The 57,671-nt window shown below is 61.1% G+C and carries 53 protein-coding genes and 1 pseudogene (2 of these 54 cut by a window edge); 19 read left to right on the top strand and 35 right to left on the bottom strand.

Going from position 1 to position 57,671, the window contains the following annotated elements; genetic code table 11:
* The 3 genes from DK366_RS13480 to DK366_RS13470 all read right to left on the bottom strand — a co-directional run.
* On the bottom strand, positions 1-62 hold the 5' portion of the coding sequence (locus tag DK366_RS13480; protein WP_109126074.1) for an FUSC family protein. 1,018 nt of this gene lie to the left of the window's left edge; only the first 62 of its 1,080 coding nucleotides appear in the window; its start codon is at positions 60-62; its stop codon lies beyond the left edge, outside the window.
* A gap of 6 nt (positions 63-68) precedes the next feature.
* Positions 69-926, bottom strand: coding sequence for a helix-turn-helix transcriptional regulator (locus tag DK366_RS13475; RefSeq protein ID WP_109126073.1), 858 nt, complete (start codon positions 924-926; stop codon positions 69-71).
* A gap of 364 nt (positions 927-1,290) precedes the next feature.
* Positions 1,291-2,352: an NAD(P)-dependent alcohol dehydrogenase gene (locus DK366_RS13470; protein ID WP_109126072.1), complete on the bottom strand. Its 1,062-nt coding sequence runs from the start codon at positions 2,350-2,352 to the stop codon at positions 1,291-1,293.
* Between the two features lie 238 nt (positions 2,353-2,590).
* Here DK366_RS13470 and DK366_RS13465 point away from each other — a divergent pair, with 238 nt between their 5' ends.
* Positions 2,591-3,490 carry a LysR family transcriptional regulator gene (locus DK366_RS13465; protein ID WP_232821040.1) on the top strand — a complete coding sequence of 300 codons (900 nt, stop codon included), beginning with the start codon at positions 2,591-2,593 and terminating at the stop codon, positions 3,488-3,490.
* Positions 3,491-3,559: 69 nt separating this feature from the next.
* Here DK366_RS13465 and DK366_RS13460 read toward each other — a convergent pair whose 3' ends face one another.
* Positions 3,560-4,402, bottom strand: a complete 843-nt coding sequence (locus DK366_RS13460) for an oxidoreductase (RefSeq protein ID WP_109126070.1) — start codon at positions 4,400-4,402, stop codon at positions 3,560-3,562.
* A 482-nt stretch (positions 4,403-4,884) separates the two neighbouring features.
* On the opposite strand from DK366_RS13460, the gene DK366_RS13455 reads away from it, so the two are divergent.
* On the top strand, positions 4,885-5,298 hold the full coding sequence (locus DK366_RS13455) for a 4-oxalocrotonate tautomerase (RefSeq protein ID WP_157956530.1): 414 nt from the start codon (positions 4,885-4,887) through the stop codon (positions 5,296-5,298).
* Between the two features lie 313 nt (positions 5,299-5,611).
* Positions 5,612-6,580, top strand: coding sequence for a cation diffusion facilitator family transporter (locus DK366_RS13450; protein ID WP_109126068.1), 969 nt, complete (start codon positions 5,612-5,614; stop codon positions 6,578-6,580).
* 72 nt (positions 6,581-6,652) lie between these two features.
* Here the strand turns inward: DK366_RS13450 and mqo are convergent, their stop codons facing one another.
* From mqo to DK366_RS13430, 5 genes are read right to left on the bottom strand one after another with little or no spacing between them, the layout of a single operon-like run.
* The gene (gene mqo, locus DK366_RS13445) at positions 6,653-8,152 is read right to left on the bottom strand and encodes a malate dehydrogenase (quinone) (protein WP_109126067.1); all 1,500 of its coding nucleotides are present in this window, start codon (positions 8,150-8,152) and stop codon (positions 6,653-6,655) included.
* The gene (locus tag DK366_RS13440; RefSeq protein ID WP_109126066.1) at positions 8,149-8,550 is read right to left on the bottom strand and encodes a hypothetical protein; all 402 of its coding nucleotides are present in this window, start codon (positions 8,548-8,550) and stop codon (positions 8,149-8,151) included. The genes mqo and DK366_RS13440 overlap by 4 nt, the downstream gene beginning before the upstream one ends.
* Before the next feature lie 12 nt (positions 8,551-8,562).
* The gene (locus tag DK366_RS21555) at positions 8,563-8,748 is read right to left on the bottom strand and encodes a hypothetical protein (protein ID WP_232821039.1); all 186 of its coding nucleotides are present in this window, start codon (positions 8,746-8,748) and stop codon (positions 8,563-8,565) included.
* The gene (locus DK366_RS13435; protein WP_232821038.1) at positions 8,675-10,024 is read right to left on the bottom strand and encodes a class II fumarate hydratase; all 1,350 of its coding nucleotides are present in this window, start codon (positions 10,022-10,024) and stop codon (positions 8,675-8,677) included. Before DK366_RS13435 ends, DK366_RS21555 begins: the two co-directional genes overlap by 74 nt.
* Before the next feature lie 50 nt (positions 10,025-10,074).
* Positions 10,075-11,478: an NAD-dependent succinate-semialdehyde dehydrogenase gene (locus tag DK366_RS13430; protein ID WP_109126065.1), complete on the bottom strand. Its 1,404-nt coding sequence runs from the start codon at positions 11,476-11,478 to the stop codon at positions 10,075-10,077.
* Positions 11,479-11,997: 519 nt separating this feature from the next.
* Between DK366_RS13430 and DK366_RS13425 the strand changes: the two genes are divergently transcribed.
* From DK366_RS13425 to DK366_RS13405, 5 genes are all read left to right on the top strand, one after another.
* The gene (locus DK366_RS13425; protein ID WP_109126064.1) at positions 11,998-14,151 is read left to right on the top strand and encodes an FUSC family protein; all 2,154 of its coding nucleotides are present in this window, start codon (positions 11,998-12,000) and stop codon (positions 14,149-14,151) included.
* A gap of 1 nt (position 14,152) precedes the next feature.
* Entirely contained in the window at positions 14,153-15,607 is a 1,455-nt protein-coding gene (locus DK366_RS13420; protein ID WP_109126063.1) for an efflux transporter outer membrane subunit, read from the top strand.
* A 9-nt stretch (positions 15,608-15,616) separates the two neighbouring features.
* On the top strand, positions 15,617-15,820 hold the full coding sequence (locus tag DK366_RS13415) for a DUF1656 domain-containing protein (RefSeq protein WP_109126062.1): 204 nt from the start codon (positions 15,617-15,619) through the stop codon (positions 15,818-15,820).
* Positions 15,821-15,833: 13 nt separating this feature from the next.
* A complete protein-coding gene (locus DK366_RS13410; protein ID WP_109126061.1) occupies positions 15,834-16,799 on the top strand; it encodes an HlyD family secretion protein in 966 nt (321 codons plus the stop codon).
* Positions 16,800-16,911: 112 nt separating this feature from the next.
* Positions 16,912-18,063, top strand: a complete 1,152-nt coding sequence (locus tag DK366_RS13405; protein ID WP_109126095.1) for an FUSC family protein — start codon at positions 16,912-16,914, stop codon at positions 18,061-18,063.
* A gap of 42 nt (positions 18,064-18,105) precedes the next feature.
* Here the strand turns inward: DK366_RS13405 and DK366_RS13400 are convergent, their stop codons facing one another.
* The 3 genes from DK366_RS13400 to DK366_RS13390 all read right to left on the bottom strand — a co-directional run bounded on the left by DK366_RS13400 (position 18,106) and on the right by DK366_RS13390 (position 20,981).
* Entirely contained in the window at positions 18,106-19,221 is a 1,116-nt protein-coding gene (locus DK366_RS13400; protein WP_109126060.1) for an NADH:flavin oxidoreductase/NADH oxidase, read from the bottom strand.
* 131 nt (positions 19,222-19,352) lie between these two features.
* The gene (locus tag DK366_RS13395; protein ID WP_109126059.1) at positions 19,353-20,582 is read right to left on the bottom strand and encodes an MFS transporter; all 1,230 of its coding nucleotides are present in this window, start codon (positions 20,580-20,582) and stop codon (positions 19,353-19,355) included.
* A 102-nt stretch (positions 20,583-20,684) separates the two neighbouring features.
* Positions 20,685-20,981 (bottom strand): putative quinol monooxygenase, encoded by a 297-nt coding sequence (locus DK366_RS13390; RefSeq protein WP_232821041.1) that lies wholly within the window; start codon positions 20,979-20,981, stop codon positions 20,685-20,687.
* A gap of 349 nt (positions 20,982-21,330) precedes the next feature.
* Here DK366_RS13390 and DK366_RS13385 point away from each other — a divergent pair.
* Together DK366_RS13385 and DK366_RS13380 are read left to right on the top strand one after the other, a co-directional pair.
* Positions 21,331-22,776, top strand: a pseudogene (locus DK366_RS13385) (aldehyde dehydrogenase family protein).
* Between the two features lie 57 nt (positions 22,777-22,833).
* Positions 22,834-23,367 (top strand): DNA starvation/stationary phase protection protein, encoded by a 534-nt coding sequence (locus DK366_RS13380; protein ID WP_109126057.1) that lies wholly within the window; start codon positions 22,834-22,836, stop codon positions 23,365-23,367.
* A 57-nt stretch (positions 23,368-23,424) separates the two neighbouring features.
* On the opposite strand, the gene DK366_RS13375 is transcribed toward DK366_RS13380, so the two are convergent.
* The 10 genes from DK366_RS13375 to DK366_RS13335 all read right to left on the bottom strand — a co-directional run bounded on the left by DK366_RS13375 (position 23,425) and on the right by DK366_RS13335 (position 33,481).
* Positions 23,425-24,528, bottom strand: a complete 1,104-nt coding sequence (locus tag DK366_RS13375) for an alkene reductase (RefSeq protein WP_109126056.1) — start codon at positions 24,526-24,528, stop codon at positions 23,425-23,427.
* A 141-nt stretch (positions 24,529-24,669) separates the two neighbouring features.
* Positions 24,670-26,478: a winged helix-turn-helix domain-containing protein gene (locus DK366_RS13370; RefSeq protein ID WP_109126055.1), complete on the bottom strand. Its 1,809-nt coding sequence runs from the start codon at positions 26,476-26,478 to the stop codon at positions 24,670-24,672.
* A 20-nt stretch (positions 26,479-26,498) separates the two neighbouring features.
* On the bottom strand, positions 26,499-27,116 hold the full coding sequence (locus DK366_RS13365) for a flavin reductase family protein (protein WP_109126054.1): 618 nt from the start codon (positions 27,114-27,116) through the stop codon (positions 26,499-26,501).
* Positions 27,117-27,181: 65 nt separating this feature from the next.
* Positions 27,182-27,598, bottom strand: a complete 417-nt coding sequence (locus tag DK366_RS13360) for an SRPBCC family protein (protein ID WP_109126053.1) — start codon at positions 27,596-27,598, stop codon at positions 27,182-27,184.
* Position 27,599: 1 nt separating this feature from the next.
* The gene (locus tag DK366_RS13355; protein ID WP_109126052.1) at positions 27,600-28,625 is read right to left on the bottom strand and encodes an aldo/keto reductase; all 1,026 of its coding nucleotides are present in this window, start codon (positions 28,623-28,625) and stop codon (positions 27,600-27,602) included.
* 91 nt (positions 28,626-28,716) lie between these two features.
* Positions 28,717-30,402 carry an FAD-dependent oxidoreductase gene (locus tag DK366_RS13350; RefSeq protein ID WP_198651550.1) on the bottom strand — a complete coding sequence of 562 codons (1,686 nt, stop codon included), beginning with the start codon at positions 30,400-30,402 and terminating at the stop codon, positions 28,717-28,719.
* A 31-nt stretch (positions 30,403-30,433) separates the two neighbouring features.
* Entirely contained in the window at positions 30,434-30,676 is a 243-nt protein-coding gene (locus DK366_RS13345; protein ID WP_109126051.1) for a hypothetical protein, read from the bottom strand.
* Between the two features lie 242 nt (positions 30,677-30,918).
* Positions 30,919-31,065, bottom strand: a complete 147-nt coding sequence (locus tag DK366_RS21235; RefSeq protein WP_157956529.1) for a hypothetical protein — start codon at positions 31,063-31,065, stop codon at positions 30,919-30,921.
* Entirely contained in the window at positions 31,055-32,071 is a 1,017-nt protein-coding gene (gene cydB, locus DK366_RS13340) for a cytochrome d ubiquinol oxidase subunit II (RefSeq protein WP_109126050.1), read from the bottom strand. Before cydB ends, DK366_RS21235 begins: the two co-directional genes overlap by 11 nt.
* Positions 32,072-32,077: 6 nt before the next feature.
* Positions 32,078-33,481, bottom strand: a complete 1,404-nt coding sequence (locus tag DK366_RS13335) for a cytochrome ubiquinol oxidase subunit I (protein ID WP_343125626.1) — start codon at positions 33,479-33,481, stop codon at positions 32,078-32,080.
* A gap of 427 nt (positions 33,482-33,908) precedes the next feature.
* On the opposite strand from DK366_RS13335, the gene DK366_RS13330 reads away from it, so the two are divergent.
* Positions 33,909-34,265, top strand: coding sequence for a hypothetical protein (locus DK366_RS13330; protein WP_157956528.1), 357 nt, complete (start codon positions 33,909-33,911; stop codon positions 34,263-34,265).
* A gap of 91 nt (positions 34,266-34,356) precedes the next feature.
* Here DK366_RS13330 and DK366_RS13325 read toward each other — a convergent pair whose 3' ends face one another.
* Both DK366_RS13325 and DK366_RS13320 read right to left on the bottom strand, forming a co-directional pair.
* On the bottom strand, positions 34,357-35,238 hold the full coding sequence (locus DK366_RS13325) for an AraC family transcriptional regulator (protein ID WP_157956527.1): 882 nt from the start codon (positions 35,236-35,238) through the stop codon (positions 34,357-34,359).
* Positions 35,239-35,319: 81 nt separating this feature from the next.
* Positions 35,320-36,252 carry an AraC family transcriptional regulator gene (locus tag DK366_RS13320; RefSeq protein ID WP_109126047.1) on the bottom strand — a complete coding sequence of 311 codons (933 nt, stop codon included), beginning with the start codon at positions 36,250-36,252 and terminating at the stop codon, positions 35,320-35,322.
* Between the two features lie 379 nt (positions 36,253-36,631).
* On the opposite strand from DK366_RS13320, the gene DK366_RS13315 reads away from it, so the two are divergent.
* Entirely contained in the window at positions 36,632-37,084 is a 453-nt protein-coding gene (locus DK366_RS13315; RefSeq protein WP_232821036.1) for a heme-binding protein, read from the top strand.
* 354 nt (positions 37,085-37,438) lie between these two features.
* The gene (locus DK366_RS13310; protein WP_109126045.1) at positions 37,439-38,197 is read left to right on the top strand and encodes an alpha/beta hydrolase; all 759 of its coding nucleotides are present in this window, start codon (positions 37,439-37,441) and stop codon (positions 38,195-38,197) included.
* A gap of 99 nt (positions 38,198-38,296) precedes the next feature.
* Here DK366_RS13310 and DK366_RS13305 read toward each other — a convergent pair whose 3' ends face one another.
* Positions 38,297-38,593 carry a putative quinol monooxygenase gene (locus DK366_RS13305; RefSeq protein WP_109126044.1) on the bottom strand — a complete coding sequence of 99 codons (297 nt, stop codon included), beginning with the start codon at positions 38,591-38,593 and terminating at the stop codon, positions 38,297-38,299.
* Between the two features lie 163 nt (positions 38,594-38,756).
* Positions 38,757-39,557 (bottom strand): type 1 glutamine amidotransferase domain-containing protein, encoded by an 801-nt coding sequence (locus DK366_RS13300; protein ID WP_109126043.1) that lies wholly within the window; start codon positions 39,555-39,557, stop codon positions 38,757-38,759.
* Positions 39,558-39,889: 332 nt separating this feature from the next.
* Between DK366_RS13300 and DK366_RS13295 the strand changes: the two genes are divergently transcribed.
* Complete coding sequence (locus DK366_RS13295; protein WP_109126042.1) at positions 39,890-41,575, top strand: Na+/H+ antiporter; 1,686 nt, start codon at positions 39,890-39,892, stop codon at positions 41,573-41,575.
* 52 nt (positions 41,576-41,627) lie between these two features.
* Here DK366_RS13295 and DK366_RS13290 read toward each other — a convergent pair whose 3' ends face one another.
* Positions 41,628-42,257, bottom strand: a complete 630-nt coding sequence (locus tag DK366_RS13290; RefSeq protein ID WP_109126041.1) for a response regulator transcription factor — start codon at positions 42,255-42,257, stop codon at positions 41,628-41,630.
* Positions 42,258-42,638: 381 nt separating this feature from the next.
* Here DK366_RS13290 and DK366_RS13285 point away from each other — a divergent pair, with 381 nt between their 5' ends.
* Positions 42,639-43,493 carry an AraC family transcriptional regulator gene (locus DK366_RS13285; RefSeq protein WP_198651549.1) on the top strand — a complete coding sequence of 285 codons (855 nt, stop codon included), beginning with the start codon at positions 42,639-42,641 and terminating at the stop codon, positions 43,491-43,493.
* Between the two features lie 247 nt (positions 43,494-43,740).
* Positions 43,741-46,737, top strand: coding sequence for a triple tyrosine motif-containing protein (locus DK366_RS13280; RefSeq protein WP_109126039.1), 2,997 nt, complete (start codon positions 43,741-43,743; stop codon positions 46,735-46,737).
* A 7-nt stretch (positions 46,738-46,744) separates the two neighbouring features.
* On the opposite strand, the gene DK366_RS13275 is transcribed toward DK366_RS13280, so the two are convergent.
* Complete coding sequence (locus tag DK366_RS13275; protein WP_109126038.1) at positions 46,745-47,263, bottom strand: hypothetical protein; 519 nt, start codon at positions 47,261-47,263, stop codon at positions 46,745-46,747.
* Complete coding sequence (locus DK366_RS13270; protein WP_109126037.1) at positions 47,263-48,231, bottom strand: LysR substrate-binding domain-containing protein; 969 nt, start codon at positions 48,229-48,231, stop codon at positions 47,263-47,265. The genes DK366_RS13275 and DK366_RS13270 overlap by 1 nt, the downstream gene beginning before the upstream one ends.
* A 99-nt stretch (positions 48,232-48,330) precedes the next feature.
* On the opposite strand from DK366_RS13270, the gene DK366_RS13265 reads away from it, so the two are divergent.
* Positions 48,331-49,350 (top strand): aldo/keto reductase, encoded by a 1,020-nt coding sequence (locus DK366_RS13265; protein WP_109126036.1) that lies wholly within the window; start codon positions 48,331-48,333, stop codon positions 49,348-49,350.
* Between the two features lie 111 nt (positions 49,351-49,461).
* On the opposite strand, the gene DK366_RS13260 is transcribed toward DK366_RS13265, so the two are convergent.
* The 4 genes from DK366_RS13260 to DK366_RS13245 form a co-directional block, all read right to left on the bottom strand.
* A complete protein-coding gene (locus DK366_RS13260) occupies positions 49,462-50,409 on the bottom strand; it encodes a cysteine synthase family protein (RefSeq protein ID WP_109126035.1) in 948 nt (315 codons plus the stop codon).
* A gap of 97 nt (positions 50,410-50,506) precedes the next feature.
* A complete protein-coding gene (locus DK366_RS13255; RefSeq protein ID WP_109126034.1) occupies positions 50,507-51,793 on the bottom strand; it encodes a c-type cytochrome in 1,287 nt (428 codons plus the stop codon).
* Positions 51,790-54,054 carry a xanthine dehydrogenase family protein molybdopterin-binding subunit gene (locus tag DK366_RS13250; protein ID WP_109126033.1) on the bottom strand — a complete coding sequence of 755 codons (2,265 nt, stop codon included), beginning with the start codon at positions 54,052-54,054 and terminating at the stop codon, positions 51,790-51,792. Before DK366_RS13250 ends, DK366_RS13255 begins: the two co-directional genes overlap by 4 nt.
* Positions 54,055-54,092: 38 nt before the next feature.
* Positions 54,093-54,572 carry a (2Fe-2S)-binding protein gene (locus DK366_RS13245; protein ID WP_109126032.1) on the bottom strand — a complete coding sequence of 160 codons (480 nt, stop codon included), beginning with the start codon at positions 54,570-54,572 and terminating at the stop codon, positions 54,093-54,095.
* 160 nt (positions 54,573-54,732) lie between these two features.
* Between DK366_RS13245 and DK366_RS13240 the strand changes: the two genes are divergently transcribed.
* Both DK366_RS13240 and DK366_RS13235 read left to right on the top strand, forming a co-directional pair.
* A complete protein-coding gene (locus tag DK366_RS13240) occupies positions 54,733-55,908 on the top strand; it encodes an XdhC/CoxI family protein (RefSeq protein WP_157956526.1) in 1,176 nt (391 codons plus the stop codon).
* Positions 55,905-56,519: a nucleotidyltransferase family protein gene (locus DK366_RS13235; RefSeq protein ID WP_109126030.1), complete on the top strand. Its 615-nt coding sequence runs from the start codon at positions 55,905-55,907 to the stop codon at positions 56,517-56,519. Before DK366_RS13240 ends, DK366_RS13235 begins: the two co-directional genes overlap by 4 nt.
* 165 nt (positions 56,520-56,684) lie before the next feature.
* On the opposite strand, the gene DK366_RS21415 is transcribed toward DK366_RS13235, so the two are convergent.
* The gene (locus DK366_RS21415) at positions 56,685-56,939 is read right to left on the bottom strand and encodes a hypothetical protein (protein WP_198651548.1); all 255 of its coding nucleotides are present in this window, start codon (positions 56,937-56,939) and stop codon (positions 56,685-56,687) included.
* A gap of 225 nt (positions 56,940-57,164) precedes the next feature.
* Positions 57,165-57,671 carry the 3' portion of a GGDEF domain-containing protein gene (locus DK366_RS13225; RefSeq protein WP_109126028.1) on the bottom strand. The gene runs 198 nt beyond the window's last position, so 507 of the gene's 705 nt are visible here — the last part of the coding sequence; its start codon lies off the right edge, out of view; it ends in the stop codon at positions 57,165-57,167.

Genomic DNA, 57,671 nt, shown 5'->3' with positions numbered 1-57,671 from the left:
CGGATCATGGTGAATGGAAATCTGTGAATCGACATGGGGTTATGGAAGGCAGTTCGTTTCATTCGCGTCTAACGGACGCTGGACGGGGCGTAACCGAATCGCTCGCGAAAACGCTCCGCGAAGCGCGTTCGCGACTTGTAGCCGCTGGCTTCGGCAATGCGCGGGATGCTCCATGACGTCGTTTGCATAAGCATCAATGCGTGATGCATGCGGACGTCCATCAGCATGTCCTCGAAATGCGCTCCTTCGTCCGCCAAACGTCGGCGCAAGGTCGCTTCGCTGGTGGCAAGTGCATGCGCGGCATCTTTCGCCGTCCATCGCCGCTCTGGTGCTTCACCCACCATGGTGCGCAAGCGTGCAACCACGCCCGACTGCGGCACCCTGGCAAATCGATGGCCTCGCTCCGAGATCGCGGCAAGAAGATCCAGCAATCGATAACGAAGCCGCTCATCACTGACGGCCGATCCATAGATGCTTTCCAGGACGTAATGCAGCGTCTCGGCCAGTTCGTCATCCAGCGCAACTTGATGGACCGCTGAGGTGCGATCAACCGGATCACGGCCCGACTGGAACGTGCTGAGTAGATCGGGCAAAAAACTCAGAAAGATGGATCGGAAGCGCGACTCCGCGTCACCAGGTGACTTTTGCAGGTCGCTGCGCGTATTGGCTTCCACCAATAGCAAGTTCAGCGGTGAATCGATGCTGATCTTATTGGCACCATCGATGATCTCCAGCCGTCCAGACGCGACGAGCAGTAGCGTTGCATCCTGGAACAGGAACTGCGGTGCGTGCTGCGGATGCCTCAGGCAAGGTTGCGCCAGGCTGCACAACCCCTTTCGCACGATGGGCGCCTCCAGCGGCAAAGGTTGGCGCGAGAGTGCTTGCGCAGCCCCGGTGGCGAGGGGCGTCCATCCGGTTTCAGTCATGGATGACAATTCAGTCATACCGAGTAGGCAATGGGTGCGGCTCATGGTGCGGAGGCGAGCGCCTCGCCGTCCTGAGCCACGCCTGGCATCGGTTATTTTGTGGGACGGAAGAGCTGATCCGCTCCTTTGTCCCTAAAACAGCGCTTGCCAGAGAACTGCATTTTAGAGGTTCGCAAGGAGCTCACGGCTCCAGATCCGATCAATATTTGCTCAAATCCCGTCGCCATGATTGCCCGTGATGCCATTGGGCCAAGCATGGCCTGGCTTTGTGGTTCACATGTTCACGATCACATGATCCCGGGTCGATCCTCCGTGAATACGAGCGCCGGGTGGCCTGCGTTGGCGGGCCACCCGGCATGACGTGCTACTTGCCGTCGATCTTCAAGACCGCTCTTCCTGAAATCTTTCCATGCCTGAGCGCATCGATCGTTTCGTTGAGTTGATCAAAGCCGATGGTCTTGATGTTGTGTTGAATCTTTCCTTTTGCGGCCAGCGACATGACTTCGCTCAGGTCCGTGAAATTTCCCCAGTTGGAACCGTAGAAGGACTGTTCCCGATTGATGCGAGGAAACAGCGGGATATCGATACGATCCCCAAGCAGCCCAACGTCAACGTAGTGGCCGCTGATACCCAGAAGGCTGAATCCAAACTGCATCATCTCCGGCGTACCGACGCAATCGATGATCGCATCAAGGTCTCGCTGGCCTGTCGCGGCTTCCAGCTCGTTGGCTACGTCAGTGGCAGATCGATCGGTGATGTTGACGGCAACGTCTGCGCCATACGTTTTTGCCATCTCGAGTTTGCGGGCGTCCCGCTCGAAGACGACAATCGTGGCACCGCCGCCTTGCAGCTTCGCATACTGCACCGCATAGCCGCCCAATCCGCCCAATCCAAAGACGCCAAGCACCCTGTCAGGGCCAAGGGCATCGGCCCTGCGAAGTTTTTTGATGGCGCGAAAAGGCGTCAAGCCGGCATCGGTGAGCGGCGCCAGTTCTTCTGACTTCAGGCTCTTGCCCACCTTGATCAGGTAGCGCGCCGGGACAGGCAGGTACTCGGCGAAGCCGCCATAAGGACCGAAGCCCGGGTAACGCACATTGGGGCACAGCTGCGTGTTGCCCACCTGGCAATGCCTGCATGTTCCGTCGCCCCAGCCGGGAACTACAACGACATGATCCCCTTTCTGGAAGGCCGAGCTCGGCACATCCCTTCCCATCTCCGCAACCTCGCCGGCGATTTCATGGCCCAGCGTGATGGGTGTCGGAATCTCGAAGTAGCGATTGAAATAGCCGTCAATGAGTTCGGCATCTGTCCGGCAAACGCCGCATGCCGTCACCTTGACCAGGATTTCATCCGCCTGAATTTCAGGGATCGGTATGTCTTCGATGACAAGGGGCTTGCCATATTCGTGCAGACGCGCGGCTTTCATTTTCTACTCTCCTTCATGTATTTGAAGGGCGCCGCGTGCCGGGGCCGGCATGTGCCAACCGACCGGACAGCGCGGGGCCTGGTCCCGACCCGGTTGCGGGTCGAGTGTCACTGAATCGATACGACGCTGAATTGCACAAAAAGCTCGCTTTTCCTGCAGGGGCTCGCGACCGCTAGCCCGGCGTCGATTAAAATCGCCCGCATCCATGGTTCCCACGTACATAGCCGGGAAAATTGCGGTGGCCGAGAACTACAATGATCTTCAGGCGTTCATCGCCGTGGCGCGCGAGGGGAACTTCACGCGCGCCGCCGCGAAGCTTGGGCTGTCGCAATCCGCGCTTAGTCACAAGATTCGCGAGATGGAGGAGCGGCTCGGCCTGCGCCTTCTCACGCGTACCACTCGCAGCGTGTCTCCCACGGAGGCTGGTGAGCGCCTGCTTCGGGTGCTGGTTCCGAATTTCGACAACATCGACGAGGCCATCGGCAGCCTCAGTGAGTTGCGCGACAAACCCAGCGGTACGATCCGAATCAGCACCACAAGCGATTACGCCGCCGACTCCATTCTCTGGCCAGCGCTCGAACGGTTGTTGCCGCAGTATCCGGACGTCAATGTCGAGGTCATTTGTGATCCTACGTTGACGGATATCGTGGCCGAACGCTTTGATGCCGGCATCAGCCTTGGAGAGCAAGTCGCCAAGGACATGATTGCCGTGCCCATCGGTCCGCCAACGCGATTGGTGGTGGTGGGCAGTCCTGCCTACCTGGATGGACGGCCAACGATTGATACGCCGCATGACCTGGCAAAGCACGATTGCATCAACATGCGTTTCCTGACCCATGGTGGACTGTACATCTGGGAATTCGAGAAGAACGGCATTCCACTCAATGTGCGAGTCGAAGGCCGCATCACATTCAATAACGTCAACCGGATTCTCCTCGCTGCGCTCGCTCATTTCGGACTGGCATATCTGCCCGAGGCCATGGTTCTTCCGCACATTCGCGCAGGTGCACTTAGGCAGGTGCTGGACGACTGGTGCCCGTTGTTTCCCGGATATCATCTTTACTACGCCAGCAGGCGCCAGCCATCGGCGGCATTTTCACTCCTAATCGATGCCCTTCGATATCGCGGTCGCACGTAGCCCCGTCACGCGCTTTCGCACACTCCGCTGTCTACGTAACGGGCAGATTGATGTCGGGCAGCCGGCGAATCATTCGGCCGGAAAATCCGCTGATGCGCTTAGATCACGCAGGGACTCGATTTCTGCCGTTCGCTGCGCCAGTTTCTCGACCAGCGCCTGGACAGCCCACGCACCAAGCGGAAGATGGCGTGGCGCCGAGGTGCCGTTGGCGATATCGATCATGATGTCTGCCGCACGCACCGGGTCGCCAACCTGTTTCCCGCTCATGTCGCGAGTGGCCACGAAACGCTTTCCGACCGTGTCGGCGTAGTCTGCGATTCTGGTTGGTGTCTGGCGCAAGGATCGGCCCGCCCAATCGGTGCGGAACGGACCGGGCTCGACACCGGTCACGCCAATGCCGAGCGGAGCAACCTCGGCACGCAGCGAGTCGGTAAAGCCCTCGACGGCGTGCTTGGAGGCCGCATAGAACCCGGAACCGGGGAAGCCAATCATGCCGGCAACCGACGTGACATTCAGGATGTTGCCGCTGCGCTGTTCGCGCATGGTGGGCAGTACGGCGCGGGTGAGCTCAAATAGCCCAAAGACATTGGTGTCGAACTGGGCGCGCACTTCCGAGTCAACGGCCTCCTCGGCCGTGCTCTGGTAGCCATACCCGGCGTTGTTGACCAAAACATCAATGCGTCCGAATTTCTCCCTGGCTGCTGCAACAGCAGCTTCAATCTGGTCGGACTTCGTCACGTCGAGCGCCAACGTCAACACTTGATCTTCAGCACCTTTGGCCAGGGCTGCCAGTTGGCTGACGTCACGTGCGGTAGCGACGACGCGAAGGCCGCGCTCCTTCGCCCGCTGTGCCAATGCGTAACCAAGACCGGTCGAACAGCCAGTGATAAACCATACCGGTGTAAATGCCATGTTCTTCTCCTGCGTGTCCCGCAACTGAAGGGTTGAATCAATATTCGAGTGATCACCAGATGAACGCGACATGGTTGCCGAGTGGGCGCCAAGACGCGGTCAAGCCTCGCGGCTGAGAAGTGCGCCCTGCCCGGTGTTGCGCCAATGACGGCACCTCAGTATCGGCGGGCTCAAAGAACGGCCTGACGACCCCTGTCGCCCGTTCAATCGCATGCGCCAGCGGACGGGGTGGCAAGGGATGCGCCGTCTCGTGTGATGCGAAAATGTACTGGCTCACGAGGCCGCTGATTAGGCAGGGAGAATCGCTAGCGCTTATGCGCGTGGCTCATGAATCAGGCATCGAGCGTCCTTGGAGCCATCTCTCTGATGCCGCAACGCCCCGGAGCACCTCGACGCTTTGCACCATTTAACTTGGATTGACCGCATGCGAAAGCCGTCGCGGACTATCGTTCCAGGTATCGCGAAGATCGGGGAGATATGCCATGCCTAAGATGTTCCTCCACGCGCCGGAAGGCGCTTTTACCGCAGACGCCCGCGCCAAGGTTGCCGCCGAGCTGACCGACCTTGGCATGGCCTGCGAACGCCTTATCGACACGCCTCAAATTCGCGCGGGTATCTGGGTCTACTTTGTAGAGCACGCCCCTGACACCGTGTTTCGCGCAGGAAAACAGGCAGCCGAGCCCATCATGAGCCTCAAGGTCTACGCCCTGAAAGGCGGCTTCAACGCCCAGACCAAGACGCGCATGGTCGAGGAGGCAACGGCCATCCTTGGCAAATATTCCAAGACCGATGGCGGCCAGGTACCGGCCTATGTCGGCATTCTTGAAGTCCCGGAAGAGAACTGGGGCATGTACGGCAAGCAGGTTCACCTGGCCGCCATGCAGATCAAGACCTGATCTGGAGCGTGCGGGCAAACGATTTACCGAAACAGCAGGACCGTCGGTGTTTGCGGATGGTCCACTGGCGAGTTGCGCCGCGGCCAGCCTACCCGCCTTGTCGCTGAAAACCGGCGAACCCTTCAAGGCCGTCGCGCCCTGAGTGTCGCGCGTTGAGGGCTTTTCGCCTTGGAGAGCTGTCGTAGCTCCCGTCCAGGCGGCCACCAACGCGCCCTGCCCTGTGAAGCCCCTGCGAGAAAACGTTCTCTAAACCGATACGGCAGGGGTGATGGGATAGCCATGGCCGGCACGATCCATCCACCGGGGAGACGAAATGGCGCGATCCTGTTCCACGTCGAAGAACATCGTCTACCTGGCGTTGCTGGGTGATCTGCTCGTAGCAAGCACCAAGGTGATCGCTGCGGTAGTTACCGGAAGTGCGGCGATGCTGAGCGAGGCCATTCACTCGCTGGTGGACTCGACCAACGAATGGCTCCTGTTGCACGGTTACAAGATGGCACTTCGTCGCCCCGATGCCATCCATCCCCTTGGCTACGGGCGAGAGCTCTATTTCTGGAGTTTCATCGTTGCGTTGATGCTGTTCGGGCTGGGCGCCGGCGCGTCGCTGTACCACGGCGTACAACACATTCTTGAACCTGCCGCCATCGAGCACCCCGTGGTGAACTACGTAGTTCTGGGCTGCGCCTTTGTGTTCGAAGGCATCTCCTGGCTTGCCGCCTTTCGCAAGCTTCGGGCTACACGTGGCGAACTGACGTACTGGCAGGCGATTCACCGCAGCAAGGACCCGCCCTCCTTCATGGTGCTGTTCGAAGACAGCGCAGCGCTCGCTGGCAATGTGATCGCTGCGCTGGGCATCTATCTATCCCTGGCGCTTGATCTGCCCGTGCTCGACGGTGTGGCGTCGGTGTTGATCGGGTTGATCCTCGCCATCGTCGCCGGCATCCTTGCGCGCGAAAGCAAGAGCCTGCTGATCGGCGAGAGAGCGAATCCGACACTGGTGACGGGAATCCTTGCGCTGGCGGCAGCCACGCCCGGTGTGAGCAAGGCGAACGGCGCGCTGACGGTGCATCTCGCGCCAGACCAGATCCTGGCAGGCCTCAGCGTCGAGTTTGTCAAAGATTTGCATGCGGACCAGATCGAAGCCTGCGTTCAGTCGATCGAGCAGCGCATCCAGAATGCGCATCCCGAGATCGTCACCCTTTTCATCAAGCCGCAGACGAACGAGCGCTATCAGGTGTGGCGAGCCATGCACTACGGACCCGCTGACATTCATAGCGCCTAGCCAGCGGACGTCTTGGTCATGGCCCGTAGCCGGCCAATGACGACGGGAGTTTCGCCATGGCGCCTGACGGGCTCAAACGTTTTCAGTGTTCAATGCCTTTGCCGTGACGGCGCGTGATGTGCGCAGCGCATCGGCGTCCTTCGTCAGGTCGATTCCATAGGTCGGGATGATCTGTTTCAGCTTTGGCAGCCACGCACCGTCGGTGAGTTTGTCGGGAAAGCATGCATGAAGTACTTGAAGAGCGACCGCAGCTGCTGTCGACGCGCCTGGCGAAGCACCAAGCAGGGCCACCAGTGACTTGTCTTCGGCGGGTACCAGTTCGGTGCCAACTTCCAGCCGTCCACCCATGTCGCCGGTGTCGGGCTTGATGATCTGCACACGCTGGCCTGCCACGGCTTCAATCCAGTCACCCCGCCTGGCATGGGGGAAGAAGTCCAGCAACGCCTTGAACTGGTGATGGCCACTCTGCAGCACCTGGCCGATCAGGTACTCCTCCAGCCCCGCGTTGTCCTTGGCCACCTCCAGCAACGGCACGATGTTGTCGTGGGTAATGGAGTCAAGCAGGTCCGTCACTGATCCATGCTTCAGGAACTTGGTCGAAAATCCGGCGTAGGGACCGAACAGCAGCGATCGCTTGCCGTCGATCATGCGGGTATCAAGGTGTGGAACCGACATGGGCGGCGATCCTTCGGCCGCCTTGCCATACACCTTGGCGTGATGCCTTTGCGCAACAGCATCAACCTCGCATCGAAGCCAGATGCCGCTGACCGGAAAGCCGCCATAGCCCCGTCCCTCGGGAATGCCCGACTTCTCCAGAAGCTCGATGGCTGCGCCGCCCGCTCCGATGAAGACGAATTTCGCGTTGACCGATCCCGTCGCCTGATCCTTGCTGTCCTTGAATCCCACGCGCCAACCGTTGTTGCCATCCCGCTCCAGCGTGGTGACTTCACGGTTGTATCGAAGGTCGAATCCAGGTTGCGTACTCAGCTGTGCAACAAGCAGATGCGTCAATGATCCGTAGTCGACATCCGTGCCCGTGATGATGCGCGTGGCCGCCACCGGCTGATGCGGATCGCGCCCCTCCATGATCAATGGAGCCCAATGGGAAATTTGCGCCTGATCTTCCGTGTACTCCATGCCGTGGAAGCAAGGATGCACATGCATTTCGTCGAAACGAGCCTTGAGGAACGAAACGTTCTTGCCGCCCCACACAAAACTCATGTGCGGACACGCGTGGATGAACGCTTGTGGGTCCTTGATCGTTCCCTTGCTCACCAGATAGGTCCATAGCTGGCGCGAAAGATCGAATTGGGTATTGACCTTCAGTGCCGCAGAAATGTCGATGCTTCCATCGTCGCGCTGTGGCGTGTAGTTGAGCTCGCAATTGGCGGCGTGCCCCGTGCCCGCGTTGTTCCATGCCTGCGAGCTCTCCTGGGCACAATCCTCCAGGCGCTCGATCATGGCGATGCGTAGCGACGGATCCAGTTCTTTCAGGAACGTTCCCAGCGTGGCGCTCATGATGCCGGCGCCGATCAGCACGACGTCGTAGTTGTCGGTCCCGGGCGCACTCATTTCTGCCCCTCCGCATGCTGAGGGACAAACTGCAGCCCGGCATCGGCGTCGTAAACGACGTACGCGCGTCGCCAGGGCTCGTCCCCGATGAGTCGCCACTTGTGGCCACTGCCCGTATTGTCCTGTGCGAGCAGGACATCGCCAGGGCGAATGGTGAATGTCGCCCCTGATTTTGTTTCGAATTCCAACGTTCCCGACAGCGTCAGTACATAGCGGGGCACCGGGTCCTGGTGCCACTCGTAAGAGCCGCCCGAGTTCGTTTCCCTGAAGGACAGCGCGCGCACCGCGATAGAAGCACCCACGAAGTCGCCCCGCTCTCCTCCGGTGAGTTCAATGTGGCCCTCCTCGAACAAGGAGTTCCCATCAGCGCCGGTCCACATGCGTACGCAACGAATCATGAGGGAGTCTCCTCAGGCGCCCGCGAGTCCGCGGCCCACCATGTTTAAGGGTTTGATGGTTTGATCGAAGAGCGCCTCATCGACCTTGCCCGAGGCCAGGGCCGCCTGTTTAAGCGTCATGTCTTCAGCGAGCGCTCGCTCCGCAATGTGAGCTGCGTTCTGGTAACCAATGACCGGGGATAGCGCGGTCACCAGCATCAGGCTGCCATCCACATAGCCTTGGATTTTCCGTCGATTGAGATCGGTGCCCTCCACCGAGAACTGCCGAAAGCGGTCGCCGCCATCGGCGAGGATGCGAATGGAATGGAGCACGGTTGTTGATGATCACCGGCCGCATGGCGTTCAATTCGAAGTTGCCCTGGCTCCCGGCGAGCGCTACGGCCGTGTCGTTGCCCAGCACCTGAATCGCAATCATCACGATCGCCTCGCACTGGGTGGGGTTCACCTTGCCCGGCATGATCGACGAGCCCGGTTCATTGGCTGGCAGTATCAATTCGCCCAGGCCACACCTCGGGCCTGAGGCGAGCCAACGCATGTCGTTGGCGATCTTCATCAGTGCCACCGCCAGGCCGCGAAGGCTTGCACCCGCACGCACCATGGCATCCAGCGAACCTTGTGCGGTGAATTTGTTGGGCGCGGTAACAAAGGGCTTGCCCGTAAGTTCTGCAATTTTCGCGGCAACGTCCCTGGAGAAATGCGGCGGCGCGTTGAGGCCTGTGCCCACGGCCGTGCCGCCCACGGCCAGTTCGTAGAGTCCCTCTCGGGACAGGGCCATGTCGGCAAGACACGCGCGCAATTGCCCCGCCCATCCCTGCCATTCCTGTCCGACTGTCAGTGGCACCGCGTCTTCCAGGTGGGTGCGCCCGATCTTCACCACATCCATCCAACCATTGGCCTTGCGCTCGATGGTCTCGCAAAGCCTGGTGACGGAAGGCAGCAGATGCTCATCCAGCGCCATGACTGTGGCGATATGCATGGCGGTGGGGAATGTGTCGTTTGACGACTGCCCCATGTTGACGTCGTCATTGGGTCCAATCGGTTGCTGCGAGCCCAGTTCCCCGCCAAGCAACTGGATGGCCCGGTTGGAAATCTCCTCATTGACGTTCATGTTCGACTGCGTACCCGAGCCGGTCTGCCACACGAACAGGGGGTAGTGGTCGTCAAGCTTGCCGGCAATGGTTTCGTCGGCAGCCTTCACCATGGCCGCACACTTCCAGCCTGGCAGGCGGCCAGCATCCGCATTTACCAGTGCGCAGGCCTTTTTTACGAAGCCGTAGGCGTGATAGACCTCTTTGGGCATGCGATCGCCGCCGATGTCGAAATGGTGAAGCGAGCGTTCGGTCTGCGCGCCCCAGTAACGATCTGCCGGCACATCCACGGTTCCAAGGCTATCGAACTCCTTTCGCGTACCCATGGCGCTGACGCCGATGGGTACGTCCCTGACGACTTGATTGCCTGGATCGATGAACGCCATGACCAAGTCCTTTCGACGGAAAACATGCGAAACGCGCCTGCCGTGCTCGCTCAGCCGCGCCGGTCAACCCAAACCGTCTGCGCGTTGACGAACTCGCGCAACCCGAAGTGTGAAAGCTCGCGTCCATAGCCGCTCTTCTTGACGCCCCCGATGGGGACGCGAGGATCGGAGGCGGAGAACCCATTGATGAATACACCGCCGGTTTCCAGGCGCCGCGCCAGGGCCTTGGCGCGCTCGATGTCGCGTGACCACACGTTGCCGCTGAGTCCGTACTCGCTGTGATTGGCAAGCTCCACCGCATGATCGGCATCACGCGCCTCGATAATCGCGGCGAGCGGGCCAAACGTTTCCGTATCAAAGGCAGCCATGCCCGGCTTGACCCGGCCCAGTACGGTGGGAGCGTAGAAGGCGCCCTCCACGCCCACCCGCTTTCCGCCTTCAAGCAGTTCCGCGCCCGCCTTGACGCTGGCCTTTACCTGGCCGTCCAGTTGTTCCAGCAAATCCAGTCGCGCCATGGGGCCCAGGTCGCACTGCATCTTTCGACTGTCACCGACCACAAGCTTGCGAACGCCGGAAAGAAATTTCTCGACGAATTCGCTGTAAGCCGACGACTCCACGATGATGCGCTTGGCCGCAATACACACCTGGCCTGCGTTCTGGAACCGCGCAGTCACGGCAGTCTCCGCAGCAAGATCGAGATCCGCATCGGCAAGGACGATGTACGGATCGGACCCACCGAGTTCCAGCACCGCCTTCTTCACCGCCTGGGATGCCGCCGTTGAAATGGCGCGACCAGCATTGACGCTGCCGGTGACCGTTACTCCCGCAATGCGGTTGTCACCAATGGCTTGGGCCACATGCGGCCGGCTGAGATTGGCGGCGATGAACGTATCTTTCGGCAACCCCGCCTCCTCCCATACCTTTTGCAACAACAATGCACAGCCGACGACGTTCTCGGCTGGCTTCAGCAGATAGCCGTTGCCGCCACTGAGAATCGGAACGGCCGATCGCATCGCTTGCCAATACGGCATGTTCCACGGCATGACTGCCAGAACAGTGCCGAGGGGAAGAAAGGATACGTAGGCCTTGCCATCAGGAACCTGCGTCGGCTCATCCTTGAGGAAAGTGGGTGCGTTATCCGCATTCCATTCGCAAAGCCAGGCGCACTTGTCGATCTCTGCGCGCGCTTCATTCAGTGTTCGCCCCATTTCCGTCGTTGCCAGCAGCGCCATCTCTTCCTTGTGCTTGCGCAAGGCATCAGCCATGGAGCGAAGCACCTTGGACCGTTGCTCAAGCGTGCTGAAGCGCCAACGATGGAACCCGGCGCGAGTGCGTTCCAGCAGTGACTCCAGCTCGGCCTCGGTCGTAAACGGATACGCCTTGATCAGCTTGCCGGTGGCGGGGTCGCGGGACTCGGCAGACAGGGGTGCGGCAGTGCTTGGCTGGGCAGGCATGGCTGGTTTCCCTCATTGGCTTTCAAAGGCGCCTGCGCCGTGCTGCCGAAATCTACGCACCACTTGTTTTCGTGGCGTGGGAAGACCTTGGTGGCACTGCGTGGATACGACAAGTTAAGGCGAGTAAAGAGAGATTAAACGCCTTCCGAGTCCATCCCTTCCGCAAGAAAGTGCAGCGTCATTGAGGTCATGGATTTTGCGTTTTTTGGATAAAAAGAGGCTTCGCGTGCAATCGACGCCATGCTCTTTTGGACACGCTTGACGTGTCTTAAGGCCTTCCCAATTACCCTGTCGCCTTGCAGGAGCCCATGAGACGGCGATGACCGATCAGTCATCCTGGTGGAGATCGTCTGCGTCCAAAGATGCCGGTTTCGCGCAACCGGGCGGATGTCACTGCGTTGGCTGCGCTGCGGGCTTTTAAAGGTTCAAGCGATTCCTGCGTCGCCGGACAGGTCGTCGCTGGCTTCGCGGGAGTGTCCATCTGCCATCGGATAGCCGGAGCCGTGAGACATCAACGTCATGAGCACCCAGACCGACGTTCTGTGGGACAAGGGGACGCTCCAGGCGCTCAAGGTCTTCTGGCGGTCCGATCGGGTGCGCGTCATTCATGCCTGCAAGACGGCGTTGGCGCTGACTGTCGGCCTTGGCATCACCATGCGCCTGGAGCTTGGCACTCCGCGCACTACCATGGTGTCCATCGTCATTGTGATGATGCATCAACAGGTGGGAATGACCATCGCCCGAGGCATTTATCGCTTGCTTGGCATGTTGGCTGGTTGTGCCGTAGCACTCGCCATGGTCGCGTACCTGTCCCAGTCATTCTTTGCTTTCTATGTCGCACTCTCGTGCTGGACGGCGTGGTGCGTCTGGGGCGCGTTTTTCTTTCGAAACTATCAGTCCTACGCATTTGTTCTCGCCGGATATGCCACGGCGATTGTCGCCGTGCCGGCATGGTCCGATCCCTACGCCATTATCGACCGCATCATCTACACGGCCAGTGAAGTGGCGATTGCCGTGGCCAGCGCCAGTGCCGTCAACGCGTTCATTTTTCCGCAGAGCGTCGGTGCCGCCTTTTTTGCAGCCGGACAGCGCCACTGCGGCAACCTCATCGGCGCGCTTCGCACCCTGCTGGCGTTTTCCGAGCCCGAAGCGGAAATGGACAGTCTCCATTTCAAATTGAATGCCGAACGCATCGATGTCGAAGGCCTTCGCAGTGCGGCCGTGTTCGAAGACCCTGAACTTCGCCAGCGCACGCCTTTGCTGCGCGAGATAACCTCGGAGTTCCTGGATGTCACCACGACATTCCATGTCATCAAGCAGATTCGTTCCCGGGTGAAGTTGCTCGATGACGCCGATGACCAGGACGCGGTCAACCGAATCGCCCAGCGTGTCCTTGGCGTACTACCGAATGTTCCCGATCCGGGAAGCCTCTCGTCGAGCGACATTGATCGCACCGAAAAGGCGCTCGAAGACTGCCTGAACATGTCATCGCCACACGCCGAGGACATGCCATGCACACCTTCCGGTGCGCCGACTCACGCGCCTGCATTTTGCGAAACCTTCAGGGTCATCCTGAGTGAGGCAGTGGCGGACCTCGCCACGTATTTGAGGCTCTTTGCAGCACTTCGCGAACCGCCTTCCAGTGATGCGCGCTCACCAACCCTTGTTCGTCACGCGATTCGTTTCTCAAGCACCGCCAATCGCTGGGCCGCCACGGCAGCAGCAGCGCGAGCGCTTGTCGTTGTGGCTGCGGTTTCAAGTGCCTGGTACATCTCGGGATGGGATAACGGATCAACGGCTGTTACCGGTGCCGCCATTACCGCCGCGCTGTTTGCAACCTTCCCCAATCCTTCCAGGGTAAGCCGGCAGCTTTTTCTTGGCGCAGTGGGCGGTGCCGTGGCTGCCAGCGTGTTTGGATTTTTCATCCTTCCGCAACTGGACGGCTTTGCCATGCTCGCTGCGGCACTGGCGCCCATCATCATGTTCGGGAGTTACCTCGGAAGCTTTCCAAGCCTTGGACCCACCGGCATCAGCTTCAACATCTATTTTTGTTACGTCGCAAACATCACCAACCCGGCCACGTACGACCCAACGGGGCTGCTGGACGCGGGCTTCGCATTTTGTACGGGCATCGGCGTCGCCGTGATTGCCTTTGGCGTGCTCATCCCGGCAGACGGCGCCTGGATGACACGGTTCTATGTCTGGCAGATGCGTCGCATGGTGTCTTCGGATGCGTGCCGCAAGGAGATCGAGCCGCAGTCGCTGCATCGTTTTGAAAGCGGCGTCAGGGATTACATGGTTCAAGTGGCCGCACCCGCCGTACCCGAACTGGCAAGGCAGTGGGGGTTTGCGGTGCTGGACGTGGGCAGTGCGGTCATCAAGATTCGCGACGCGTCGCTCACGCAGCCTTCTCGTTTGCCGACTTCCTGGTCATCCGTGATCGAGCCATGGCGAGAATCCATGGCGCTGCTGTTTGAGGCAGTTACCCCGGAACGACATGCGCGTGCCGCGGCCTCGACCCGTCAGGCAGCCAGCCTCCTTGCTGACGTGAGCGGCGAAGCCATGCCACCAGGCCACGCCTGGCTGGGTTACGTCAGGGCGTATTTGCAGGTCATCGAAATCGAACTTGCGAACACGGCTTCGCCGCTTCACCCAGCCTCGGTGGGAGGCTGACATGCCACGCGCATCCGCTCTTACGTTGACCGGACTGTCTGTGTTGATGGCAGCTTGCGCCAGCCCGGGTGACATTCATTCCAAGGCGACCATGGGCGACGCCTCGCGACTGCAGTCCGGGGCATCCATTGCCTCGCTCGCGCACGACGCCGGCTGGCCGCAGGCAGACTGGTGGGGGGTTCTCAATGACGCCCAGCTCAACCAGTTGATCGAGCAGGCTGTGGCGCACCGCCCCGACATACAGGCGGCACGCTCTCGCCTCGAATCTGCACAATACGAGGCGCGCATCGCTGGTGCGTCCCTCAAGCCGCAGGTCAATGCGCAATCGGATCTAAGCCGCGAGCGCTTTGCCCGTTACACCACGCCATCACCACCCGGTGGATTCACGGTCTGGAACAACGAGGTGGGCGTGGATCTTGGTTACGACCTGGACCTGTGGGGGCGCAACCACGCCGAGCTGGCAGGTGCCATTGATGCAGTGAAGGAAAATGCAGCCGAATTGCAGGGCGTGAAGATCGCCCTTGAAGTGGCCGTGGTGCGCGCGTATGTGCAGTTGTGGGCGCGGTATCGACTGCTGGATGCCTACCAGAGCCTGCATGAGCAGGCGGTTCGCTCCCGCAACATTGTCGCCGCGCGACTGCATGCGGGACTCAGCAGCCCGCTTGAGCTGACGCAGGCGGAAACCGTCGTGGCCACCAGTGCCAACAACGAAGAACAGGCCAGGCATGACATTGCGCTGATCAAGGACGAATTGGGTGCGTTGTCCGGGCTTGGTCCTGGGGCGGGCGATGCGCTCGCCCGCCCCACTTTCCTGTTGAGCCGCGTCGCGATTCTTCCGGAGGCGCTTCCTGCGGACCTGCTCGGCCACCGGCCGGATATCGTCGCGCAACGATGGCGCGTGGAGGCGGCAAGCCAGGGGATCAAGGCGGCGCACGCTGCGTTCTATCCGAATGTCGATCTCGTCGCACTGGCTAGCCTGGGTTCGCTCACAACGTTCGGCGGGTTCTTCAACTTCCTGGACAAGAATGGTGGCGGCCACAAAGTCGGAGCCGCCATTTCGCTGCCCTTGTTCGATGGCGGCCGACTGCAGGGCCAGTACGGTGTTGCGGTGGCGTCCTACGATGGTGCCGTCGACGCTTACAACCAATCCCTGCTCGATGCGCTGCGAGAGGTTGCCGATGAGGTCACGGCGCTCAAGTCACTCGACACGCAAAGCCACCAGGCAAAGTTGGCCACGGATTCGGCGGAACACGCCTATACGCTGGCCACGCAGGGCTATCGCAGCGGCATCACGGAATTCCTCGATGTGCTCGTTGCCCAGGATACCCAGGTGCGACAAGAGCAGGTGCTGATCATTACCGAAGCGCAGGAGCTTGATGCATGGGTTCTGTTGATGCGCGCACTCGGTGGTGGCTACGTGCCATCACCGGACATGACGCCGGCGCCGGCGGCCTGAGGGGCATGCATGTACGACGACGTCAACCTCTTTACCTTCTTCATACCAGGGCTGCTTTTCGTGCTTCTGGGGTGCGTTCCCATTTTCGTGTTTCTGGATCTGGCCCTGGCTCGCGCAGGCGCGTACCGACATGTATGGCATCCCGCACTCTTCCGGGCCTGCCTTTTCGTGGCACTGTTTTGCGGTGCCGGCTGGCTGACGCGCACCTGGTGACGAGTCGACGCGCATGAATACCACTTCCATCATGCGCTTCCTGGTAACGACCCTTTTGCTGGTCGTGGCCTGCAGTCTTGCCTTCGGTCTGTGGCGTGGCTATATGTACTCGCCCTGGACGCGCGACGGACGAATACGGGCAGAGGTTGTCCATATCGCGCCCGATGTATCGGGTATTGTCTCCGAAGTGCGCGTTCACGATAACGAGCAGGTTCGGCGAGGCGATGTCCTGTTCGTGATTGACCCGGAGCGCTTCCACGCCACCCTGAAACGCGCGGATGCCGACATCGCGCGAGCGCAGGCACAGATAGCCGTCTCCAACGCACAAATCGCACAGCGCGCTTCCGAACGAACCATGCGTCGCGCGCAAGCAGCGCGGCGCACGGGGCTTGGCGAAGAAGTGGTGTCCAACGAGGCGAAGACCGACTATGGCGCGCAGGCAGAGCAGGCGGACGCCGCTTATGTCGCTGCGCAGGCAGAACTGAAGGCCAGTGAGGCCGAGCTCGAGGCGGCGACAGCAGCCAGGCAGGCTGCCCAGATCGATCTGGACCGCAGCGTGGTACGCGCACCGGCCGACGGCTCCATCGTCAACCTGAACCTGTATTCGGGTGACTACGCCATCGCGGGCTCTCCGCGCCTCGTGCTCGTGGAGTCGCACTCCTTCTGGGTGTACGGCTACTTCGAGGAAACCAAGCTGCCCCAGGTAAGTGTGGGCGAAGCCGTCAAGATCGAACTGTTGTCGGGCCGTGTCGCCATGAAGGGGCATGTGGAGAGCATTGCCACCGGCATTACCGATCGCGACAACCCATCGGGCGACTACGTGCTCGCTGACGTCAATCCCGTATTTACCTGGATTCGACTGGCGCAGCGCGTGCCTGTTCGCATCGCCATCGACGAGATTCCGTCGGGCGCCCATATTGCCGCCGGCATGACGTGCACGGTCTTTGTCCAGCCGAAGAAACCAGGGCGCGCACCCTAGCGTCGCCCGAAGGCAATCCGCGTCCTTGGGCCGCGCATCCATCCTCACGACGTTGACGTGATCCCGGCGATGATTCCAGGCATCACGTGATCAATCTATTGCCATGCCGGACATGCGTTCGCTTCGAGACAACATCACCGCCAATTTCCACGAGCAGTTATCCGGACTGGCGCAACTGGGGTCCGATTTGCTGCGCGATCTTCGAACGCTGGCGCAGCCCGGGCCCCGCATGGTCGATCAGGTGGAGGCCATGGCGTCGGTGTTGCTGGCCATTGCGCTGGCGCAACTGGTGGGCACGCAGAATATTGGATGGGCTGCCTTCAGCGGCTTCATGGTGATCCGCTCCCATCTTGCGGCCAGCACGCAGCGAGCAGTGCTTCGCGTCATAGGCACGCTGCTCGGCGCCCTGGCGGGCTGGGCTGTAGCTACCGGTGTCGCGGGGCACCTGGCCATCGCCAGCCTATCCCTGCTGCTGGCGGTCACCTTCACCATGTACATGGCGCTTGTAAGCCGACGAACCTATGCATGGCTCTTCAGTGGCCTGACCTTTGTGATGGTGGTGGTGGAAAGCGGCGTGCCGCACGCAGCGGCGCCGGCGATGTTTGCGAAAACGCGCGTCACGGAAATTGTGCTGGGCACGACAGCAGGCCTGTTCGTCAGCTACCTATCGTCCAAGACGTTGCGGCGCTGGGTGCCGGGCCAACGTCCTTCGCCAGTCACGTCGTATCGCCAGTGGCACCCAAGGGCTGCATGGCATGCGCTGCAAGCCGGGCTGGCTGCAGCGTGCATACCGTTGTTCTCGACCTGGGTTTCCGCCCCTGCCCTTATCCAGGCAGGCATCACCGTCATGGCCGTCATGCTGGTTCCGCTGGCCAGCCTGGAGGACGCAAAAACCACGCTTGTGTCCCGGCGCATGGTTCATCGCTTTATCGGCTGCAGTGCGGGCGCGCTCCTGGCCATGGCCATTCTGCTCACGTGTCACTCCAACCCGCTGATGATGACCGCAGGCGTGTGCGTGGGCGTGGCCATAGGGCGGCACATAGAAAACGGCCCTGCCCGCTACAGCTACATCGGTGTTCAATTTGCCTTGGCTTTTCTGGTGGTTCTGGTACCCGACAACTACGCGCAAGCGAGCATCAAGCCCGGCATGGAACGACTTTCCGGCATTCTCATGGGCTTTGCATTGCTGCTGGTGATACGACCAGGGTTCAGACTCTTCAAGCGCTGGTTGCAACGAAGAGTCGCCACGCGCCTGGACGACTGACCATCACCTGATGATGCATTCGCGGACGCAGGCGCGACGACCTCACTGCGTGGAATTCTCTTCAAACAGATGCCGGTGCTGGCGCGGCTGGCACCGCAGATACTGGTTGGGCGCCCTCACCTGCCCTCCCAGGTGCGCGGCGGCGTGCCATGGCCAGCGAGGGTCATAGAGGATGGTGCGCGCCAATGCGATCAAGTGGGCATCTCCCGTGGCGACAATCGCTTCCGCCTGTTCGTAGCCGGTGATCAAGCCGACGGCGACCACGGGAATGTCAACAACGTTCCTCACGGCGCGGGCCAGGGGAACCTGATAGCTCGGCCCGACCGGAATCGCCTGCGCATGGTGCAACCCGCCGCTGGAAACGTGGATGGCATCGCAACCACGCCGCTCCAGTTCCTTGGCAAAAACCAGCGTTTCCTCAAGATTCCAGCCTCCCTCCACCCAGTCGGTGGCGGACACGCGCACCGACACGGGACGGTCCTTGGGAAAGGCCGCGCGAACGGCATCGAACACCTCAAGCGGAAACCGCATGCGCCCTTCCAGCGATCCGCCATATCCGTCATCGCGGCGGTTGGTGAGCGGCGACAGGAACTGGTGCAACAGGTACCCGTGCGCAGCATGCAGTTGCACCACATCAATACCCAGGCGCGCTGCCCGCAACGCTGCCTGCACGAACGCCTCGCGCACGTTGTGCATGTCGTGATGACTCAGCGCCACGGGCGTGGGATGGTGTTCGTTGTATGCCACGGCGGATGGTGCAAACGTCTGCCAGCCCAGTGGCTCCCATGGCGGGAATTGGCCGCCACCCTTCCACGGCACTTCCGATGACGCTTTGCGTCCCGCGTGACAAAGCTGGATTCCCATATGCATGCCCGACCATTGGCGGATGCCTTCCAGCGTCTTGCGCATGGCCGCTTCCGTCTCGTCATTCCAGAGGCCGACGTCGGCATAGGTAATCCGGCCCTCTGGTAGCACGGCGCTGGCCTCAATGAAAAGAATCGCCGCGCCGGACATGGCCAACTGCCCCAGGTGCATGAGATGCCACGAGTTCATGCACCCGTTTTCGGCCGAGTACTGGCACATCGGGGCAATCACGATGCGGTTGGGCAGATGAAGCTTGCCAATCTGCAGTGGCTGGAAAAGAACTGGCTTTGACACGGCACAAACCCCTCTGTCGATGAGGCCTTCGTGACTTCATGCATCAGCAAGCGGATGCCTGATACGCGCCTTGATGCTGTCTCATTTGTTGATACTCGCCGACACCTTGGGCGATGAACACCGGTCATGCCTTACGCGACGGCCAGGCGAGATGACCGTCGCAGGCTGAAAAGGAAAACCAGCAAGCCGAGCATGGTCAATGCAAATCCTGCCCACGCGGCCGATAGAAGTCCGTACCCGCTGGCTATCGCGTGTGCGCCAGACCATGCGCCAATGGCGTTGGCTACATTGAGCGACGCCAGGTTCATGGCGCCCATGAGCGTCGGCGCCGTGGGAGCGTACTGCGTCAGTCGCACCTGTATGGTCGGAATCGCCATCATCATGGTGAGCCCCACGCCAAACAGTGCAGGCATCAACACGGCAGCCGATGATCCGCATACGGCAAGCACGGCCAACACCACCAGGGCGCTCCCAAAGCCGAGAACAAGCCCCCGTGAAGGATGACCATCAGCGAGCCGCCCACCTATCAAGTTACCCACCGTCATACCGATCCCAAACAAGGCCAGAGCGAAGGGAATCCAGCGCGGGTTGAGCAGCGCCTCATCCGTTACGAAAGGGCCAATGAAGGTGTACACCGCGAAAATACTGGCAACACCCAGTGCGGCCACAAGCATCGTCCCCCACACGTTGATGTTTCGTAGAGAGCCCAATTCCTGGGTGATAGGGCCGCCATCAAATGCCGCCGAACGGGGCACCCACGACCACAACGCGAGCAGTGCCAGAATCGCAAGCCCGGCGACGGTGGCGTAGGTGGATCGCCACCCCAGGGTTTGACCAAGAAACGTGGCGAGCGGCGATCCGACGATGGTGGCGATGGTCAACCCGGTCATCACCAGGGCAAAAGCCCTGCCGCCACTGCCCGGGCCCACCAGGCAGGATGCCACGACCGCGCCCGCGCCAAAGTAGGCACCCTGGGGCATGCCGCTGATGAATCGGGCCACCGTGAGCATGCCAAGGTTGGCAGCCATCCCTGAAAACAGATTGCCCGCCGCAAACAGTGCCATCAAGCCAAGCAGAAGTGTGCGTCGGTTCAAGCTGGCTGCGGCGAGCGTAACCAATGGCGCACCGATCACCACACCAAGCGCATAGGCCGTGATGGCGTCAGTTGCGCGGGGAATAGTTATCCGCATGTCGGCCGCGAACAGCTGCAGTATTCCCATGCTCGCGAACTCGGAGGTGCCGATGCAGAAGCTTCCCAGCGCCAGTGCAAACAACGCCAGCGACCGCTTGCGCCGGATATCTCCTTCACTGCAGTGCCGATGAATAGTGGAGCACTGCCCGTCGAACGCCTTTTCATGCATGGGGACGCTCCGCCATGAAGGCACTGCAAGTACGCCGCACCGCATGGGTGAACGCACTCCGGTTGTCTCGCCAAAGACGAGGAGAACATGGCAAGCGACCGATCAACCATCCCAATCCACATTGAGCGCGCGGACGGCGGCTGCCGTGCGGTCGGCCAGATCGTTGATCCGAGACAGGTAGTCCTGGAAATGAGGGCTCGATCGGTGCGCAAGCAATGCATCGTCGTCGAGATAGAGCTCGTCCAATAGAAAGCGGCCCGGATCTTCGATGTCCTGCCACAGGTCGTAACGGAGGTTGCCTGACTCGGCCCGTGAAGATGCAAGCATTTGGTCCAGTAACGCCTTGAGTTCGGTTGTCCGCCCGGGCCGGGCGGCCAATACGGCAACAACTTTGATCATGCTGGTCACGGCACTGCCTCCGTTGGGCGCAGGTGCTGGAAAGTCTTGCCAACCCTGACTCTGCGTCGCACCAGCCAAGCCAATTCGCTGCGGGCAGACCGAGCGGAATGGCCCTCCGCCGCGCGCGATCCACGTGGCCAAAGAGTAGACGGGAGACAGTGCTTCCCGCCGGTTAAATATTGTGAAATGCCGTGAACATCAACGGATATATCGGCACAACAGCCGGCAACGCTGCAGCTGCTCTTTACTGAAACTCACGAGGCTTAACGTCTGGTGCGGGCATGATCGGGGTACAACATGGCTTTCAACGGCGCCTCACGCGCTGAGCACTGGCGCATCGCCATGCTTCATGAAAAGCCACGACCTGCGCCCGTACCGCGGCGCGTCTCGCTCGACGACACCATGCCCGGAGAACACCATGATCAAGGTCGTACAGGCATTTGACCGCCAGTTGATTTCGGAGCTGCCCGGTGATGACGCGCAAAGCCTTGAACGAAAGCTTGCCACTGCGCACCGCCTGTTCAAGGACAGGCGAGCGTGGCTGAAGCCGTACGAGCGCATCGATATCCTGCGCAAGCTTGCGACGCTTGTTGAGGGTCGCCGCGAACATTTTGGCCAGCAGATAGCACGCGAAGGCGGTAAGCCGTACACGGATGCGCTTATCGAAACCGATCGCGCCGTCGACGGACTCCGCAGCGCGACGGAAATCCTGCGAACTCGCGCCGGCCGCGAAATTCCCATGGGAATAACCAAGGCCAGCGTCAATCGCCGGGCCTGGACCCTGGAAGAACCTATCGGCGTGGTCGCAGCGATTTCGGCATTCAACCATCCGCTCAACCTGATCGTGCACCAGATAGCCCCGGCCATTGCCACGGGCTGCCCGGTCATCGTGAAGCCGGCCAGTTCCACGCCACTCAACTGATTCGAACTGGTCAAGCTGGCACTGGAAGCCGGGGTCCCGGAGGGCTGGGTGCAAACCTTTCTTCCTGAAGAGCGCGGATTGTCGGAGGCGTTTGCTTCCGATCCACGCGTCGCCTTTCTGAGTTTCATTGGCTCGGCAGCGGTGGGCTGGCATCTGCGATCCAAGCTTGCGCCCGGCGCGCGCTGCGCACTGGAACATGGCGGCGTCGCGCCCGCGATCGTCGACAGGAGCGCCGACCTGGACAAGATCATCGAGCCGCTGGCCAAGGGTGGCTACTACCATGCCGGCCAGGTTTGTGTTTCCGTGCAGCGGATCTATGTCCACGAGGACATCGAGGAAGAATTTATCGAGCGATTTGCCAGGCGCGTCACCGCGTTGAATGTGGGAGATCCCACATTGCCCGCCACCGAAGTGGGTCCGCTTATTACGCCGGCGGAATCCACTCGCGTGCAAGGCTGGATCGACGAAGCCGTCGCCCAGGGTACCCGGCTCATTGGAGGTGGACGTGTCAGCGAGACCACGCTGCGCCCGTCTATCCTGGTGCACCCTGCGAAAGATGCCAAGGTATCCACGCTTGAGGTCTTCGGGCCGCTGACGTGCGTGTATTCGTTTCGGACGCTGGACGAAGCCATTCGCGAGGCCAACTCGCTTCCCGTCGCCTTTCAATCGAGCATCTTCACCAGCGAGCTGGCATCGGCCATGGAAGCCGCGGAGCGATTGGATGCATCGACGGTGATGGTGAACGACCACACTGCGTTCCGTGTGGATTGGATGCCCTTCGCCGGCCGTCACGTTTCCGGTCATGGCGTTGGCGGCATTCCTTTCACCATGCATGAGATGACAGCTGAAAAAATGGTGGTCTTCAGGACGTGACGCACCACGCACAACACACCTTCGCAAGCTGACGCCAAGTCATCCGGGAGACAACCGATGGCCAAACCACGCATCGCCAAGACCGCTTCCGCCGCCACTCGCCAGACGGCGGCCCTGCACACCCCATCGGCACTCAACGAAAAGGCCGTCCGTGACATCGCCGGCGAGCTCAATGCCCTGCTGTCGGATGTCCTTTCCCTGTACCTGAAAACGAAAAATTTCCACTGGCACATGTCGGGTCCGTACTTTCGCGATTACCACCTGCTCCTGGACGAGCAATCCGACGAAATCTACGCCGCCATGGACCCCATCGCCGAACGTGTACGAAAGCTGGGCGGCACAACACTGCGTTCATTGGGTCACGCAAAGCGGCTCGCCCGCCTGTCGGACAACGACGCGGACTTTGTAACCCCCGATGACATGCTGGCCGAGCTTCGCGAAGACAATCAGCGACTGGCTGGATTCATGCGCGAAACGCACGGGCTATGCGACGAATGCGGTGACGTGGCCACGGCCAGCCTGCTGGAAAACTGGATTGACGAAGCGGAACGTCGCGTCTGGTTTCTATTCGAGACTGGGCGGCGTTCCTGACCAGGGCGAAGCCTTTCATGGTGGACCGGCGAGCTGGCGTCCGGTCCACCATTTGCTTTACCCCTTCCTGCTTTGGGGTGAGTACACCGGGAAATCCGTATACCCTGCCGCCGCGCCGCCGTAGTAGGTCGCCAGGTCTGCGACAACAAGCGGATAGTTGTTCTCCAGGCGGCTCACCAGATCCGGGTTGCCGATGAACGGGCGGCCGAAGGCCACCATGTCCGCATGTCCACTATCAACAGCGCTGATCGCCAGGTCTCTCGTGTAACTGTTGTTGGCGATGTACCAGCCACCAAATGCAGCGTGCAGGGCCTTGAAATCAAAATCCCTTGAATCGTTTGCACCGCGCGTCTGACCCTCGATGCAGTGAAGATACGCCAGCTTCAGTTCGCCGAGCTTCCTTGCCAGAAAGCCATAGGTTTCCTGTGGCGTACTGTCCAACGGCGTGTGTCCCACCGCATGGGTTATGGGGGAGAGCCTGATGCCCACCCTGTCGCTGCTCCAGATGCCACAGATGGCCTTTGCCACCTCCAGCGTCAACCGCGTGCGATTTTCGATTGACCCGCCGTAAGCGTCCGTTCGCTTGTTGGTGCTGTCGCGGATGAATTGTTCAAGCAGGTAGCAATTCGCGGAGTGGATCTCGACCCCATCGAATCCCGCCTGCAAAGCCTTGGTGGCGGCATTTCGATAATCATCGATGATTCCCGGAATCTCGTCGGCACGCAGTGCACGTGGCATCGATGGCCGCATCTGGCCGGCCTCCGTGAACACTTCGTCATCCGCCTGGATGGCCGATGGCGCTACCGGCGCCGCGCCCGCCTCCTGCAGGCTGGTGTGCGACATTCTGCCGACATGCCACAACTGCACCACGATGCGACCACCTGCATCGTGTACCGCCTTCGTCACTGGCAGCCATGCCTGGACGTGGGCATCCGTGTAGATGCCAGGCGTGTAGGCATAGCCACGAGCCTGCCGGGAAATATTGGTTGCCTCGGTAATGATGAGGCCCGCCGAAGCACGTTGGCGGTAGTACTCCACGGCAAGCGGCGTTTGCACGCCATCCATGCCGGCGCGCGACCGGGTCAGTGGTGCCATGGCCACGCGATTGGATACGTCCATCGCACCGAGCTTTCCTGGCGAAAACAGTGTGGGTTTTGCCATGTTGTCACTCCCGCTGGAGACCTTGCTGAAGGGTGGCCAGAACGATGCGCCCGGCACCCGAAAATTTCAGTGATTTTTCGAGCATTGAGGCAACGGCAATGCCTGGGCGCCGCTGCCATGTGCTTCACGCGGCCATGGCGATCAGGCTGGCAACGATTCTTCATGTGCCGGATCATCAGCACGGACCACTGACAACCGCGTGTGTTTTACGGCACCTTTCACGAAAACGGCTGCAGCGTTTGTCCGCGCCATCGTCAGCACGCGCGAGCAATCTTCCTGCATGTGGCGATCAAGCCCCGACGACATGGCGGCCACGGCGATATCTATGGCCAGCGAGTGCGCCTCGTTGGCCGCGGTCGCCCACCCCAGCGCATCCCTGATGTCACCCACACCGAGCCTGCTCTGTGCATGACCATCCGCGTCATTGGCGTGCTGTCGCGTCGAATGCGCAGCAACAACCTTGAGGCAGTACTCTGCGTGGCGCCTGCGGACGTCCTCAAGCTCAAAGTGCTGCGCCAGTTTTTGCCGTGCAAAGCATCGTGTTGTGGTCAGCAGTCGATAGCAGGCGGGGTCCTGCTCGGGACATGCCATGACGAGCGATTTGGACACGAGGTTGCCCAGCCATTCGGCGATGTCTTCCCGTCCAAGCCCGTGCTGGCTTGCCACGATTTCTGCATCGCTCAAACTGAATTCGTGGGAAAAAATGGCGAGCCGCCGCAGAAGCCGCTGTTCCGGTTCGGCCAGCAGCGCATAACTCCATTCCACGCTGGCCGTCAGTGTCCGCAGGCGACCGGGAGCGTTTCGGCGACCCTGGCCAAGCAGCCTCAAGTCGCCTTCAAGCAATTGCTCAAGCTTGGCCAGGTCAAAAGCATTCACCCGGCTTGCTGCAAGCTCAATCGCCAGCGGAATGCCATCCAGGCGACGACACAGGCGAGCCACCACCGACATGTCGGCATGCGTCAATACGCGCTCCATTCCCGCCGCCGAGGCCCTCTCGATGAACAGTTCGACAGCGGCGTAGCGACGACTCTCCACCTCATCCAGATCCATGCCTTCGTCGGGACAGGACAGCGGCGGGATGCGAAGCACGTGCTCTCCACGTGCAAAGAGTGGCTCGCGACTGGTCACCAGTATGTGGGTATCGCGCGAACATGCGTTGATCTTTTCCACCATCTCCGCCACGGGTCCAAGAAGTGCTTCGGCGCCGTCAAGCACCAGGAGCATTTCTCGATCGCGCAGCTGATCCATCAGCGCCGTGCGCGCGTTGACGCTGCGGGCGGTAAAACCGATGGCACCAAGTATGGCTCCCGCCACGAGGCGACCTTCCGCCACTTCCGCAAGATCGACGTAGACGACCTCCATGTGCCGTCGCGTGGTGATCAGCCCCGCGACCTCCTTCGCTACCGTGGTTTTACCCACACCACCCGGGCCAACGAGCGACATGAATCGTCTGGCCGGAAGCTGATTCAAGATGTCGTTGATCAACGTTGAGCGACCAACAACGAATGACGGGCAATCGCGTGCGAAAGGACCGGAACGCCCGGCACCACCCGGACCGCAACAGCCATCCATCCGCGAGGACTGCTCCGTGCGGTGGCACATCACGGGTGCAACAAACCGATAGCCGCGCCCAACGACGGTGGCAATGTAGCGTTCATCGCCCAGGCCATCGTGCAGCGCCTTGCGAAGGGCTGCCACATGCACCTTCAGATTGCTTTCCTCCACAATGGTGGTTGGCCAGACGCGGGCGATGATTTCCTCTTTCTCGATCAACTCGCCCGGCCGCTCCACGAGCATCCCGAGAATTTCCAGGGCGCGATTCCCCAGGACCACTGCCGTGTTATCCCGCAACAGCAGCTGCTTTTCGGGCTGGTAGACCCAGGGCCCAAATTCGAAGCGTCGTCCACTGGTCATGGTCGGGCGTGTCGTCATGGCATGGATGTCGCGCATGTGGATGGAAAGCTGGGTGGTTAGTCGGGGGCCTGCATGGAGAAGATCGCCTCCGCATGAATTTCCGCGTACTCGCCGTTACCACCGCCGCGAAGAACCGGATGAGCCTGTGCGGTGTGATACACGCCATCCGTGATCAGGCTTTTGTCGATGTGAACTTCTATCACTTCGCCAAACACCATCCAGGCTTCAACGGGAACACCATGGGCGTCTTGCAATTGCACCAGCTGGGTACACGCACACTCGAAGGTGACGGGGCTTTCCTGCACCCGGTACGGCTTTACACGGCAACTGGTTAACTTGGTCAGGCCGGCCAGCACGAATTCATCAACCTCATGAGGCACCGACGCGGATGTCGCGTTCATCGCAGGCGCGATGGAACGTGTTGCAAGGTTCCAGACGAATTGCCTGGTCTTCGCCACATTGGCCACGGTGTCTTTCCATCCATTGCTGCAGAATCCGATGATGTGGGGCTCGTCGCAGAAGGCGTTGAAGAAGCTGTAAGGCGCAAGATTGGATCGGCCACCCTCGTCCATCGACGAAATCCATCCGATGGGCCGAGGACCCACGATCGAATAGAAAGGGTCGTGTCGTAATCCGTGACCGTCTCTGGGGCTGTAACTGTATGTTCCGCTCATCCGAACCCCGTCGATTGAACCACCGACCCGTTTTTGTCGCGACAGTCGCCCATACGGGATGGCGGTCAACCTTCCATCGTTTTCGCCAGCGCCTTCAGCCCCGTGTCGTAGATGGTCTTGAACAGATCAGTTGCTTCCTGATCGGTTATTCCCACGGGCGTGAATTCACCTTCCCATTCCACGCGCGAGGATTTACCCGCACCCGTACTGGACACCTTGAGGGTGGAGTAGTAGTCAGCCACCGGAAATGGCGCCTTCAGGATGTGATAGGTATAACGCCGCGCCTGCTCATCGAACGCCATGAGCCGCTCCACTATGGTCTGCCCATCTTCGGTAGTGAGATGCCTCACCCTGCCACCATCCATCAGGTCAGATCGCGGAATGTAGGGGAGCCAATCGGGCAGCGATCCAAATCCACCCACCACGCTCCACACGCGGTCAGGTGACATGGGAAGGTCAATGCTGGACGCTGCCCTGGCCATGTCACACCTTCCCTTTGTCGATCGGCAACGGTGCAGCCGGCGACACCAAGTGTTGCTCACGCAATTCGCGCCAGAAGTCCGCGGGCACCCTGGCCTTCATGGCAGCGTGATCTTCCTTGATGCGCTCAGGCTTGCTGGCACCGGGAATCACTGCCGCCGACGCGGGGTGCGCAAGGGAAAACTGCAACGCTGCCGCCTTGATGGGCACGTCATGCCTGGCGCACAGCGCCTTTATCTTTTCGACCTTCTCGGCGATATCGGGTGGAACCTTGCCGTATTCGAAATGCGTGCCTCCCGCCAGGACGCCGGAGCTGTAAGGCCCACCGACCACGATGTCCACGCCTCGTACGGCCGCGGTGGGCATCAGCCGCTGCAGGGCAAGCTCGTGATCGAGCAGTGAGTACCGACCCGCCAGCAATGTGGCATCGGGCTGTACTTCCGAGAGATCCAAAAGCAGTTCAACAGGCTGCACCTTATTGACGCCAAGCCCCCAGCCCTTGATGACACCCTCGTCCCGCAGGCGGCTGAGCGCGCGAAACGCACCCTTGCGTGCTTCTTCGAAGCGGGCGAGCCATTCATCGCCATAAAAGTCCTGTGCGATGTCGTGCACCCAGACGAAGTCGATGCGATCCACCTTCATGCGCTTGAGGCTGTCTTCGATGGACTTGTACGTACCATCGGCCGAGTAGTCGTACACCACCTTGTTTGCCCGCCCATATCTGAAGATGTCGCCCTTCTCGCCGAAATCGCGGGAGGCGGGGTCTTCCAGCTCATCCAGGATCAGGCGTCCCACCTTGGTGCTCAGCAGGTACTCGTCGCGCTTGTGTCGGCCAAGCTCCTCGCCCAGTCGAATTTCCGCCAGGCCCGCGCCATAGAACGGCGCCGTGTCAAAGAAACGCGTGCCCTCCTCCCAGGCCGCGCGAACAGTCGCCGTGGCTTCCTCATCGGAAATGTTGCGAAACATGTTCCCCAACGGTGCGGCACCGAAGCCCAGCGGACCATTTGGCAGTGCATCTCGCAGTTTCATGAAATCCTCCGCTCTTGAAGTCGACCCGACATCTTCAAACCCGACTGCAAATGATGGAGCCGGCATCCACCGGCGCCTCTGTCAATCCCTGCTACGCGGCCTCGCGGGCAAGCCAGCCATGAATGGCATGCACCACCACTGAGCCCTCGCCGACCGCCGAGGCGACCCGCTTGATGGAGTTGGCGCGTACATCACCGACCGCAAATATTCCCGGCATGCTGGTGAGATAGGGTGTCACCTGGCCGCTGGTGTCCCGAAACTGGCCCGTGATGATGAAGCCGCCCGGATCAAGCGCGACCGTTCCTGAAAGCCACGCCGTATTCGGGTCGGCACCAATCATCAGGAAAAGATTGGATGTGCGAAGAACGCTTTCGACGCCTCGCTCGTCTCGCCAGCGAACACCTTCGAGATACTTTTCGCCCATCAGTTCGACGACTTCGCTGCAGAAGTGGAGCGTCATGCGCGCCGAATCGGCAATGCGCTGGATCAGGTAGTCGGACATGGTGGCAGCAAGACTGTCATCGCGAATCATGATGTGCACGTGGCGGGCCAGTCCCGACAGGTAAACGGCCGCCTGGCCCGCGGAGTTCCCGCCACCCACCACGACCACATCGCCTCCCACGCACAGATGGCCTTCGATGGCCGTGGCGGCGTAATGCACGCCGCTGCCTTCGTAGCGGGAAAGCTCGGGGAGATTCAGGCGCCGATACCGTGCACCGGTAGCCACGACCACGACACGCGCGCGAATTTCACCGCCGTCTTCCGTGGAGAGCAGAAAAGCCCCCGCGCCACGCTGGATGCGCGTTGTTGCCTTGGCAACGGCCAGTCTCGCGCCAAACTTTTGCGCCTGTATCTGCGCCCGACTGGCCAACGCCTGCCCGGAAATGCCCGTGGGAAATCCAAGGTAATTTTCAATCCGGGAACTCGTACCCGCCTGCCCGCCCGGGCCGAGCGCCTCGATCACAACGGTATCCAGACCCTCGGAGGCGGCATAGACAGCGGCGGCCAGGCCCGCCGGTCCCGCACCCACCACTGCCACGTCGTAGAGATGATTCGGGTCAATCTGTTCCGTGATGCCCAATGCGTCGGCCAGTGCTGCATTCGCCGGATTCGTCAAAACCTTTCTTCCATCCAGGATGACGATGGGCAAGGCAGCATCGCTCAACCCAAGATGATGCAGGGCCGGCCGTGCCGCCGGATCACAGCCGACATCCAGCAGGCGGTGCGGATAGCCATTGAGAACCAGAAAACTTTGTATGCGCAGCGTATCGCCGGACCGGGTATCACCCACCAGCACGATTCCACCGTCCGTGTGTTGAAGGAGATCCATCCGTCGAAGGATGAAAGCTCGCAGGATCACATCGCCGATGTCCGGTTCCAGGGCGACCATGCGTCGCAGGGCGTTTCGGTCAACCCGAGTGACCCGGGTGGCTCGCACTGCGCGGGCACATACCAGCACAGCGCGACCACTGAGGTGGTCAAGCTCACCGGTGAATTCGCCGGACTCATGCGTCGTAATAAGTACATGGCCGCCCTCTCCATCGCTTTCGAAGATATCGACGGCGCCCTCGATGACGAGAAAGAAATCGACGTTCCGGTCGCCCAGGCGAAAGAGGTAGGCGCCTGCCTCGAAGCGGTCGACGACGCCGTACGACGCCACCCGCGCCACCATCTCGGCCGGCAATCGCGGGAATGTTTGCTCGTAACGCAGCGTTGCATCACCCAGGAAATCGTTCGGGTCCGCCAGGTCGCTGCGGGGAGGGCGGGACGCACTCATGCCTGCTGGTCTCGATGGAGTGTCATGGCCATCACAACAAGCCGCTCTTTCGCAGCTGACTCAGCTCGGTCAGTGCGTGACGTTCCATCAGTGAGTACATCTGCTCCCACCACCACAAGCGATCCGTATCCGCCAGGGCGCCGCTGGGAAGATGCATCCGATCCTCGATGGCCATCCACTTCACTTCTTCATGGACCTGGCGCTCTTCCAGAATGGATAGCTGCGCGTCCATATCTTCAAACTGTCGCTGCAGCTGCCTTCTTGTGCGAAACATCACTACCACTCCTGCACCAAGAGTGCCCGGGTCATGTGGCGATCCATCGGCTTGTGGCAACACGATTCACGCGAGATCACGCGCTTGTGGCGTGCACTCTTGTCGACCAATGAGCGCCGTCAACGTTCAGCGGCAATCCGATTCTTGAAAATGGGCATGTGATGGAGCTTGCACGCGAAAGCGAAAATTGCCGGAAAAGGAAGCTCATCCGCTTCTTTGCCCGTGGCCGCGCGCGCGATTCTTCAGACGTGCCTGACCACACCAAGAATCAGGAACTTGAATACGGTGCTGATCGCCAGCGTGACAATGACGCCACTCAGCCACAGGAACACAAACCATCCTGATCGTCGCCACCAGGATTGCTGGATATGACGGTCGTCAATGTCCATCGGAGTACCCCTGCCGGGTGTCTCGTACCTTGCCGCGAAAGACGCGGTACTGCATGAAGCTGTAGCAGAGCACGATGGGAAGAATGATGAGGACGCCAACCAGTGCAAAGAGTTGGCTTGAATGATTCGACGATGCCTGCCAGATGGTGAGCGATGGCGGCACGATATTGGGCCAGATGCTGATCACCAGGCCGCTGTAGCCAAGGAAAAGCAACAACAGTGACAGTGCGAACGGCATCCGGTCACGTTGCCTGTTCACCGCGCGAAAAATGCCGAACACGCTCAGAAGAACGAGCAATGGCACGGGCGCGAAGTAGACGAAGTTGTGCCCATCGAACCAGCGTGCGGCCACTGCAGGCTGGGCGAGCACGGTCCAGCCACTGATCACCAGCATGGTGATCAGCAGGACGGCGCAGATCGGCTTCATCAAGGCGTACATCTTTGCCTGGAGTTCACCTTCGGTGCGAAGGATCAGCCAGGCGCAGCCAAGGGTGGCGTAGGTCACAAGCAAACCGAGTCCGCAAAACACGCTGAATGGCGACAACCAGTCAAAGGCACCGCCCGTGAAACGTCCCTCGGTAATCGTTATCCCTTGAAGAAGCGAACCAAGCACCACGCCCTGGCAAAAACTTGCCTGCACCGAACCGGCGATAAACGCCAGGCCCCACAGGTGTCGCGTACCGGTCGCTTTCGCACGGAGCTCGAAAGCCGCGCCCCTGAAGATGAGTCCGGCAAGCATCAACACGAGTGGCAGGTAGTTGGCGGGAAGCAACGTGGAATACACCACGGGAAATGCCGCAAACAACGCTGCACCGCCAAGCACAAGAAAGGTTTCGTTGCCATCCCAGACGGGCGCCACGGTGCTGAGCATCGTTTCCTGGTCGCTGGCGTTCTCGAAGAAAGGCAGCAGCAGGCCAATGCCAAGATCAAATCCATCGAGCATCACGTACAGAAAGATGCCTGCCGCGATGAGCACGGACCACACCGTAGGAAGGTCAAAAACCATGGTTCGTCACCTGTCGATGGCTACGTTGGCACGCGTAAGGGCGTTACGTTCAAGCGCGGGGTGCGGCGCCTTGGCCGGGGCATTCGCGTCACTGGCCGCGGGCCCCTGCTTCATCAGCTTGAGCATGTAAAAGACGCCGGTGCCAAATACCAGCAAATAGACAATCACGAAGGTAAGCAGTGACGTGCCGACCTGTTGCGCATCCAGCGGCGAGGCCGAGTCGACGGTTCTGAGCACGCCATAGACGGTCCAGGGCTGCCTTCCCACTTCGGTAGTGACCCAGCCGGCGATCAACGCCAGCAAGCCCGATGGACCCATGCAGAACACCCAGTATTGAAACCAGCGCGTCTCGTAGATTCGCCCGCCCCTGCGCAACACGAGCCCAACCAGCGACATCAGGAGCATCAACACGCCCAGGCCGGCCATCAGCCGGAACGACCAGAAAATGATCGGCGAATACGGCCGGTCTTCCGGCGGAAAACTTTTCAGCCCCTTGATTTCGCCATCCCATGAATGGGTAAGGATGACACTGCCAAGATGAGGCACCTTGATGGCGTAACGGGTGGGTTCCGTTTCCATGTCGGGCAGCCCCACAAGATTCAGTGACGTACCGCCGTGCTCCGTCTCCCACAAGCCCTCGATGCCTGCGATCTTGGCGGGCTGGTACTCACGCGTGTTGAGTCCGTGCGCGTCCCCGATGAATATCTGGACGGGAGTGAGGACCACGAGCATCCACAACGCCATGGAAAAGCTGCGCTTTACGGGAAGGTCGCGGCGCCCCCTTGCCAGCTGGTAGGCGCCACAAGCGGCGACCAGAAACGCCGCGACGATATAGGAGGCCACCGTCATATGTGCCAGCCGGAAAGGAAACGACGGATTGAAGATGACCTTGAGCCAGTCCACCGGAACGATCTTTCCGTCGACGATGGCGTACCCCTGTGGCGTCTGCATGAAGCTGTTGGACGCCAGTATCCAGAACGTGGAAATCAGCGTACCCGTGGCCACCATCAGCGTGGCAAAGAAATGGGCTCGCTCACCTACCCGGCCCCAGCCAAACAGCATGACGCCAAGGAAACCAGCCTCCAGGAAGAACGCCGTGAGCACCTCGTAAGTGAGTAGCGGTCCGGTAATGGCGCCGGCCACCGTCGAAAAGCCCGCCCAATTGGTGCCGAACTCATAGGCCATCACCACGCCTGACACCACGCCCATGCCAAAGCCGACGGCGAAAACCTTTGACCAGAAGAAGTACATATCCTTATAGGCACCGTCCCGTGTCTTGAGCCACGCGCCCTCAAGCACCACAAGGAATCCAGCCAGGCCAATGCTGATGGCTGGAAAAATAATGTGTACGGCCACAGTGAACGCGAACTGCAGCCGTGCCAGGTGTAAGGCGTCCAGAGTCATCAGCATGCCTCTTCACGGTTCCGTCAAACACAGCGCACCTGGCGCGATGCTGGAACACTGCGGGTATCGTCGAAACTGCCTTGCCCTGTCTTTCGGGCAACGGAAACACTAGGCGCGTCGATGGACATGCGATAGCACTTGCTGCTCACTTTTCTCCACGGTCATCGCCCGGCGAACATCATCGAATCGACACGCCTGTGAAGTGAGATGTGCGTCAATCAGCGTTCGGGAATTTCCTGCAAAAAGACGTATCAGGTGCAATCGCGAAATAGGCGTGCACGGGAGCATGAGCCGGTGCAACTGCGCTTGCCTCAACCTCCACACCTCGATTTGTGTTCGGGAGCGGTTACATGGACTACCCGTTCCCACGACAGGGGGTGTACTCATGAAACGGGAAAAGGGACGCCACGCGGGCGACGCCTGGTTCCACGTGATGGATGCACAAAACGCCGAACGGTTGCGTACCGTATTCAGCGACACCGTGCTACTGGACACATCCATGCTGAGCGACCGCCTTCATGGAGCACCGGCCGTGGGCGCCTTTTTTGATGCCTTTACCGAACTGTGCGAAACCCTGACGATCCAGGACGAAGCCGAAGGTTCCGCAACAAGCTATCTGGTATGGAGCGGCGCCGCCTTCAACGGGCGGCTGTTTGATGGGGTCACCAGCCTGGCTCGCGATGAGCGCGGCCAGATTCATCACATCAGGGTGCTCTGCGAGCCCTTCAGCATGCTGCTTCGATTCTCCGCTGCGCTCACGCCGCGCCTGCAAAGCTATCTGCCGAACTGATGGTTGACGCAACAATGCGCATCACGTCCATTGCGGCCGTGACGGTGCGCTGTGGTTCACAAGTTGAGGGCGACCGGGTGTTGCCGAGCAGTCAGGGCCTCGATGACTCTTGAACCGGGCTCGCTTCCGACGACGAATGCGCGCGTCGCCAGCGGGCCGGTGTCATGCCGAGCAAGGCCGCAAACGTCCTGGTCAGGTGACTCTGGTCAGAGAATCCCCACCGAAGTGCGATCTCTGCCATGGGCAGCGACGTGGACAAAAGGTCACCACAGGCCTGGTCGACACGCTGACGAACCACCCAGCGATGAATGCTCTGTCCGGTGCTGGCAAGAAAAGCCCGACGCAGATGCGATGTCGATATGCCACACAATCGTGCAAGTTTTTCCGCATCCAGCTTGCTGTCCAGTCGAGCCAGCATGGCTTCCTTCACGACATGCAGTTGCCAGGGCGCCAAGGCACCCGCCGTCTGGCCGGTGCCCGACCCCTGATCACCATACGTTCTCAGGATGTGGTACTTGATCGCGGTACCGATGGCATGGCAGAAATCCGCGCTGCCGCCCTGCTCTGCCGGCTGCACGGTAATGTGTTCGGCAAGTGCATCGACGAAATTCTCGAGAACCGCATCGCTCGGGTACTCACCCATCATCGGGAACGAGTTGAGGCGAACACCACAGCCCGTTGCCAGGCATTCAAGCGCACTCAAGGTAATCTTGAGCGAACTGTATTTCGTTCCCGGGGCACCCACCAGGCTGGCACCCTGTTCGAGATTGACCACCCAGGTGGAGCCGCACGCAGCTATCGCCGCAGACTGGCCATTACCCAATTCGAGGAACAGGTTGCCGCTGCGGGGAATCACCACAAGAACGGCCAGTTCCGGCGCATAACGCCGCCGCTGCTGCCGCTCCGGAATATCCGCCGCCCGACGCAGGTGAAGCCCCACGCCATGACCCAGGTCGCAGTCACCGCGATCCAAGATTTTCTCGGAATGATAACCAGCGTACATAAGCATGCCTCGGTCACCGATGAAGAAATGGATCGATGCTCGCGCCTGGATTCAACGCCGACCGACCAGGATGTGTGCGCGATGGCTCATGTATCGACGCCACGCACCGGGCGACGCACCAACGATGGCGGTAAACACCCGCGTGAAATGACTTTGACTCGTGAAGCCGCACGCCACGGCAATCTTCAGTAAGGGCATATCGTTCTTGCGTAGAAGCTGTTGAGCCCGGTCCACGCGCCGCTCCTGCAGCCACTGGTACGGCGGCACGCCGAACGTGCGCCGAAACGCCCGCGCAAAGTGCTTGGGTGATAGGCAACATTCCCGTGCCAGATCACCGATCGCCAGATCCGACGCCATGTTGGCTTCGATCAATTCCGTGGTTCGTCGGATCTGCCATGAGGTCAGGCCGCTGCGTAACGGGCGCGGGTCAACGCACGGTCCTGCATAGTTGCTGATCAGATGGGAGTGCAGCGCCAGGGCCACCTGATCCATGAAGAGGTTGTCCACTTCGTCAGACCGGCCGAAGCTTGGAATCAAGGCGCGCGCCAGGTGAAAAAGAATGGGGTCTTTCTGGCCAAACGGCGGGCGCTTCAGGCCCGTCACCGGCTTTTCGTCCGACGCATGGCAAAGCGCGTTGATGGCGGCCTGCGAAACTTCAAAGCGCACCAGATCGAATGCCGAGTGGAACGTGGGAACCGGGTTGCTCTCCAGGTTCACGAGAAACATGCCACTTTGCGGTACCGGATCTGCCGTGGCCAGCCGACCAAGCAACCGCACTTCCATCGAATCGATCGCCCGGATGGCCACCTGGATATCGTAGGCATCCACGCGTGGCGGAGGTTCGGCCGTACCGTGGTTCGGCACGTCGCTATGCAGCCACGAGGCCAATATGGGTGACACGCCTGCCACGCCGGACACGAGCGTCGGCGCTGCCGGTAGATGGAAGCGCTTTGCGATCTGCTTGACGTAATACGCTGATTGCATGACACCTCACCGCTGGCGTCTCACTCATAGAAACTAACCAGCCCGCCACGAGCCAATGGCTCCGGCCAGGTGAGTGTCCTACTCAGCGCGACGGGGAAGTTTGATGGTACGGCCACCCAAAACATCAAAAGTGCGCACTTCTTGCGGTGCCGCAGGGCAATCTTGCGCAAAATGACCAAAGCAGCCACCTATCCCCCTCGAAAGAGGGAGGCATTCGGCAAACCTTGCACTGGCTTGCGCGAGCCCTTCGATGGCGACGGTGCGACCGTTGCGATGCCTGATTTACGTCGAAGGTTTTACTGGCCTTTACGCGCATTAACGAACACCTGCTCCCACGCGCTGCTAGGTTGCGGCATGACTTGCGCGCCGAATCTTCCGGATGAACGTCGCCACCAGACATCCAGGGAACGTCATGCCCCGTACCTGCCAGACGCTTACGCTTGGTGACGCAAAGAGGATGATCGCCGCAGCGGAGGCGAAGGCCGTGGCATTTGGTATTCCCTACAACATCGCTGTGGTTGACTCGGCAGGTCACCTCCTGGCTTTCGTAAGACAGGACGGGGCATTGATCGGAAGCATTGACTTGGCCATCGGCAAGGCAGTCACCGCACGCATTTTCGACAAGTCGACGGATGATCTCGCGCAGCTGTCCCAATCTGGCAGACCTCTTTTTGGCATCCAGGAAACGAATGCCGGGAAGGTCGTCATCTTCGGCGGCGGCATTCCCGTCAAGATCGACGGAAACATTGTCGGCGCCGTGGGAGCGAGTGCAGGCACTGTGCAGCAGGACATCGCCGTTGCTGAAGCCGCCATCGCGGCGTTGCTGTCCTGAAGCGCCATGCTTTCTGCTTGCCAGCCTGACTGCAAGCCGCGTGAATATCCAACAAAAACTGGTTGGCGATGCAATTCAACGGGGTCCGGCTTTCCGACAATGATGCCAGGCTGCGCGACTATCCCAGTGTGCGGCGTAAAGGAGCACAGGGTCTTGAGCTACGGATAACGGCCGACACATGTCCATGTTCATTGGAGCGTGCGGACGTGACCGGGCGTATGCCAGGGCAGCCCGTCAAACTGCCAATGGCCTGTGGCGAACTGCGCGCTGCCGCCACTCATGGACGACCTCAAGACATAAGCCTGTTCTCGCATTTGTGCTGACATTCGGCACCCCCATAGCCAGGAGAACACGATGAAACTGTCACTGACGCTTTTGTCCTTTGCCCTCGCCGCACTCGCCGGCAATGCATCCGCGACACCGCCGGGCGCGATCAAGAACGTTGTCCTTGTCCACGGCGCCTTCGCCGATGGCTCAGGCTGGGTTGATGTGACCAAGATCCTCGAGAAGGACGGATACACCGTCGCCGTTGTACAGCAACCGGAAACGTCGTTTGGCGATGACGTCAAAGCCACGCTGCGCACCATAGCCATGCTTGATGGACCGATCGTGCTGGTTGGCCACAGCTACGGCGGATCGATCATTTCCGAGGCCGGCAATGATCCCAAGGTGACGGCACTCGTTTACATCGCAGCGTTTCAGCCGGACAAGGGCGAAACCACGTTGAACCTGATTGAGAAGATGCCGCCGGCGTCGAAGGGCATCAAAAAGACAGCAGACGGCTATCTGTATATCGATCCCGCCGTGTTCTGGGCCGATTTCTGCGCGGAACTGCCCAAAGACCAGGCTCACTTCATGGCCTTGTCCCAGGTTTTCACGGAGGCCGGTGCGTTCGGTACGGCCATTACGAATGCGGCATGGCGCAGCAAGCCCAGCTGGGCGATGGTCGCTGGCGCCGATCGATCCATCAATCCCGACCTCGAGCGCTGGATGTCCAAGCGCGCCGGCAGCCACGTGACCGAAGTGAAAGGCGCCAATCATGCGGTCTACATGTCCCATCCCAAGGAAGTGGCGCAACTGATTGAACAGGCCGCAACCGGTGCCAAGCCGTAAGAGCACTGCTCCGCCCGCGCAACGCGGGCGGAGCGCGGCCGGTCATGCACTCACGCTTTCGCCACAGCGTGCACGTCAAAGCGAAGTGTCGACGGAAAGTCAGCCAACGTCATCGGCGCTGAGGACAACCACGGTCCTGTCCGCCAGATCGTTGATGCGCGCCAGGTAGCCCTGAAAATGTGGGCTCGCGCGATGCTGGGTGATGGCATCTGCATTGACATACAACTCATCAAGCACAAAACGTCCCGGCTGCTCGGTCTCGCGCCAAAGGTCGTAGCGAAGATTTCCCGGTTCGGCGCGCGATGGGGTCACCATGGAGCGAAGCAAAGCGTGGAGATCATCCTCCCGCCCTTTCTTTGCGTTGAATATGGCAACGGTTTTGACGGATGTGCTCACGGAAATCTCCTGAAGCTTCACGCTCGATTGCGGGGATATTCGCGCACCACTCTATGCATGCGAAACCGATAAAATCATCGACGTGACGCGCGGCACGGCGACATCCTGCATCGCCGCGCCGCGCCGCGCCGCGCCGCTTCGTGTCAGGCCACGATCCAATGCCTTACGCGGCCAGCGCTTTTCGACTCAGCGCCTTGACCAGTGTTTCGCCCACCAGGTGATCCGAGCGTGGATTCTGTCCGGTAATCAGCTCGCGATCTTCCACCACGTGCGGCGCAAAATCGACGGTGCCGTTCTGCACGTTGCCACCTGCGGCCTGCAGCGCCTCTGGCATCGTGAAGTACATCTTTCCGTGAAGAATCTGGTCTTCCACATACTTCTCCTCGGATGCGGAGAAGACGGTCATCTTGTATCCGGTGTACTGCCACCCTTTGGCAAGTTCGGCCGCCTTCGTCATGTCGCGGGCCACCAGGGCGGCGCGAAACTCCCGCGCCTTCGGCATCGCCGCAACCACCGCAATGGGCCCGTGACAAAGCAGTGCCGTGGGTTTCTTGTGCGTGTGGAAGTACCGAAGAATCTCGCCCATCTCCGGGTTCTGCATGAGGTCGACAACAGGGGCCTGGCCGCCTGGCACGAAGACGGCAGCATAGCCATCAAGGCCATCGTCCAGCACCGATCGCAACGTTCGCGGGTGATTGACGAACGCATTCTCGGCATAGAAGGACTTGGCCTGCTCGAAGGCCTTTTCGTCCCCACCGAAGTGCTGGGCCGACAACGAAGCCTCATCAATATGCGGCTTGGTTCCGTCCGGCGTGGCCAACACAATGTCGTAACCGGCATCGATCAACGTCATGATCGGCACAACCGTTTCATTGAGATACTGGCCCGTGGGTCCTGTTTTTCCTCCTTGAATCTCGATCCTGGTGGCATTCGATCCGATGACGAGCACGTTACCCTTAGCCATGAATGTCTCCCGCGCCAGAAGGCGACGAACGAATAAAGTAGCCCCCGTCGAAAGAGGCTATGAAGTCCGTTGACCAGGGGTATTGCCCGATCTTGCGCTTCGATGCGCACTTCGTGCGATTGAAGGGATGCAGAAAGGTCACGTGATTTCGCCGTGACAAAGCCCGTCGCTCGAACATTGGCGATGCCATGTTCCAGGGCAGGACACGGCACGCGTGTACCAACCTATTTGCCAAGAAGACCATGCCCGTTCTATCCAATGGGTTCCTTGCGGCTTATGCATAGGCATCGTCATGGAACCGAAGCCCGCAGCGTCGACCAAGGGAGGCGTGCATGGAAAATCTGGCACTGATCGTCTTGCTTCTTGCCATCGTCGTCCTGAGCTCCATGCTGGCCAGGTCGTTTGCGCCCACCGTCCCGCTGCCGCTGATCCAGATCGCGCTCGGATCGCTGGTGGGGCAGGTTTCGGGCTTGAAAGTGCAATTGGAGCCAAGCATTTTCTTCCCGCTGTTCCTGGCACCCCTGTTGTTCCTGGATGGATGGCGCATTCCTCGCGAGGGCCTGTTTCGCGATGCGCGCCCTGTCATGTCACTGGCATTTGGGCTTGTGCTGTTCACGGTATTGGCGGCTGGATATTTCATCCACTGGCTGATCCCCACCATCCCCCTGGCGTTCAGCTTGGCTCTTGCTGCCATCCTTTCCCCCACCGACACCGTGGCCGTGTCATCCATCGCCACCTATGCGCCGGTGCCGCGCCACCTGATGCTCATCCTCGAAGGCGAATCGCTCCTCAATGACGCATCGAGCCTGGTGTGCTTTCGCTTTGCCATCGCTGCGGCGTTGACGGGAAGCTTCATATGGGGCCCGGCGATTGGCACGTTTGCATGGCTGGCCGTGGGCGGACCGTTGATTGGCGTGCTGGTATGCGTTGGCGCCAACGTGGCCAAGGACTGGGTTGCCAATCGATTTGGCGAGGAGGTGGGCGCCCAGATACTCGTCAGCCTGATCATCCCTTTTGCCGCCTATCTGTTTGCCGATGCCGTGGGCGCATCGGGCATCCTGTCTGCCGTGGCCGCCGGGGTAATGATGGGCATCGAGGAACGTGCAGGCAGGGCGTCTGCTGTGACGCGCATTCGTCGTCTTGCGGTGTGGGATGCAGTGCAGTTCGCCGGAAATGGTGTGATCTTCGTGCTGCTTGGCCAGCAACTGCCGGGCATTGTTCTTGGTGCACGCCTGGCCATTCAACAAACCAACCGAAAGAGCGAGCTTTGGCTCGTCCTGTATGTGCTGAGCATCTGTTTGTTTCTCATGCTCGTTCGATGGCTCTGGGCCTCCGCCACGATCAGGCGCCTGCCGCCCAGCGACGACATCAAAGCGCAGGAGCCTTTCGTAAGCACGCAGCGCTCCGTGGCCATCACTGCATTTGCCGGAGCACGTGGAGCCGTCACGCTGGCGGCCGCCATGACCCTGCCACTGGCCATGGCCGACGGCACGCCCTGGCCTGTGCGCGACCTCACCATCCTGCTGGCGGCTGGCGTGATCGTGATCTCGCTCGTAACGGCCAATGTGGGGTTGATATGGCTGACCCGCCCATTCAAGCGATCGCCCAGAAGCGCCCTGGACGAGGAGCGTGAACTGCGCTCATCTTCCGCGCGCGCAGCCATCATTGCCATTGAACGTGTTGTCAGGGAAGTGGATGAGGAAAGCGCAAGCCGCAGCGTGTATGCGCGAGCCGCACAGCGGTTGCAGAACCACTATCGGCGACTCGCTGAATTCAGCAGCACAGGCGATGAACCTTCCGCGCGGCTAAGCGAGATCCGTGGTATCGAGAAAAGTCTTCGACTGACTGCACTGGACGCGGAACGCAAGGAGCTCTATCGCGTGTCGGTGCTTGGCAAGCAAAGCGATGAATTGATCCGCAGGCTCGTCTATGAGATCGACCTGCAGGAGTCCCAGCTCTGCGCAGATCCTCGAAACAGGACAGCACGAGAGCCGTCGGCGCATGGAACCGGCGAATGATCCAGTGACTCGAAGGCGGACGCGAAGCTGGCCATGGATGGCACGCGCCACCTCATGAATCGATGAATCCGCGGCGCGAGGCAATCGTGACGGCATGCGTGCGATCTGACGCACTGAGCTTGGTCAGGATGCTCTTCATGTGTGCCTTGACTGTCTCTTCGGAGATGAAGAGGGATTCCGCGATGAGGCGATTGGACATCCCCTCCTTGACCAGGCGCAACACGGCGAGCTCGCGTACCGTCAGGCCAGCCATGCCCTGATGCGCCTGAAGCTCATCATTGATCTCACCGGCGATGACCTGATGGCCGGCTGACGTGGTGCGAATTGCTTCAATGATTTCTTCGCGACTCGCCGACTTCAACAAATACGAAGTCGCGCCAAGATTGAGCGCCTGCGTCACGCGCGCATCACCTGGGTAAATGGTGAAGACCACGACCGAGGCATCCGGCTTGGCCTGGCGAATGGATGCCAGGGCCTGAAGTCCGTCCACGCGGGGCATTTGCAGGTCAAGCAGGGTCACATCCGGACTGAGCGACGAAAACATCTCGATCGCCTCAGCGCCATCAACGGCCTCGCCGATGACTCGCATGTCCTTTTCAATCTCAATGGTGGAGCGCAGACCATCCCTCATCATGGGGTGATCGTCGACGATGAGAACGCGGATTGAGCTCTGGCTTTCCACGGCAGCGGCACTCCTGCAAAGAGGCCTCCCAAAAACCACCCGGCCCCGGCTTGCATTAGCAAACGATTACTCCGCCATGGCAATCCCCCTTACGGGTAGTTCATGGGGCGATGTGGTCGCAGCGTGAATGACTTCGCGTGAAGGCGCACACCGGGGATCCACCCGGCGCTTTCGTTACAGACATGACTCACTTCCTGGAGCGAAGTCGCCAGGCGTACCTCATCATCAAAAAATCCCTCTTTGGAGTAGTTCAGAACGCACCGCCTTTGGTCGCACTATCAGCCATTACACGGACATGTCCTGACTTGCACAGAGCGCGTCGCGCGGGAGGCCGAGATGGCTTGGATTGAGCATGTTAGGGAGCCCGCCGGCTCATACAAGATGGCGCAGGCCACCTTCGCCAATCTGCGCCTTGAGCTGTGGCACGTGGCCTCCGGAGGCTTCAAGCCCGGGACGTTCGACTGCAACGAAGTTGCTTCCGTGATTTCCGGCCGCACGCGGACGTGGCGATCCAGCAAGGGCGTGACACAGGAGTACCTGATCGAGCCCGGTGCGTCTCGCATCAGTCCTGCCGGCATCTACGAAACGGAAGCGGGCCTCTCTGATCCGGTCGACATCCTTTACGCCAGGCTCCCTTCACAGCTGGTTGGGGAGAGCGCCCTGAGCGACTTTGGTATCGACCCTTCCAAGGTCGAACTCGCCTACGCCGGAGGATTGAAGGACCCCATGCTGCGGCAAATCATCCTGGCGCTTCACGGTGTCATGAGTGACGCCGATGATCCGTCGCCCTGCCTTTTTGTCGACGGCATGCGTGCCGCGCTGGTCGGGCATTTGCTGAGCAAGTACACCATTGACCGCTGGCAGCCCCCCATAACCCTGCCCGACCTGGACCCTCGCCGCCTCAAGCGCGTGCTCGACCTGATTGAAGTGCGCTTCACCGAACCATTGTCGCTCGCCGAATTGGCCGCCGAAGCCTGCCTGAGCGAATACCACTTTTCGCGACTGTTCCGCGCAGCGACCGGCCTCTCCCCCTATCGATACGTTACGGTTCGCCGCGTGCAGGCTGCGCAGCGGATTCTGGCCCACACACGGGCCTCGCTGCTGGAAGTGGCCCTGGAGACGGGCTTTGGGTCACAGGCCAACTTCATTCGTGTCTTTCGCAAATGTACGGGCCTGACGCCCGGCCAATATCGCGGCCTGCACTGCAGTAAAGACTCGTTGGCCCTGGAGGGCTGATTCACCTTCGACCGCCATGCCCTCCCCGCCCTTCCGCACCGCTGCGACGAGCGGCGGATGCAGCTGGCATGAGTCGCGTAATTTCACGTTTCAATCACGCAAAACGCGTGACCTATGAACGCCCGAGACGCTTGTGCTATTAGCTGCCATTTCCAGCTGCTGAAGCCTCGCGGAGAATCTCTTGTCCCGGCGTTGCCCTGCGCGTTCCGCTCGTTCATTTCGTGCGTTTCGTGTAGCGCGGAGCGTCATGCTCCTTGCGCTCTCCTGCTGCGCCGTGGCGAATGGCCAGCCCATTGAGCCGGGCCAGTACGTTCACCAGTCCTGGACTGTTCGCGACGGCGCCCCTTCCGCGGTGTGCGTGATCGCCCAGGCGCCGGACGGCTATCTCTGGCTTGGCACGGGAACGGGGCTGTTCCGTTTTGATGGCGTGCAATTTTCGCCCTATCGGTTGGCACCCGGGCAACACCTGCTGTCAAACGACATCACCGCACTGACGTTTGCCTCCGATGGAGGATTGTGGATCGGGTCCTACGCGGGCGGCGCAAATCTGCTCAAGGATGGCCAGCTCACCTCGTTCTCTTCCCGCGAGGGTTTTCCGTCCGGATGGGTGCTGGATTTCACCGAAGGCCCCGATGGCGATGTGTGGGTGGCCACGGGGCAAGGCCTGGGTCGTTTTGACGGCAAGCACTGGCAGTCCATCGGCAATGACTGGGATTACCCGGAAGACCGCGCAGACTGGGTCGTCTTTGACAAGGCGGGCACGCTGTGGGTTGCCGCGGTCAACCAGCTTAGATTCCTGCAACGGGGCGCGTCGAAGTTTCAGGCCACCAATGTTGCGCTCGCACCTGGCGCCACACTGGCCATCGACAACACGGGCACGCTGTGGGCGTCAGACCGATTGCACGGCACGCGCCCCTTGCGGGGACTATCCGCCGATCATCCAACCCTGCCGCGTATCGACACGCTCCCCGTCTCGGATGAAAACGCAGCGTTGCGCCTGGCGTTCGCCCAGCTTGGAGGATTGTGGGGATCCGGCCTGGGCACGGGTGTAGTGCTGCACGTTGCTGATGCGGCGCGCATTGGCGCCGCACAAAACGTGACACCAGCGGCGCTCACCGAGATTTTCAGTGCTCCACGAGGCCTGACTGCCGACACCGCCATTCCGGTAGCCAGCGACCGCGAGGGCACCGTGTGGGTCGGCACCAGCGTGGGAATCGACAGCTACCGACGCGGCCGCGTGGGAACGCTGCGGGACTTTCATATCGAACCCAGCGCCCACGTAAGCGCGACCGAGGATGCCCACCATCACTTGTGGCTGGCGAGCCAGAACAAGGTATATCGGCTCGACAACGACACCTTTGTCCCCGTGATCACGGACGCGCCTGATGTCCAGGGCCTTCTCCTCACGCGCAACGACACCCTGTGGGTCATCGGCTTTCGCGATCTCTACCGCGAGCACGAAGGGCATCTGGAAAACGTCCCGCTACCCAATCATCTTTATTCGTCGCGCCTCAAATTCGTTGCGCCAGGATTGAACGACGACCTATGGGCCTCGATCGACGGCATGGGCATTTTTCGTTTCACCAACAATGCCTGGGTGCCCTGGACCCCTCGCACGAAGGGCGTAAAGCTGAGCCCCACCACGGGTGCCGCAGGCCTCGATGGATCGTTATGGCTTGGCTACACCGGAAGTGAAGTGCTGTACGTGGACAGGACGGGAGGCGAACACTTTTACGACACGCACTCGGGCCTGGACATCGGCTCGGTGCAAGTCATCAGCATGGGGACGCAGGGACTCTTGCTGGGCGGAAATTCGGGGCTCGCGCGCTTCCACCAGGGCGCCATTCAATCGCTGACTGATCGCGACTTCCCGGACCTCACCGCCATTACCGGCATCGTGCAGGAAGCCGATGGAAGCACGTGGCTCAACACGGGTCGAGGGATTGTCTACTACACCGCACAGGAACTGGAGCGCGCCTTCGGCGATCCGCACTACCACCCGATCGCCAAACGCCTGGATTTCCGGGACGGCGTCCAGGGTGTGGCGCGACAGGGACAGCCCACGCCAACCATGCAATCGGATGACAAGGGGCGTCTTTGGTTCCTCACCGGGGAGCAATTGCAGTGGATGGATCCGGCGAACCAGCCACGCAATCCGCACCCGCCGCCGGTACATATAAAAAGCGTCCTGTCCGGCGGCAAGTCATACAGCGCCGCCGACAGCATCACGCTGCCGCCCGGCGGCGCGTCGCTGCAAATCGACTACACGGCGCTCAGCCTGGCGTCCCCTTCGCGCGTGCGATTCCGTTACCGGCTCGATGGCGTGGACAAGGACTGGATCGACCCGGGCGCACGCCGACAGGCGTACTACACCAACCTGCCTCCAGGCACCTACCGCTTCGATGTCATCGCTTCGAACGATGACGGCATCTGGAACAACCAGGGGGCAAGCATCGCCATCGACCTGCCGCCACGGTTTTATCAGACGGCGTGGTTCCACATGCTGGAGATATTGCTGGGCGCCGGCGCACTCGGGCTGGCGTATTTACTGCGTGTGCGCCGCGTGGCCCACAATGTCCTGCTGCAATCGGAAGCGCGGCATGCCGAGCGCGAACGCATTGCGCGCGAATTGCACGATACGTTGCTTCAGGCCATCCATGCCCTGGCGCTGCGCTTCCAGTCGGTGGCCGCCACCATTCCGGAAAACGATCCTGTCCAGCAAGGCATTCGCAGCACGCTGAAGCTTGCCAGCGGATTCATCGTGGAAGGCCGGGATCGCGTCAAGGCGTTGCGAACCACGCTGGCGTCCATTCAAGCGCTGGCGGCAGCCGTACTGGATCTGGCGCAAAGTCTGGAAAAAGCGTCATCGGTCACTGTCGTCGCGCAAATCGACGTCGATGACCAGGCGATTGATTCCGCCCTGGGCGATGAGCTTTTTGCCATCTGCCGGGAAAGCCTGATCAACGCTTTTCAGCACGCCAATGCAAGCCGGATCGATGTGCTCATCGGCACCAGAAAGCGGCACCTCCATATAAGCATTGCAGACAACGGAACAGGCATGGCGCCGGATGTCCTGGCGCGATCGGCCGAAACAGGCCATTGGGGCCTGGTGGGCATGCGTGAGCGCGCAAGGCAACTGGGCGCACATTTTGCGATCACCTCCGGCGCAAGTGGAACCACGATAGCCCTGAGGATGCCGTTGCGAACCTTGCGGCGCCGCCTGCTGCACGCCCGCGTATCGTGACCCACGGTCAACGGCAGGTGCTTAGCCACCGCCAGGAATCCAGTACTTCCAGCGCGGCCCGGCGGGCAGCAACACTTTGTGCCGTCGCAAACTGCACCCGCAATGCGTAGCGCGCCTGATCCTCGCGCCGGGAGGTTTCATACAGGTCCAGCCAGCCGTCGCCACGATTCATCAGGTGCTCCACCCATACCGCGCCCGGCATGCGCTTTTCTTCGGTTGCCTTCAACACCCAGCCCTGCTTCAACGCATCGCGGTATGCATCGGATGCCTTGTCGGCACCCCATGTGTAGCTGGCGGAAATCGAAAGTCGTGCACAGGCGTGCGGCTCACACGGATGCCCCACATCCATGGCGATACCGCTGCCATCGTGATTGACGGTGACATGCGACACCGCCTCCGGTTGCACGATGCGATAACAAAACGTGGCGTTGACATATTCGTTGCCAGCGCACGCCTGGCACGAAACGAGCAGCGCCGCGATGGTGGCAAATGCGCCTTCGCAAACGGAGAGCGCGCGCGACACCATCAGCGTGCCCTCACCCGGCGCGACTTGTCAGTGGCCCGCATGCTCGTGATCTTGGATGCTGGCGTGGAAGGTACGATCATGCGGGATCGCTGCAACAGTTCGCGAAAATGCGTGACCACGGGACGCAAGGCCACCTTATGCCATGCAACCCACAGGGCGGTGCGATAACTCATCCAGGGCACCTCGCGAAGCACCACGCCTTCCGGCGCCTGTTCACGCAGGCTCGTCTGGACCATCGTCACGCCAAGGCCTGCTGCAACCAGGCCGAGCGCCGCAAGAGGTTCGGTTGCTTCCATGGTGATGTCTGGCACAAAGCCCGCCTTGGCACAGGCGGAAATGAAGTTGTCGTGCCTGAGGGCGCCTTCCTTGTGCATCACGCCAATCCATTTTTGTGCTGCCAGGTCCTGCGGCGTCAATGACGGCGCCCCGGCCAGCGGATGATCCACCGGCACGGCGAGCAACATGGGATCACTCAGCACCTGCGAGGATTCAAGTTCGGGATCATCCACTGCCACCGGCTCACAGATCAGCGCCACATCAAGGCTGCGTTGGCGCAGCCCCTCCAGTTGCGCCGCGTTGGAATAACTGTAGAGGGCGATATGCACGGCCGGCCGTTCCCGCTGCAATTCGCGCAACGCGTTGGGAAGCACGCCCGAATGCATGGCGTTCTCCAGGTAGCCGATGCACAGGCCGCCCTCATCGCCGCGACCCAGGCGCCGAGCCATGGACTCCAGGCGCTTGGCGTGCGCCAGGAAGGCCTGCGCTTCGGCGAGGAAGATCCTCCCGTCAGGCGTGAGCTTGATGCGCTGCTGGCTGCGCTCGAACAGGGTGAGGCCCAGCTTTTCCTCGAGCTGCGCAATCTGGCGACTGAGCGGCGATTGCGAAATATGCAGGCGCTCCGCCGCTCGGCCGACGTGCTCTTCCTCGGCCACGGCGACGAAATAATTGAGCTGGCGAATGTCCAGCATGACAGACCTCGAAGGACTTAACTTAGCCATATTATGTCTTGGACAGACTTAACTGGCCACCCTAGACTCGCTCCATTCCCCCACCATCTGGAGCCCGCATTGAGCATCAAGGATAAACTTCCCGCCGGCGCCGTCCTCGGTTTTGGCACGGCACCGCTCGGCAACATGTTCCGCAACATCCCTGACGAAGAGGCCGCCGCCACGGTGCAGGCCGCCTGGGATCAAGGTGTTCGCTTTTTCGACACTGCGCCGTTTTATGGAGCCGGCCTGGCCGAAATTCGACTGGGCCAGGCCCTGGCCGGCCGCAAGCGTGACGACTACGCCATCAGCACCAAGGTGGGCCGCATCGTGCTTGACGAAGTGATCGCCGGCCCGCAGGCCTTTGGCGAGAAAGGCACGCTGTTTCAGCACGGCCGAAAGAACAGGGTCATCAACGACTACTCGGTGGACGGCACGCTGCGCTCCATCGAAGACAGCCTGAAGCGACTGGGCACGGACCGCCTGGACATCGTCTGGGTTCATGACATCGCACAGGATTTCTACGGCGATGAGTGGCTCGCCCGTTTCGAAGAGGCACGCAAGGGAGCGTTTCGCGCGCTGACCCGACTGCGCGACGAGGGCGTCATCAAAGGCTGGGGCCTGGGCGTGAATCGCGTGGAACCGCTGGAAATCACGCTCGACCTGGACGAAGCCAAGCCCGACGGTTTCCTGCTCGCGGGCCGCTACTCGCTGCTGGACCACGAACGCGCCCTTCAGCGACTGATGCCGGCCGCCGCGGCACAGAACGTGGAAATCGTCGTCGGCGGACCGTATAGCTCAGGCATTCTCGCCGGTGGCGCGCACTTTGAGTATCGGCAGGCTTCGGCCGAGATCATCGCCAAGGTGGAACGCATCAAGGCAGTGGCACAGAAGCACAACGTCAGCATCAAGGCGGCCGCGCTTCAGTTCGTCCTGGCCAACCCTGCCGTTGCCGCTGTTATCCCGGGCGCAAGCAAGCCCGAGCGCATCCTGGAAGACCGCCTTGCCATGTCGGAGGTCATTCCAGCGGCCTTCTGGGTCGATCTGCGCGAACAGGGTCTCGTCGCGCCTGACGCTCCGCTGCCGATCGATCACCGCTAAGGCACACGGGGAGCACGTTGACTGCCGAAGCTTCCCCATGAAGGCGAGCCATGCTCAAGAGGAGCATGGCTCGCGTCGGCAGACGGTGCCCCGACGCAACGCAAGACAGCATCAATTGGGCCATGGTGCCTGCATCCATGCTTTCGACCGGTACCTGTCCCAGCTGTCCGGAAGGACGGTGACGATCGGCCCGCTCACCTGGCCGCTCGCTGCCACGCGCATCGCCGCTGCCACGTTGGTGCCGGATGATCCGCCCACAAGAAGGCCCTCCTCCCGAATCAATCGACGAGTCACCTCAAAGCTTTCGTCATCGGAAATGCGCTCGACGCTGTCGATCACGTCGCGATGCAGGTTAAGTGGCGGCTCGGCCGCGCCTATGCCTTCCACGGCGTACGATCCGTCAGGGCCAGGCGAGCCTGTTTCAACCCACGCCGCCAGAGCCGACCCCACGGGATCGGCCAGCACGACCCGAATGTCCTTGTGGTGCGCCTTGAGTCGCCGGCCAACGCCGGAACTGCTGCCACCCGTGCCGGCACCCGCCACAAAAGCGCCGATGCTTCCACCCGTCTGTTCGAGAATTTCCTTTGCGGTCGTTTCCTGGTGAATGCGGACGTTGGCGGGATTGCGGAACTGGTCCGTCAGGAACCAGCCGTTTTCGCGAGAAAGACGTTCGGCAACGTTGCGGAAATTATCGGGGCTCGATGGCGGCGCGTTCGGCGTAATGATCACTTCTACGCCAAGCGCCGCCAGCGTGCTGCGTTTGTCGATGGACATTTTCTCGGGCATCACACAGACAAGCCGGCAGCCGCGAGCCGCCGCCACCAACGCCAGGCCAGCACCCGTATTGCCCGCCGTGCCCTCGATCAACGTCATGCCCGGGCGCAACACCCCGCGTGCTTCCGCGTCATCGACAATGGCCAGCGCGATGCGGTCCTTGATCGAGCCACCCGGATTCAGATGCTCGCACTTCACCCAGATCTCGCAGGGCAATCGGCTTCCGATTCGTCGAAGGCGCACCAGCGGCGTGCCGCCGATCTGCTGGAGGATGTCCTGGCTCATCGTTTGATCCATTCATGCCAGATGCCAGTGTGGCACGCCGCACCGCAGTGCAGCGTCGTACGCGCACCAGGACACTTGACCCATCACATGGGTGACGTCAACGGCGGCCGGCAATGTCCGATGCACTGAGCGTGCCTTGCTGCCCTCCGAAATGGCTCGTGACGTAGTTCGACAGCGCGGCCACTTCCGCATCGGAATACGAACGCCCGAAGGAAGGCATGAACACCTCTTGCCCATGAACTTTCAACGATGATCCGTTGAGGATGATCTGCGTGAGGTTGGTGGCATGCGGATCGCGCACCGAACGCAAGCCCATCAGCGTGGCGTAATCGGTCTGGCGCCCCTGCCCGGCATCGGTGTGGCAGCCGGCGCAGGCGCCATCGAACAGCTGCTTGCCGAGGCTGGCCGTATTTGCGCCAGGCATCGATGCGTCGTGACCGTTTGGCGTCACGTCACCACCTTGCTGTGGCTTCACATCGCGCAGGTAGGCCACAAGGGCGGCCAGGTCGGATGGCGTGAGGTACTGCAGGCTCAGGCCCACCACTTCGCCCATCGGGCCGGACGCCGTTCCACGGCCGGCTGCATGCCCCTTGGAAAAGTAATCCGTCAACTCCTGGTCGCTCCAGGCGCCGATGCCATGATCCTTGTCGGAGGTGATGTTGTAGGCATTCCATCCATCGACCGGCGCACCGGCCAGCGCCTTGCCGCCATCCATCGCGAAGGCAACGTTGCGCGGCGTGTGGCATTCGCCGCAGTGACCCAGCGCCGTGGCGAGGTAGGCGCCGCGATTGTAGGCATCCGACTTGCCGGGCTCAGGCTGGAAGCGCTCCTTCTTGAGGAACACCGCGTTCCACAGGCTAAGCCCCCAGCGCTGGTTGAACGGGAACGACAGATCGTTGGGGCGCGCGCTCTGGTGCACCACGGGAAGGCTGAAGAGATACGCCTTGATGGCAAGGATGTCATCGCGACTCAGCGCGGTGTACGAGGTAAACGGAAACGCCGGGTACAACGGCCGCCCTTCCTTGTCCACGCCCGCATGCAGGGCGCGGACGAAATCATCATCACTCCAGTCGCCGATGCCGGTTTCCTTGTCGGCGGTGATATTGGACGAATAGATGGTGCCGAACGGCAGCTTGAACGGCACGCCGCCCGCAAAGGCACGCCCTTCGGGCGTCGTGTGGCATGCCGCGCAGTCGGCGGCGCGCGCAAGATATTCGCCACGCGTTATCTGCGCCGGCAAGTCCGCGGGCGTACCTGCCGCGACGGGCTGCGTCGCGTGTTCGTCGCCGCCGTGTGTGACGGTAAGCAGTGCGTACGCCGTGAACGCGATGCCGCCCACGAAAACCACGCCGACGATGATCGCCAAAGTGCGCCAGATCTTCATGCGGGTGTCTCCCATGGCGCTGCGGGCACATAGGCGGCAGCCACGGCCGATTGCAGCGCGTGTTTGTCCTGCACGAGCAGCGAGCGGTCGATGGGCAGCGTGCGCACGCGCACGCCCGTGGCCGCGAAGATGGCGTTGGTCAGGCTGGGCATCGCCATGACGGTGCCGGTTTCGCCAATGCCTCCGGGCGTCTCATTGCTGGCCACCAGGTGCACTTCAATCGGCGGCGTCTGGTTGAGGCGAAGCACGCGGTAGTCGTTGAAGTTGCGCTGCTCCACGGCACCGTGCTTGAGGGTGATGCCGCTATAGAGCGCAGCGCTCCAGCCAAAGACCAGGCCGCCCTGGACCTGCGCCTCGACCGTGTTGGGATTGATGACCGTGCCGCAGTCGACGGCAGCCACCGCGCGCCGCAAGCTGATTTCTCCCTGTGGCGACACCTCGACGTCGGTGATCACGCACAGATAACTGCCGAACGGTGCAGCGAGCGCGATGCCACGACCCTGTCGTGCACCAAGCGTTGCCTTGCCCCAGCCCGCCTTTTCGGCCGCCAGTTCCAGTACGGCGCGTGCACGCGGGTTGTCACCCAGCATGTCCCGCCGGAACTGCAGCGGATCCTTGCCGGCGGTGTGCGCCAGCTCATCGACGAAACTCTCCACCACGAATACGTTGTGCGTAGGACCCACACCGCGCCACCATCCAATAGGCAAGCCGTTGGGCATGTCATGCCGCACCCAATCCACGTGCAGGTTGGGCAGCTCATAGGGCGGCTCGGCGGCGCCCTCCACGGCATCGGGGTCCAATCCGTTCTTGCCCATGGCGGGAGGCGCGAAGGTGGCCATGACCGAAGCGCCGGTGGTGCGATGCGTCCACGCGATGGGACGGCCGTGATCATCCAGCGTTGCGGAAATGCGGTCGTAGTACGCAGGCCGGTAACGATCCTGCGCAATGTCTTCCTCGCGCGCCCAGATGATCTTGACCGGATAGTCCACCTGCTTGCCGATGGCCACGGCCTGCTCGACGGAATCCTCGAACAGGCGACGACCGAAGCCGCCACCCAGGTACTGGTTGTGCACCTGGATGCGCTCGGCCGGAAGACCAGTGACCTTCATGGCCACATCGACGCAACGCGCAGGCACCTGGGTGCCGACCCAGATGTCGCAACCATCGGGCCGCACGTGCACGGTGGTGTTGATCGGCTCCATGGTGGCATGCGCAAGCAGCGGCAGCTGATAGGTGGCGGATATCACCTTGCCCTGCACCTTGCCGACATCGCCCACCTGTCGCGCAAGTATGGGTGTGCCGTGCTCCGATGCCTGCGCCAGATCCTTGAACAGTTGCTCGGTGGAAAAGTCGCCGTTGGCACCGGGACGCCACTCGATGCGCAAAGCGTCCATGCCTTTCTTGGCCGCCCAGTAGTGCTCGCCGATCACCGCGACAGCGTTGTCGAGCCGCACCACCTTGATCACGCCAGGCACGGCCAGCGCCTGCGTGTCATCGACCGACGCCAGCATGCCGCCGAAGGTGGGGCTCGCGCGCACCGTCGCCACCTTCATGCCTGGCACGCGGATATCGATGCCAAAAGGAAGGGTGCCATCCACTTTCTGCGCGGTGTCCACGCGACGCAGCGGCTTGCCGACCAGCTGGAAATCCTTGGGGTCTTTCAGGGCGGGCTTGGCCGGCGGCATGACTTTCGCCGCATCGTCCGCGACATCGCCGTAGTGCAACGTGCGACCGCTGGGAGCATGCGTGATCACGCCACGCGAGGTCGTGCACTGCGCCGGGTCCACTTTCAGTCGATGAGCGGCTGCCGCCACCAGCATGGTGCGTGCGGCGGCACCAGCCTGGCGCAAACTGGTCCAGCAAAACCGCATCGTGGTCGATCCGCCGGTCGCCTGCTCGCCCAGCAACGTGTTGGAATACAGCGCGCGATTGGCTGGCGCGTGTTCGACGCTGATCTGGTCCAGCCCGACATCGAGCTCCTCAGCCAGCAGCGTCGCCTGCCCCGTATACGCACCCTGCCCCATCTCGACGCACGGCATCACCAACTGCACGCTGCCATCCGTGCCCACGCGCACGAAGGCGTTGGGCGCAAATTGCGGATGCCCGGCGTCCAGTCGCGCGCCCTCGGGCAACCCCCACACGCGGCTGGCGCCACCCAGCCACATGAAGGCCACCACGAGACCGCCACGCCGCATCAGCTCTCGGCGCGACGGGTTGATCAGGTCCGCTTCGTCGTGTGCGGGATCAAAACGAACAATCATGATCGACTCCCCGGTGGCGGTGTTGCCTGCAGCTGCTGTCAGGCGGTGGTCTGTGGCAACTCGGCATGACCAGTGGCCGCCTGCTTGATCGCCGCGCGAATGCGCACGTACGTGCCGCAACGACAAAGGTTGCCGGCCATGGCGGTGTCGATGTCCTCGTCGGTGGGCGCAGGTTTTTGCGCCAGCAACGCGGCCGCTGACATGATCTGTCCCGTCTGGCAGTAGCCGCACTGCGCCACTTCGATGCCCAGCCAGGCCTGCTGCACGCGCTTGCCCAGATCGGTAGTGCTGAGCCCTTCGATGGTGACGATCTTCTTGCCCGCCGCGCCGGCAACGGGAAGCACGCACGAACGCACCGGCTGATCGTCCAGGTGCACGGTGCAGGCGCCGCACTGGGCCATGCCGCAGCCGAACTTGGTGCCATAGAGCCCCAGCACGTCACGCAGCACCCACAACAGTGGCATGTCATCGGGGACATCCACAGGCGTGTCCTGGCCATTGATGGAAAGGACGATCATCGAGTTCTCCCCGGCGAATCAGGCAAGTGGAGCGAAGCGGTCGTGGCTGCAGCCCGGAGCACAGGCCCCGCGGCGACCCAAGGAACGAGGGAAATCTTCCTCTGGGCCGGCGAAAAGAGAGGTGAAGGGGTGGCCCTGAAGTTGCCGGATATGCTCCTTTTTGCATGAAACGCTTTGCGCAGATCAAAAAGCGAGGCCTGAATTAACGACGCATAGACGTGATCCGTGGCCGACTGTGCGCATGAACGTCGCCCAGGAATTCGACCCCCTATTCCATGCCGCCCTGGCATTGAATCTCTCTGGCGAAACCGCCGAGGCGGCGCTGATCACCATTACCCGCACGACCGGCTCGACCTTTCGACGGGCAGGCGCAAGCATGCTCGTGCACCAGGACGGCCGATTGGTCTGCGAACTCTCCGGTGGCTGCCCCCAGCGCGACATCGTCCTGCGCTCGCAACAGGCCATGGCGTGCGATGAGCCGGCAGTCATCAACTACGGCCGGGAAAGCAACTTTGATGTGATGCTTGAAACGGGCTGCGGCGGTGAGCTTGAGGTACTCATCGAGCCCTGGCGCCGCCCTGATGACATTGCATTCCTCTACGCCATCGAGGAACTTCGATCCCGACGCACGCAAGGCGCCATGGCTTCGTTATTCACTGCCGATGGCGGCCTGGCATCGGAACGACCACGCCGCCTTGTTCATGGCGGTGGAAAGACCTGGACCAATATCGGACGCAGCACGGTCGAGCGGCAGATCCTGTCGACGCTTCTTTCGGCGGGCACGTCAACCGCGGCAGTCGCCCAGCAAGTGGAACTCGAAGGGCATCGCCGAGACGTGCTGCTGGAATACCTGCAGCCGCCACACGCACTTGTCGTCATCGGTGATGGCATTGGCGCCAGTGCGCTGGTCCAGCTTTCCATGCAGCTGGGCTGGCGGACGACGCTGGTAAATCCATCCAGCGCGACCGAGGTCGCGCATGCAGGTGCGCGCTTCATGTCGGCGACACCCGACATGCTGCTGTCCAGCGTTCCACTGGATTCCCTGACCTCAGTGGTTGTGATGACGCACCGCCTGGATCGCGACATCGCGTACGTGAATGCCGTCGTCAAATCGTCGGCAAACTACATAGGCGTGATTGGCTCACGGAGTCGCGCACAGGCCATTCTTTCCGCGCTTCCCGGAGAAGAGGCACGAGTGCACGCTCCGGCAGGTCTTGATGTGGGGTCCGAGACGCCACAGGAGATAGCCTTGGCCATCGCCGCGGAAATCCTTGCCGTGCGCAACAAAAGGATGGGTGGCCCGCTGGTTCATTCGCGAAACGCCATCCATCCATGACGTCGCCGCCCGTCCGTCTTGGCGCCGTCATTCTCGCGGCAGGAAGCAGCACACGCTTTGGCAGCCCGAAACAGTTGCTGGATATCGATGGCGAGCCCATGGTGCGGTCGATTGCCAGGCGAGCCATGGGGGCCGGCCTGACAACAGTAATGGTCGTCATCGGCTTTGAGGGCAATCGTGTCACTGCCGCCCTGGATGGTCTCGGCGTACACGTGGCTGCCAATCCATCGTGGATCACCGGCATGGGCAGCTCGCTGTCCATCGGTGTTCGCGCGATCGTTTCAATTGAGCCGACGCTGGACTCGATCATGGTCCTTCTGGGGGATCAGCCAGGCATACGCGTCGCTGATTTGCAGGCGATGATCGCTGCGCACACCCAGGCTCCCGACCGCATCGTTGCCTGCGCGAACGAGGAAACCCTCGGGCCGCCGTGCATCTTTCCGCAGCGCTATCGAGACGAACTCATCGCACTGGATGGCCACGCTGGCGCCCGGCACCTCCTGGAGCACCATGCAGACATGGTCGATGGCTTCACGCTACCTGCGGCATTCACGGATATTGATACGCCATCGGACTACATCGCATGGAAAACCGGTAATCCGACCTCTTGAACGACGCCGGAGCAACCACGCAAAGTCGCAGGCACCGCCCGATAACATCACCGAAAACACCTGCCGAAAAGCCCTCTAACAAGGCGACCTCACGAAGCCCGCAAGACACTTGATTCACTGCAATAGGCCGGGCCAGGCGCTCCGCCCCGATGTCGGCGAACAGGGCTATCCCGCGTATCCAGGCACCCATGCCAGGCTTAGCAGGCTCTCGATGTGTCCCTCGGCCAGCTTTACCCAAAGTTCCAACATGCTGACGAACGACAAGCCGCGCATGTGCCACGGACCATCTCCCGTCTCGATGTTTTCGAGCCAGACAATGCCCGATCGGAAGGCACTGATGGACCACCCGGATTCATGGGTCAGTGACACATCGGGGTGTTCATTGCTGGCGAGACGAAGCGATTCAAGCAAGGCGGCCATGTCCTCGATCGACGGCTCGCGAAGAGTCTCGCCGGACCTGTTGCACGCAAAGCAGTTCATCGCCTCTACCTTTTTTGTGGGATGCGCCTCGCGCCTGACGCACACGTTGCTGGCGCTCGTGTCCGAGCAGTCCCTGGGACGCACAAATACCAACGGCGTTCCATTCATCAGGTGCGCGCTATCGCCACCCGCCGTCCACCCCGAAAGATTCGCCCGGCGGCCGCCTCAAAAAGCGACGGAATTCCTGCCGCTGCGTTTTGCTTCGTACAGGGCGGCGTCTGCGCTGCAATACGCTTCAGTGAACGTACCGCCACCGGGCGTAAAGCTGACCCCGAAGCTCGCCGTTACGATGCGGCCGACGGGCGCGTCGAACGGCGTTGCAGCCACTTGTGCACGCATGCGCTCTGCCAGTGCAGCAGCGGCATGCAGCTCCATGCGCGGCAACACCACGGTGAACTCTTCGCCGCCGACGCGGCCGATCTCAACAGGCTCAGGCGTGATGTTCCGCAAACGCGCAACCAGTTCCACGATGACCGCGTCGCCGGCCGGATGCCCATGCTCATCATTGATGCGCTTGAAATGATCGATATCCAGCACGATCAGTGCAATCCCATCGCTGCGCAGGTGCGCCTCGACGAGTTCGATGACAGCTCGCCGATTGAAGGCACCGGTCAAAGAGTCGTGCCTCGCCTTGTGGTCGAGCTCGGCGGCGAGCTGGGTCAACCTGGCGTT

The organism is Dyella sp. C11 (genome assembly GCF_003121485.1).
Lineage (GTDB): Bacteria > Pseudomonadota > Gammaproteobacteria > Xanthomonadales > Rhodanobacteraceae > Dyella.
The sequence above is the reverse complement of the archived record's forward strand: the minus strand, read 5'-3'. Positions and strand labels throughout refer to the sequence as shown.

Coding starts and splice junctions, on each gene's coding strand:
- DK366_RS13475 (WP_109126073.1), bottom strand. CDS start 926: ATGACTGAAACCGGATGGACGCCCCTCGCCACCGGGGCTGCGCAAGCA.
- DK366_RS13470 (WP_109126072.1), bottom strand. CDS start 2,352: ATGAAAGCCGCGCGTCTGCACGAATATGGCAAGCCCCTTGTCATCGAA.
- DK366_RS13460 (WP_109126070.1), bottom strand. CDS start 4,402: ATGGCATTTACACCGGTATGGTTTATCACTGGCTGTTCGACCGGTCTT.
- DK366_RS13455 (WP_157956530.1), top strand. CDS start 4,885: ATGCCTAAGATGTTCCTCCACGCGCCGGAAGGCGCTTTTACCGCAGAC.
- DK366_RS13450 (WP_109126068.1), top strand. CDS start 5,612: ATGGCGCGATCCTGTTCCACGTCGAAGAACATCGTCTACCTGGCGTTG.
- mqo (WP_109126067.1), bottom strand. CDS start 8,152: ATGAGTGCGCCCGGGACCGACAACTACGACGTCGTGCTGATCGGCGCC.
- DK366_RS13440 (WP_109126066.1), bottom strand. CDS start 8,550: ATGATTCGTTGCGTACGCATGTGGACCGGCGCTGATGGGAACTCCTTG.
- DK366_RS21555 (WP_232821039.1), bottom strand. CDS start 8,748: ATGCTGGTGACCGCGCTATCCCCGGTCATTGGTTACCAGAACGCAGCT.
- DK366_RS13435 (WP_232821038.1), bottom strand. CDS start 10,024: ATGGCGTTCATCGATCCAGGCAATCAAGTCGTCAGGGACGTACCCATC.
- DK366_RS13430 (WP_109126065.1), bottom strand. CDS start 11,478: ATGCCTGCCCAGCCAAGCACTGCCGCACCCCTGTCTGCCGAGTCCCGC.
- DK366_RS13425 (WP_109126064.1), top strand. CDS start 11,998: ATGAGCACCCAGACCGACGTTCTGTGGGACAAGGGGACGCTCCAGGCG.
- DK366_RS13420 (WP_109126063.1), top strand. CDS start 14,153: ATGCCACGCGCATCCGCTCTTACGTTGACCGGACTGTCTGTGTTGATG.
- DK366_RS13415 (WP_109126062.1), top strand. CDS start 15,617: ATGTACGACGACGTCAACCTCTTTACCTTCTTCATACCAGGGCTGCTT.
- DK366_RS13410 (WP_109126061.1), top strand. CDS start 15,834: ATGAATACCACTTCCATCATGCGCTTCCTGGTAACGACCCTTTTGCTG.
- DK366_RS13405 (WP_109126095.1), top strand. CDS start 16,912: ATGCGTTCGCTTCGAGACAACATCACCGCCAATTTCCACGAGCAGTTA.
- DK366_RS13395 (WP_109126059.1), bottom strand. CDS start 20,582: ATGCATGAAAAGGCGTTCGACGGGCAGTGCTCCACTATTCATCGGCAC.
- DK366_RS13390 (WP_232821041.1), bottom strand. CDS start 20,981: ATGATCAAAGTTGTTGCCGTATTGGCCGCCCGGCCCGGGCGGACAACC.
- DK366_RS13380 (WP_109126057.1), top strand. CDS start 22,834: ATGGCCAAACCACGCATCGCCAAGACCGCTTCCGCCGCCACTCGCCAG.
- DK366_RS13375 (WP_109126056.1), bottom strand. CDS start 24,528: ATGGCAAAACCCACACTGTTTTCGCCAGGAAAGCTCGGTGCGATGGAC.
- DK366_RS13370 (WP_109126055.1), bottom strand. CDS start 26,478: ATGCGCGACATCCATGCCATGACGACACGCCCGACCATGACCAGTGGA.
- DK366_RS13365 (WP_109126054.1), bottom strand. CDS start 27,116: ATGAGCGGAACATACAGTTACAGCCCCAGAGACGGTCACGGATTACGA.
- DK366_RS13360 (WP_109126053.1), bottom strand. CDS start 27,598: ATGGCCAGGGCAGCGTCCAGCATTGACCTTCCCATGTCACCTGACCGC.
- DK366_RS13355 (WP_109126052.1), bottom strand. CDS start 28,625: ATGAAACTGCGAGATGCACTGCCAAATGGTCCGCTGGGCTTCGGTGCC.
- DK366_RS13350 (WP_198651550.1), bottom strand. CDS start 30,402: ATGAGTGCGTCCCGCCCTCCCCGCAGCGACCTGGCGGACCCGAACGAT.
- DK366_RS13345 (WP_109126051.1), bottom strand. CDS start 30,676: ATGTTTCGCACAAGAAGGCAGCTGCAGCGACAGTTTGAAGATATGGAC.
- DK366_RS21235 (WP_157956529.1), bottom strand. CDS start 31,065: ATGGACATTGACGACCGTCATATCCAGCAATCCTGGTGGCGACGATCA.
- cydB (WP_109126050.1), bottom strand. CDS start 32,071: ATGGTTTTTGACCTTCCTACGGTGTGGTCCGTGCTCATCGCGGCAGGC.
- DK366_RS13335 (WP_343125626.1), bottom strand. CDS start 33,481: ATGCTGATGACTCTGGACGCCTTACACCTGGCACGGCTGCAGTTCGCG.
- DK366_RS13330 (WP_157956528.1), top strand. CDS start 33,909: ATGGATGCACAAAACGCCGAACGGTTGCGTACCGTATTCAGCGACACC.
- DK366_RS13320 (WP_109126047.1), bottom strand. CDS start 36,252: ATGCAATCAGCGTATTACGTCAAGCAGATCGCAAAGCGCTTCCATCTA.
- DK366_RS13315 (WP_232821036.1), top strand. CDS start 36,632: ATGAACGTCGCCACCAGACATCCAGGGAACGTCATGCCCCGTACCTGC.
- DK366_RS13310 (WP_109126045.1), top strand. CDS start 37,439: ATGAAACTGTCACTGACGCTTTTGTCCTTTGCCCTCGCCGCACTCGCC.
- DK366_RS13300 (WP_109126043.1), bottom strand. CDS start 39,557: ATGGCTAAGGGTAACGTGCTCGTCATCGGATCGAATGCCACCAGGATC.
- DK366_RS13295 (WP_109126042.1), top strand. CDS start 39,890: ATGGAAAATCTGGCACTGATCGTCTTGCTTCTTGCCATCGTCGTCCTG.
- DK366_RS13285 (WP_198651549.1), top strand. CDS start 42,639: ATGGCGCAGGCCACCTTCGCCAATCTGCGCCTTGAGCTGTGGCACGTG.
- DK366_RS13280 (WP_109126039.1), top strand. CDS start 43,741: ATGCTCCTTGCGCTCTCCTGCTGCGCCGTGGCGAATGGCCAGCCCATT.
- DK366_RS13275 (WP_109126038.1), bottom strand. CDS start 47,263: ATGGTGTCGCGCGCGCTCTCCGTTTGCGAAGGCGCATTTGCCACCATC.
- DK366_RS13270 (WP_109126037.1), bottom strand. CDS start 48,231: ATGCTGGACATTCGCCAGCTCAATTATTTCGTCGCCGTGGCCGAGGAA.
- DK366_RS13260 (WP_109126035.1), bottom strand. CDS start 50,409: ATGAGCCAGGACATCCTCCAGCAGATCGGCGGCACGCCGCTGGTGCGC.
- DK366_RS13255 (WP_109126034.1), bottom strand. CDS start 51,793: ATGAAGATCTGGCGCACTTTGGCGATCATCGTCGGCGTGGTTTTCGTG.
- DK366_RS13250 (WP_109126033.1), bottom strand. CDS start 54,054: ATGATTGTTCGTTTTGATCCCGCACACGACGAAGCGGACCTGATCAAC.
- DK366_RS13245 (WP_109126032.1), bottom strand. CDS start 54,572: ATGATCGTCCTTTCCATCAATGGCCAGGACACGCCTGTGGATGTCCCC.
- DK366_RS13235 (WP_109126030.1), top strand. CDS start 55,905: ATGACGTCGCCGCCCGTCCGTCTTGGCGCCGTCATTCTCGCGGCAGGA.
- DK366_RS21415 (WP_198651548.1), bottom strand. CDS start 56,939: ATGGCCGCCTTGCTTGAATCGCTTCGTCTCGCCAGCAATGAACACCCC.